Here is a 43,597-nt window from a genome sequence, read left to right as displayed (position 1 = left end):
CGTGGAGTATCAGCCGGGCATGGACGCGCATCTCCAGACAAGAGAGCAGATGAAGGTTTCCCTTCGGCGCGCCCTTGTCAATGGCGAGCTGGAAGTCCATTACCAGCCGCTGGTCAACCTCCACACCGGCCACATCACCACCTGTGAGGCGCTCGTGCGATGGACGCATCCACAAAGAGGCCCTGTGTCCCCAGCCGAATTCATTCGATCATCAGAGCGGTCGCCGGAATTGGTCGCGCGCTGGCAATAACAACGACCATCGAAGGCGTGGAGACTGAGACCCAGCTCGAGGCCATCAAGGCAGAAGGCTTCGATGAAGCGAAGGCTACCTGTTCGCACGCCCTCTGCGCGCTGCGGAGATACTCGAGGTGATTGCGAAGCGACCGTGACCCGACGGCGACGCTCGCGATCAGGAAAAACGATCGGCAGCACATCGATCAGCCCATCCTGCAGCTTAATGGAGTGACCAACAGGACAATGCCGTGGTCGAGCAAAATACGGCGATGACGCACCGGCTTTCGAGCTCGCCTTGATCTACGACTGGCGCACGGCACGGGGCGACGTCCGGTCGTGACCGCTGACCAAAGAACTGGAACGACGATTGCTTGTTCAGATGCAGAGCACGGACAGCCTCTCCCATCAGTCCGGCTCTGGCGGCTGTGAGCAACAGCCGTCGAAAGGAGGTCCCCATCTGCACCAGACGATTGTCGTCAGCCGAAGATGCCTATGTCGTATTTGTCGAATGTGCGACAGCAATTGTCGGCTCTTATTTCAGCCCAGTTGGCTATCTCAGGCAGTCTGGCGATACTTTCAACATCGTCGACAGAGTTGGCATCAATTTTGAACCTATTGTCGAAAGGCTGCGGGCAGTGCCGACTGACATTCAGATGGGGGAAGACAGTGATGCCTGACGGCAAAAGCATGGGCATGGGATCACATTTGATCCAAAGGGAAAGGACGCGTGGGGCCTCCTCTCGCTCCGATTCGACACAAAAGTCATCCAGCATTGCGCGGCCGACCTCCGTCCATGCAAAGTATTATGATGCCCGCCTGCCTTGGTACACCATCTATCCCACTGTCCCCGAGTTTTCCCCGGCGGTCGGGGCCAAGGCTTACGAGAAATGGCTGAAGGGCCTGCCACCTGAGGACGCTGTGTCGCTCTATCTCCACGTTCCATTCTGTCGGTCAATGTGCTGGTACTGTGGTTTTCCTACTAGCATCACTCGTCGGGATGCGTCGATCCTCAATTACTTGGCGGTACTACGTGAGGAAATCCGTTTGGTCGCGGAGCAAGCGCCGCAGGCGCTGCCCGTGAGCGACGTGCATTTCGGCGGCGGAACACCGACCATCATGCCACCGGCGGAGTTTCTCGCCCTAATGGAATTCCTGCGCAGCCGCTTCACGTTCAAGAATACGGCCTCGGTCGCAGTCGAGATCGACCCGCGCACGTTTACGACCGAAATGGCCGAAGCCTTAGAAACAGCCGAGGTGAACCGCGCGAGCCTCGGCGTGCAGAGCTTCGATCCAATTGTTCAAAAGGTGATCAACCGAGTCCAGAGCGAGGCGCAGGTGACGGCTGCCGTCGAAAACCTGCGCAAGCACGGTGTAAGCCGTATCAATTTCGACCTCATGTACGGTCTCCCGCATCAAACAGTGCAGTCCTGTGTCCAGAGCGCGACGACAGCACTCGCGATGCGCCCCGACAGGCTTGCGGTGTTCGGCTACGCGCATGTTCCATCTTATAGAAAAAATCAGCGGCTAATCGATGAGACCGCACTCCCGGACGTGGCTGCCCGCGCTGAACAGGCAGCGGCGGTGGCCAATACGCTGGTTGCCGCCGGCTATTGCCCAATTGGGCTCGACCATTTCGCCTTGCCGGACGACGAGTTGGCGCTGGCGCAGAGAGCCGGGCGTCTGCGGCGCAATTCCTTGGGTTACTCGGCCGATACCTGCCAAACCGTGATCGGCTTTGGCGCGTCGGCGATCGGGCGTCTGGGCGGAGGCTATGTCCAGAACGAAGTCGCACAGAGTTCGTATAGCCGACAGATCGCAGCTGGCCACCTGGGGACATCAAGAGGCTACCGTCTCACCAACGACGATCGCGTGCGAGCCGCTATTATCGAGCGGCTAATGTGCGATTTGGAGGCCAACGTGCCGGCAATCTGCGCCGCCTACGGACTTGATCCGACCCCTTTTCTCAATTCAGCGGAGCGCTTGGGGATGCTCGCCGAGAACGGGATAGTGCACATCGAAAAGGGGCTCATTCGCGTGAGGCAGGAGCACCGCTTCTTGATGCGCGTCGTTGCTGCCGCATTTGACGCTTATCTCGACCGCTCACCCTACTAGCACCGTGACCGTTCGATTTGCTCGGTTTCCCGCTGCCGCGGGCACTGGCGGCGATTGGCCCACGTCACAAAGTTTATCAGGCTGACGACTGAAATATCTACACGCCGCGGCACGTTCCCTATGCCGATCTAATCGGACATCTGACTTTTGTCCTGCGCCATGAGGGGTTGGACCTTGCAGACCTTAAAACGCTATTTTGCACCCGTTCCAATAACCGAGATAGTGGCAACACCCCGAAGATCCGGGGCGAGCACGGAGGAATTCTTCAACGAAACGTGATCTTAAAGCTCGCTATTGGTTCAGTTCAGCAGGCGGTCAACGACCAAAATACCGGATGGCGTAACGAGGTCGTTCGCGCCGTTGGTATGGATTCAAACACGTTTCAAATGGCGCGAGGCACCCTCGGCCTTCAAAGCGCCGATTCCAGTGTGCTGTTTCTGAGCGGATTCGGTTTCGCCATAATCGACCACCCGTCTATTTCGATCCATCGGGCAGAGCGGTCGAGTGCTTGCCACCAGATGCTGCATACCATGCTGCCTAGCACCTCGAGCGGTCTTCGCGCTGCGCTCGGTGATCAATATTCCAGCTGGATAGCTTACAGGAACGCCGACACCAGCGCCGGCTGACTCAGGAATTGCGGTTGTCGTCATCTTGGGGCGGGCCGATTGTCGGTTCGGACTCAAAAACGTCGGCAAGCTGACAATGCGCGCGGTCAGACACCACGAAATCAGAGATTTTCAGATTGGTACGCCGCTTGCTTTGTTCACGGCATTCACCGATCGCTTGCGAGCGACGCTGGGAGTTTGGCAACAGTCGAGCAGAGGCGGGAGAGATTAGCCATGCAGCTAACTGATGTAGAGCGGTTCGTCGACGATTTAGGGAAAAACGGTAGTCTGATTGAAACGGTCAAACAACGTGCGACAGGTCTTGCATCGATTGTAGAGATCGGAAAGAGCCTCGACTACAACATCACGCTTGACGAGGTTAGAAGGTACGCTCGACTGGGCGGTCGACAGAAGTTAACTAGTAAGAAGCTCGACGCAATTGCGGGCCGCAAGCATGGACCGACCCTTATACAGACCACCGCGCTGGCTAGTTCCGCTACGGACGTGCTCACGAACCCTGCGCAACTCGCGGAAAAGTTCCCTAGTTTCGCCGCGGTCGTTGTACTTGTTGTAATTGTTGTTGTGGTCACGACCTGACGCAATTTCTACCTCTGACCCCATTCGCTCGGGACGAGCCGCTGCGAAGAGAACATGAAAACAAACCTCGTCGAGGATGAGATCATGTCATCAGGCCTACAAGATGCCGCTTCAAGGGCTCACCCGTACCCTCCGGGCGATCACGTGCGACAGATTCTTGACCGGCACACGCCCGAGCAGCGGCGTACATTGTCACACGTCAAGCGCTTCATGGAGCGGCTAGCTGGTGACATCAAGTTCCGCAGGGCGCTTTTGGAGAACGTCGACGCCCCTCGAGCGGTAACAGAGCGGTACGGCATCGAAGTTGACCCAATGGAGATGCTGCCGCTCTGGCGCGGTGACCACCTCCAATACCGCTTCAAGCCAGAGTCTGCCCCGTGGCCACTGGCTATGATGTGGGACGAGCATATGCGGCAGATGTTGCGCCATCGCGACCTGCTGCGCGATGAAGGGGAAATGTCGATTTTCAACCCTCGCTTTCATGCCTGGCGCGAGCGCCAAATCCGTCGCTGTAACGACGAACTGGGCGGATCGGCGCCGTCGGTCACGCACCCCATCATCGCTTTCGAGCTGAGCGAAGGCTGCACCGTCGGTTGCTGGTTCTGTGGCCTCTCGGCCAATCGTTTCAAAGGCTACTACGACTATAGCAAAGAGCATGCAGAGCTTTGGCGTGGCGTAGTCGGTGTTGCGAGCGAGATGTTCGGTTCGGCAGCCCGCACTGGCTTCTGCTATTGGGCCACAGAACCGATGGACAACCCAGACTACGACCACTTTCTGTTCGACTACTATCAGATCACGGGCGCATTGCCGCAAACAACAACGGCCGCCCCGTTGAAGGATGAGGCACTCACCAGGCGCGTGCTAGGACTCTTCAACCTTTATGGCACGACGATGAACCGTTTCTCCGTGCTGAGCACAGCACATCTAAATCAGATTCACGAGGCGTTTTCGCCTGAAGAGCTTCTAGGAGTTGAACTGATCCAGCACAGCAAGGAGGCGCCGACCGCAAAGGCTTTCACCGGGCGCGCGCGGGAGAGGAGGGAGAAGCTCAGGGTCGCCAACAAAGATGAAGCAATCACCTTGACGGAGCACTCCCACACGACGATCGCCTGTGTTTCGGGCTTCCTCGTGAATATGCAGCAGGGACGCTTACAACTGGTGACACCGGTACCGGGTAGCGAACGCTGGCCTCTCGGGTACCGCATCGTGGGTCAACGTTTCTTCAGGACGCCTGACGAGTTCCGGACCGGGCTGCAAAGCATGATAGATCAGCATATGCTCGAGAGCCCACCCCCCGACCTGCCGATCCGCTTCCGCAGGGACCTGCAATACAAGGCAGGAAACCGGTACTTCCATCTCCGCTCACGCAGCATTGAACACCGGGTGCTCGACGACGTCGCTCCGATCTCCATTGGGCAACTAATCGAGCGCGGTAACTGCACAGCCTCGGAGCTCGTTATGCGGGCCACGACGGACGGAACGAGTGTACTTGCAGTCGCAGACCTGCTCGACCAGTTATACGCGGCGGGAGTAATCGAAGAGGACCTTGATGACCGCTTCGCTTGGCAGACTGGCGACAGGCTGACGCGCCGCATCGAAGGGCGGCCTCACCTAGTCCATCCATTGAATGAATGATGCCCATCCAAACAATCGATTTTGCGGATGATGCGGCGTGTTGCATGAAGAAGCCTTGATCCGAAGGACAGTGGAATGAATGGGAGGCACGGCCCGGGGCGCACTCGCATGCACTCTCTTGATAACGCTACCGAAGACACGACATTGGTGAACACAGGACAGCCCTGGCCGGGCGAAGGTTATACTTGCGAACAACACTGCGGGCGAGGTCTCTCCGCCCCAGCTGTTCCCCGCCGCCGCGCGTACGCCCTCCGTCGGCGCCCCCGACAATCCCACAAGACTTGCCCTCGCAGTCCTCGGCAGGCTCGACGAGGTTCCTGGAGGTCTGCGTTGCCGAGGAGGGTCAGGGGGAGTGTGAGGGCTGGGGCGAAGCGGCGAGAAAAAACAGGGAGTGGGTAGAGACCGGCAATGTCCGCGCAGCGCTGAAGGTGTCATTGCTGCGCCTGAGCAGTCTGTCAGACGGTCTCTCAATCCGGCTTCGGCGGCTCGACGCCGCCAATAACCGGCTGGTCAGCCTTATTCAACACCCTTCCCTCGGACAATCTCTCCAAGGCCGCCCGGGGCTTTGATGACGCAGGGCTTTGAATGCATTGTTGGGGTTTGGCTGCTACTCGTGAACACGACGACCTCGGCCAGGGGATTAAGGCCTCGCGCCGTACCGAGATCAAGCAAAGGCACAGCTCCATTACGCTGGCGTGGATTGGCGTAGTGGCATTTCGTGAATTTCGAGGATTCATATTTGAGAAAGCCGTCTATCCCACTCGCCACGTTCCTTGTCTGCGCAGGATTGCTTCCCTTCGGGATTGCCATGGCGGATCAGCCGGCAGCACCCGCCCTAACCGTCTCAGTGGTGACACCGGCGACACGGGACTGGCCGGAAACCGTTCCTGCAAGCGGTTGGCTGAAGCCCTGGCAGGAGGCGGTCATCGCCTCCGAGATGAGCGGCCTTCGCATAACCGAAGTCCTGGTAGATGTCGGATCGGTTGTGACAAAGGGGCAGACGCTGGTCCGGCTTTCTCGGGAGAGCATTCTGGCGGACCTTCGAAAGCAGGCGGCGGCCGTCGAGACCGCCAAAGCAAATCTTGCAAAGGCCAAGGCGAACGCCGAGCGAGCCCGGCAGCTCCGCGCCTCGGGAGCAGTTTCGGACGAGAAGATCGCCGAGCGTCTAACTGACGAGCAGAAGGCCATAGCTAGCCTCGAATTCGAACAGGCCGCGCTCGACAGCCAAAAGATCAAGCTCGCTCAGACGACGGTCACCGCCGTAGACGACGGGCTGATAACGTCACGCAGCGCGGAGCTCGGTGCAGTCGTCTCGACTGGCACCGAGCTGTTCCGCCTAGTCCGTCAACAGCGCGTCGAGTGGCAGGCCGAAGTTTCGGCGCGCTACCTGCCACGCATTTCGGAAGGACTGAGCGTCGAGATCAACGGCCCGGATGAGCGCCCCATTCAAGGCAAGGTGAGGCTTATCGGACCGTCTGTCAGCACCAATACCGGCCGCGCGACAGTCTATGTAATGCTTCCCACCGGTGTTCATCCGCGTGTCGGTCTTTATTTCACCGGCAGCATCGAATTAAAGACAACTTCGGCCGTCACGGTTCCGGAGACGGCGATCGTGTTCCGCGACGGTCTCAACTATGTCTTCACGGTTGGCGCAGACAAGCGCGCACGGCGGGTCCGGGTGGAGACGGGCCGCCGCAACAACGGCGAAGTCGAGATTGTCTCCGGCACAGATCAGTCCACGAGCATCGTGGCGTCCGGCGGAGCATTTCTGTCGGACAACGACCTCGTGAATATCGCCGAGTAAGGCTGATGAATTTCTCCGCTTGGTCGATCCGCAATCCCATACCAGCGATACTGCTCTTCGCAATGCTCACCATCGGTGGCCTGTTGGCCTTCGAGCGTCTGCCGGTCCAATACTTCCCCGATATGGATCTTCCGAGGATCAGCATCACCGCGACAATCGAGGGCACGACGCCGACGCAGCTCGAGACCGAGGTTGCCCGTATTATCGAGGGCCGGCTCGCTTCGCTGAGCCATCTCGACCACATCGTTACAACGATCGCAGACGGAACCGTCTCAATCAGCGTCACCTTCAAGCTGGAGAAGAACAGCGACGAAGCTTTGAACGAGGTCCGCGATGCCATCGACAGTGCAAAGGCGGATCTGCCGGCGCAGATGCAAACGCCGAGCGTCACTAAAATTACCATGCAGGCCGCGCTGATCACGTATGCGCTCCGCTCGACGCATCTCAATGAGACCGAGCTCTCTTGGTTTATCGATAACGACATGACCAAGGCGCTCCTATCGGTACGGGGAGTGGGCCAGGTCAGCCGTGTAGGTGGGATCGACCGCGAGGTTCATGTCGACCTCGATCCCGCAACAATGGCGCAGCTCGGGGTCACGGCAGCCACGGTGTCTGCACAGCTCAAGTCGGTCCAGGCGGATACGTCGGGCGGCCTCGGAGAAATTGGTAGCACCCGCCAGACAATCCGCACGCTTGGTGCTGTCGCGTCCGTCGAAGAGCTCAGGGGACTGCAAATTCCGCTAACCAACGGCCAGCAGGTGCGTCTTGATGATGTCGCTTCCGTCACTGACAGTTTTGCGGACCGGTCCTCGCTGGCCTATCTAGACGGCCAGCCCGTGATCGCCGTCGCCATCAAGCGCTCAAACGGGTTCTCGGACACCGGCGTTGCCACAGACATCGACAAGGCGATAGGACGGTTCGCCGCCGAACATCCCGACGTTCAGATCGATAAAGTCTACAGCACCGTCGGGGCGATCCTCGAGAGCTATCGTGGTTCGATGCACATGTGGTTCGAGGGCGCGATCCTCGCCGTCGTGGTCATCTGGCTCTTCCTCAGGGATTGGCGCGCGACAGTGCTGTCCGCCGTGGCGCTTCCCTTGTCGGTCATACCAACCTTCCTCGCTATGTACATGGCCGACTTCAGCCTGAATGTGCTCACACTGCTTGCACTGTCGCTCGTGGTAGGCATCCTCGTCGATGATGCCATCGTAGAGGTCGAGAACATTGCCCGCCACCTCAGGATGGGCAAGCGGCCGATCGACGCGGCGCTCGAAGCGGCCGACGAGATTGGCTTGGCGGTTATCGCGACAACGTTCACGCTAGTAGCGGTCTTCCTGCCGACGGCGTTTATGAGCGGCGTACCCGGGCTTCTCTTCCGCCAGTTTGGCATCACCGCAGCCGTCGCCGTCCTTGCTTCCCTCGTGGTCGCACGTCTGCTGACGCCCATGATGGCCGCATATTTCATGAAGGCCCGTCCGACGGAGGAAAAGGATGGCCGCATCATGCGTGTCTACATGGCACTCGTGAGGGCAGCCTTGAACCACAGGAAGACGACGGCGCTCTTGACGACTGTCGCTGTCGCACTTTCGCTTTCCACCATTCCACTCCTGAACTCGGGCTTCCTGCCGGCCGCCGACGACGCACGGACCCAGGTAAGGCTGACCCTGCAGCCCGGCGCTACCATCGAACAGACCGCCGCAGTGGCCAAGAACGCTGCAGACATCGTCGGCAAGCTTCCTGACGTGATGCATGTCTTCTCCTCGGTCGGTTCGGCATCGTCGGGTAGCGGCCCTGAGGTCGGTATTGCTAGGGCCACGCTCGATGTCATGCTGACGCCTATTGACGAACGAAGCCGCAAGCAGGCAGAGATCGAAAAGGACATCCGGTCGGCCCTCTCGTTGCTCCCCGGCGTCCGGATTGGGGTCGGTAGCGGGGGCAACGGCACCCAACTCGTCATCACCCTTGCCAGCGACGCCTCCAATGCCCTTGACGAAGCAAGCAAGGCTCTTGAGGAGCAACTCCGAACGCTCAAAGGTATCGGAGCGGTGACTTCGACCGCCTCCAGGCAGGCGCCCGAGGTTCAGATCACCCCGGATCTTGTACGCGCAGCCGCACTCGGGGTGACGTCAAGCGCCATCGCGGAAACCGTGCGCGTTGCGACACATGGGGACTACTCTTCCGCCCTGCCAAAACTCGATCTGCCTCAGCGGCAAATCCCCATCGTCGTCCGGTTTAACCCCGCGGCACGCACAAATCTCGATGACATCAGGAACATGAGGGTAGCCGGAGCGAACGGGAGCGTCGATCTCGGATCGATTGCCGACATCCGCATCGGCGGCAGTCCTTCCGAGATCAACCGCATCGATCGATTGCGCAACGTCACTCTTGCCGTCGAACTCAACGGCCGCATCCTGGGCGACGTCTACCGCGAGGCAAAGGCGTTACCGGCGCTCCAGCATCTGCCGCCGGGCGTCACTCTTGTTGAGCAAGGTGAACTGCAACTCCGTTCGGAACTGTTCCAGAGCTTCGGACTGGCAATGGCAATCGGCGTGTTCTCAATCTACGCCGTGCTCGTGCTGCTCTTCCATGACTTCCTGCAACCGTTCACCATCCTGATGGCCCTGCCCCTTTCGCTTGGTGGTGCGCTGCTGCCGCTTGTGGTAACCGGGACCAGCTTTTCGTTACCGGTGGTCATCGGGCTGCTGATGCTCATGGGCGTTGTGACGAAGAACTCGATTCTCCTGGTCGAATACGCGATCGTGTCGCGGCGCCAGGGGCTGGGGAGGTTCGATGCTCTCGTCGATGCCTGCCACAAACGTGCGCGGCCCATCGTGATGACCACCGTAGCCATGGCATCGGGAATGCTCCCGGTTGCTCTCAGCCTAACGGGAGTTGATTCAAGTTTCCGGCAGCCGATGGCCATCGTGGTGATCGGCGGCGTAGTAACGTCGACGCTGCTCAGCGTTATCGTGATCCCCATCATCTACACATTCGTCGATGATCTGCTTGAGGCACTTAAACGGCTGGGATGCCGGACCGCGCTACACGGCGAGACCGCCGGGCAGGATACGGATGCGTTAGACGATTGCGAGCCCATCGCCTTCAAACGTAGCCTTGTTGCGATTCGAGTATCCGGCCGGAGATGACTACACCTCAGTGGAAATCCAGGAGGGCATACCTGCCAAGTTGATCGGGCTCAACGAGCAAGTCGACGAGCAGCGCTCGCTTGCTCCGTTCCATCCTCAGAGACGATCGACTTGGCTGCGGCGTGGCATTTTTGCTCAACGCCGCAGCTCGCGCCTGGTCTTGGAAAGGAGCCACGCGAGATTCGGCGAAGAGTTCGTGGACTTGCCGCAAAATTGCGAAATACACGCTGGTGCGCATTGTGATGTGCCGAGTGGGCGGCACGGTGTACGTCCACTTCGTCAACACCGTCCAGTTAGTAGGCTCACTAGTCGTGAGCGGGTCGTTGACCGCCTCTCCTACTTGCCTCTCAAGGAGTCGGCAGGCTCGACGCGGCTGGCGTCCTGTCGCTTCGCCCTTGCGAAGCCCCTGTCTGTCTCCATGAATCGGGTAATCATCGGCACTATGAGCTTCGCCGGATCTTGCGGCGATGCATGCCCACCGGTCCGCGCAAGAATTGCTGCATAGGCCTGCAGATCCCGGAATACCTGCGCCGGCAGCTCGACGGTGATTTTGACGGATTTGTCATCAGGAATGGCGGAGAGCTTCAGTTTGGTCATGTCGGCTCCTTCGCGGCTCCGTAAGGCTGCATGACGAGATCGCGATTGACGAGAATGCGAATCGGGAATCCTGCCCGGACGGTAAGGGTCGGCCGAATGCTGAGCTGCCTGCTGACGATCTGCTGACCGATATTGGAGGCCGCGCCTTGGGCGCTTTCACGAATCGCCTGAGCGATCTCGCTTTCTTCGTCGTCGCTGCCGATCTGCGTGCCCACGCTCAGAAGGGTCGAGAGCGCTGCCGCCTTGAACAGTTGACCCCAGTGATGATCAACCTCATCCTTCAGCCCGGAGAAGCCCTGTGGATCGGTCCCTTGCAGGCGTTCGAGCACGATTGACGTACCATCCGGCATGACGACGCGGTTCCAGACGAGGAGCACGCGCGACTGCCCGAACGCTACCTGGCTGTCATACTGACCGATGAGGCGAGATCCCTGTGGAATGAGGAGATGCGATCCGGTTGGGCTATCATACACGTTTTCCGTCACCTGCGCAGTTATCGAGCCGGGCAAGTCGGAATCGATGCCAGTGATGAGGGCAGCGGCGATCACTGACCCGGCCTGCAAAACATAGGGCGAGGCCTTCTCCTCGAGGCGATCCGGGCTGACCGTCCTCCGGTCGGCTTCGGCACTGACGAAGGCGAGCTTGCGGTCCTGCATGTTCTGGGCCGAGCCGACATCGAGCGGCGGGACCGTGTCTGGTTGGTTTAGCGCGGCATTGGGATCGGCTGTGCTGGTCCGCGTATCGGTAAAGAGCTTGGCGACCCGTGCCGCCTCGATCTCCGCCAAGCGCCGCTGTTCCTCCGGATCGGCGCGCGGCGTCTGAATCGTCGGGATGTTGACCGGTTTGCCTTCCTCGCGCGCTTTGAGGATCGGACGGCCGAGATCACCCGGAAGCGCCGGCCCGAGTTTCGGGATGCCGGTGTAATCCTTCGGCAGGTTTATGAGACCGTCAGCCGGCGGACGATTTTCGGTGTTGTAAAGCTCGGCGGGCGCTTGGCTGCCCCGCGGGCTCGTATCGAGCGCGAAGAACAAGGCCGCGGCGATGACGAGGCCTGAGACAGCCCCGAGACCGATCAGCACCTTGCGTGACAGGCGGGTGACGGGCGGCGGCTCCGGCCGCAGCCGGAACTCCGCCTTGAGGTCGGACGGACCGGTCATCGACTTTTTTCCGAAGAAAAGAGCGCCGGGCGGTTCGCAATTCGGCGACCATCGGTGCGGACAATGCGGACACGGCGCTGACTTTCCTTGTCGCCGAGGCGAAGCTCGGCCGCTGCAAATAGGCGGTCGACGACATAGTAGTTCTGCCGCGCGCGATAGTTCACGAGCTCCGAATTGCCGGATGCACCGATCACGAAGAGAGGCGGCATGTCGCCCTGGGCGATGCCGGAGGGGAATTCGATAAAGACTTTCGAGCCATCATCGAAGGCGCGTAATGGTCGCCACGGGGCGCTGTCGCCTTCGATCCGGTAGCGGAAATTCAGCCGCGAGATGTCGACCCCGCTTGCCACCGCCTGCGTTTCCGCAGCCCTGTTGTTCTGGCGCCGCAGCGCTATCAGCTGGTCGGCCGGATACTGCCAGGAGACCGAGGCCATATAGGTCTTTTCCGTTGACCGCAGTTCGAGATGATAGGTGCGCAGGTTGGTGTTGATGACCAGATTGGTCTGCAGCTCTGCCCGGGTCGGCTTCACCAGGATATGCACCTGCTTTGCGGCGCCCGTACCACTTTCGGTATCACCGATGATCCAACGCACTGTGTCGCCGGCAGCAACGGGACCGGAACCAACGAGTTGCTCGCCCGGCTGGAGCGCGATGTCGGTGACCTGGCCGGGTGCCGCATAGAGCTGATAAAGCGCACCGATGGTGAAGGGATAGACCTGCACGGCGTTGATGAAGCCGTCGCGGACCGGCTGAATGCGTGCCGCCTCATTGGCAGCGGCGATCCGCGCCTTTGGATCGAACGCTTCCGACTTCTTCTTGCCTTCCTCGATCGGCTTCAGCTGGCCGGGCAGAGGAAGAGGCTTCGATAGTTCCACAACCTTCACCGGACCCAAGGGATCTGCGAGTTTCACAGCCGGTGCGGCATCGTCATAGTCAATCTCGGGCGGAATATATTTCCTGGCGCAGCCGGCAAGGACGGTCGCCGCCAGCACAGCCGTGGCCAGGACGATGGCGCGGCTAAACCGGATTTTCTTCGCGGATGTTCTAGTTGCCCCCTTCATTGCGAAAGCTCCTTCGACCAGCTGATTGCGTTGACGTAGACACCGAGCGGATTGGCGCGCAGCCTGTCGGGGTCACGCGGCTGTTCGATCACGACGGTGAGAATGGCGGTCCAGCGCTCGGTTCCGGACAACTGCCCGTTCTCGTAGCGACGCTCGATCCAGGCGACACGAAAGCTGTCGGGGGAAGCGCGAATGACCGAGGAGACATCGACGGCGACCTGCGTCTTGCCGACCTTGGTGAACGGGTCATTGGCGCGGGCATAGTCGTTGAGCGCGAGCGCGCCGCGATCAGTCGTGAACTCGTAGGCGCTGAGCCAGTCCTCGCGGACGATCACGGCATCGGCGGGGATCGAACGGACATTTTCGATGAAGCGGCCAAGATGCCAGGCGATCTGCGGATCAGTCGGTTTGTAGTCGGCAATCGCCGGCGCGCTCGCCTGAGCTTTGCCGAGCTCGTCGATCTGCACCACCCAGGGTACCACCGTCCCGTGGGTCGATTGCCAGATAAACGCGGAGGCAAAGCCGCCGGCCAATAGCAGTAAACCGAATGCCATCAGCCGCCAGTTCCTCGCCTGGACGCGGGCGGATCCGATCCGCTCGTCCCAGGCCTGTGCGGCTTTCTGATAGGGAGTTTCGGGTTGCGGCGTTCGGGCATAGCGAACGGAGGCGCGTTTGAAGAGGTTCATCTGCGGTCATCCTGATTGAGGGAAACGGACATGGAGCCGCCGCCGTGATCGCCGGAGCGCACGCTGTGGGCGGCTGTGCCGACGCCGTGATGAAAGGCGTTCCTGCGTTGCATGCGCTCCGCCCATTTCGGCGGGGAAGAGGATTGCGATGCCCCGCCCGTGGCCGCGCCGGCCATGCCCGACGTACCGGCGCCGACGTCGTTCTCGCCGCCTGTGGCCTTCCAGGCGGCAGACTGCCCTGCCCCATAGCTGGAGCGGAGCGTTTCGCTCGATCGGGTTGCTGCTTCCCTCGCCTTGCTCATGACAGAGCCTACGCCGGCCTTGGCCATGCCGGCCAAACCTGCTGCCACTCGTCCCGAGCTCCCTGCATCCGTCGAAGCGTCGGCGAGGCGATAAGCGGTCCGGGCACCACCGGCGAAAGCCGCCCCTCCCCTGATCGCGCCACCCGTGGCGCTGGCAGCCGCGCCGATAACCGCCCTGGCGCCGACATAGCCGGCGGCACCTAGACCCGCAGCAGCGAGGCCCGTGCCGACGGCGGCTCCCGCGCCGAGCTGCGGGGCGCCAGACACAAGTCCGGTCGCGATGCCTGGGCCGAAGATTGACAGGCCCATCAGGGCGAGAGCCCCGAGCACGAGCGACAGCGCCTCGGAGATGGTCGGCTGATCGGAGAAGCCGGCTGTGAACTCGCTGAAGAGGCCAGAACCAATGCCGACGATGACGGCGAGGACGAGGATCTTCACACCGGAGGCGACAATGTTTCCGAGCACCTTCTCGGCAAGGAAGGCCGTCTTGTTGAAGAGGGCGAACGGGATCAACACGAAGCCGGCGAGTGTCGTCAGCTTGAACTCGATCAGCGTCACGAAGATCTGGATTGCCAGAATGAAGAAGGCGACCAGCACGATGACCCAGGCGGTCATCAACACGAAGATCTGCACGAAGTTCTCGAAGAAGCTGACATAGCCCATCAGGTCGCCGGCGGCCTGAAGAATCGGATTGCCGGCATCGATTCCGACCTGCGCCACACGCCCGGGCTGCAGGAGCTCGGTGGTGGATAGCGATGAGCCCGCCGCCTTGAGACCAAGGCCGGAGAAGCTCTCGAAAACAATCCGAGCAAGATTGTTGAAGTTGCCGACGACGAAGGCGAAGAAGCCGATGTAGAGGGTCTTTCGGACGAGGCGCTGGATGACGTCCTCATCCGCGCCCCAGGCCCAGAAGAGACCGGCAATCACGATATCGATCGCGATCAACGTCGATGAGAGAAACGACACTTCGCTGCCGAGCAGTCCGAACCCGGAATCGATGTAGGAGGTGAAGGTCTCCAGAAAGCGATCGATGATGCCGGTATTGTTCATCGCGTCGCCCCGCCGGCGCCGGATGCCGGCGCGTCGGGCCGATCGGACTCCGGGCGCGTTAGGAACCGCCGGCGGCTCTTGATCCAGGCCTCCAGGCAGGTCTTGTCGTTCAGAGCTTCCGCACCCAGATCACGGCAGCGGAGCAGCTCCGTTCGCGCTGGGTCGCCGCCCGGATCAAGCGAACGGAATACGGGCGTCTCCTCCGGTCTCTGGCGCTGACTGAATGCCATGAATGTCGCGGTCAGTCCTGCTCCAATGGCAAGCACAGCGGTGATCCGGGCGGCGATCTTGGGGTCCATGGGGTCCGGTGCTCCTACTGGTGAAACATGCGGACGCTGGACGGGCTGTAGGCCGTGCCGGTCATAAAGCGACTGAACTGCTCGCGCGCCTGTTCCTGAGCGGCGGCGGCCCTCGCGTTCTCGAGCGCTTCGGCCCGTCCCTGCGCGGCGAGCATGGCGGTCAGATCGGACATCTGCTTTGCCTGGACCGCAAGCAGTTGGTTGCCGGCCTGGGCGGCCTGCAGCACGCCGACGGCCGACTGGCTGGCGCTGACGAGCGTGGAGGTCTGGACTTGTGTGCTGGAGATGCCGTCGACCGCGACCGCCCCGGTTTTCAGCGAGTCCTCGAAGGCTGAGACCGACTGCTGCCAGCGCTCGCGCGCCGCCGTCACAAGCTGGTCGTTGGACTTGCCGGCAGCAAACGTCTCGTAGGTGCCGCTGAACTGCTGGTCGATGGTCTGGACGTTATAGGCGAGCTGCTGAGCCTGATCGAGCAGACTCTTCATCTCGGAGAAGTTTCCCTCAATCTGAGAAAGCATCGACGTCGGAAGGCTGGTGAGATTGCGGGCCTGATTGATCAGCATCTGCGCTTCGTTCTGAAGCGAGGTGATCTGGTTATTGATCTGCTCCAGGGCGCGAGCCGCGGAAAGCAGGTTTTCCGTGTAGTTCTTCGGATCGAAGACGATCAGCGCATGGGTTGGCGTCGGCAGGAGGGTGACAGCGGTGATCGGCATCAGTGTGGTGGCGCTGAGCGCAAGCGTCAATGCACGGCCGGCGTGGCCGGATCGAAAGACGGAACGGGTCATCGAATGATGTCCTCTTCAAGTGATCGAGGGATGGAAAGCTGTTCACCGCGCTCGATTTCGGCGGGTCCAGCGATGTTGGTAAGGACCGGAACAAGATCGGCGGCCCAGTGGAGGCCGCGGGCGGAAACCCAGGCCTCCAGGAAGCGGTGCCGCTTCCCGTCGTCGACCAGTTGGTTGATGGCTGCATGAGCGGCCCTGTCGGAGGCAGCGCATAGCGCGAGCGCTACCTCGCCGAGGCCGAGCTCAAAGAGCCGGTTGCCACGCCGGGACTGGCAATAATAGTCGCGCTTCGGCGTGGCGCGGGCGACGATCTCAATCTGCCGGTCGTTCAAACCGAACTGCCGATAGACGCTCGCGATTTGCGGCTCGATGGCGCGCTCATTGGCGAGAAAGATGCGGGTCGGGCAGCTTTCGACGAGCTCCGGTGCAATCGGAGAGGCTTCGATGTCGGCGAGTGACTGCGAGGAGAAGACGACGCTGACGTTCTTCTTGCGAAGCGTCTTCAGCCATTCCTTGATCTTCTGGGCAAAGCCGCCGTCATCAAGCGCGCGCCACCCCTCATCGATGATGAGCAGAGACGGACGGCCATCGAAGCGCGCTTCAATGCGGTGGAAGAGATAGGAGAGTACCGCAGACGCCGCTCCGGTTCCGATCAACCCTTCCGTTTCGAAGGCCTGGATGGAGGCATCTCCGAGCCATTCCATCTCTGCGTCGAGTAAACTGCCATAAGGCCCGCCGACGCAGTAAGGACGAAGCGCCTGCTTCAACGCGGTCGACTGCAGCAGGACACTCAGACCGGTAATGGTACGTTCCGCCACAGGTGCGGAAGCGAGCGAGGTCAGCGCCGTCCAGAGATGCTCCTTGACCTCCGGCGTGATCTTCACGCCCTCGCGCGTGAGAATGTCCACGAGCCAGTCGGCCGCCCAGGCGCGTTCCGTCATATCGTGGATGCCGGTCAGCGGCTGCAACGCCACCATGCTCAGGAACGATGTGGGGTCGGAGATCGAGCCGCCGAGATCCTGCCAGTCGCCTCCCATCGCGAGGGTCGCGGCGCGGATCGAACCACCGAAGTCAAAGGCGAAGACCTGGGACCGCGCATAGCGGCGGAACTGCAGCGCCATCAGCGCCAGCAGCACCGACTTTCCGGCGCCGGTCGGGCCGACAACCATTGTGTGGCCCACATCGCCTACATGCAGCGAGAAGCGGAACGGGGTTGCGCCTTCTGTCTTGGCATAGAAGAGTGGCGGCGCATTCAGGTGCTCGTCCCGCTCTGGCCCCGCCCAGACTGCCGAGAGCGGAATCATATGGGCGAGATTCAACGTCGAGATCGGCGGCTGCCGGACATTGGCATAGACATGGCCGGGAAGAGTGCCGAGCCAGGCCTCGATCGCATTGACGGTTTCTGCGATGCAGGTGAAGTCGTGCGACTGGATGACCTTTTCGACTAGCCGCAGTTTTTCCTCGGCGATACGCGGATCTGCGTCCCAGACGGTAATGGTTGCGGTCACATAGGCTTTACCAATCTGGTCGGAGCCGAGATCCTGGAGTGCTGCATCGGCTTCGGTCGCTTTGCTTGCGGCGTCGGAATCCACCAGCACCGATTGTTCGTTGGTCAGCACTTCCTTGAGGATCGCCGCGATCGATTTGCGCTTGGCAAACCACTGCCGTCGGATCTTCTTCACCAGCCGCGTCGCATCGGTCTTGTCGAGCATGATCGCGCGGGTCGACCAGCGGTAGGAGAAGGCGAGCCGGTTGAGATCATCGAGGATGCCCGGAGACGTGACGGTCGGAAAGCCGATCACCGTCAGCGTGCGCAAATGAAAGTCGCCGAGCCGCGGCTCGAGGCCACCGGCAAGCGGCTGGTCCGCTAGAAGCGCATCGAGATACATCGGGAATTCAGGAACACGGACGCGATGGCGCGCTACGGAAACGGTCGAATGCAGATAGGTGAGTGTCTCAGCATCATCAAGCCAGCCCGCTTCCGGAACAAAGCCTTCAAAAAGATGCAGCGCCCGGTCGGTCCGGTCGATGAAGCTCTTCAACAGCTCCCATGGATTGACATCCGAGTCCTCGCGCCCTTCATAGAGCCAGCCCTCCATGCGGGAGGCCTCTTCGGCCGGCGGCAGCCACACGAAGGTCAGGAAATAGCTGCTCTCGAATAAGAGACCGCTCTCCTCGAACTGCTCGCGACGTTCGACCTCCACGAGGGCGGAAGCCGCATCGGCAAACAAGCTTTCGGGATAATCATTGGCGGGATTGCGCTGCGCTTCGACGAAAACGGCCCAGCCGGATCCGAGACGCCTCAGCGCATTGTTGAGGCGTTGGGCGGCTGCGACCAGTTCGGCCGGTGTGGCGCTGTCGAGGTCGGGCCCGCGGAACCGCGCCGTCCTTTGAAACGAACCGTCCTTATTGAGGACGACCCCGGCTGCGACAAGTGCCGCCCATGGCAGGAAGTCAGCAAGGCCCGCATTCGTCTTACGGTATTCGGCAAGGTTCAACATGACTGAGCCTCACACGCTCATATGCGCCGGGTAGCGCAGGTGCCGGCGGCCGACATCGACGAATTGGGCATCACGCCTTGCGGCCCACACCGCCGCGAAGTGGCCGATCGCCCAGATCAGTAACCCCACGATCCAGAGGCGAAGGCCGAGCCCGACAGCGCCGGCGAGCGTGCCGTTGACGATGGCCACTGCACGCGGGGCGCCGCCGAGCAGGATCTGCTCGGTTAGTGCCCGACGGACGGGTGCATAGAAGCCGCGAATCTCCTCGTGTTCCGAGCCGAACGCCGTCATCAGACCAGCGCTCCGCCGCCGAAGGAGAAGAAGGACAGGAAAAAGCTCGAGGCGGCAAAGGCGATCGACAGGCCGAACACGATCTGGATCAGGCGCCGGAACCCGCCCGACGTGTCGCCGAAGGCAAGCGCCAACCCGGTGGCGATGATGATGATCACGGCAACGATCTTGGCGACCGGACCCTCGATGCTTTCGAGTATCTGCTGTAGCGGTTCCTCCCACGGCATCGAAGAACCGGAGGCATGGGCGGGGAACACCGTCATCAACGACATCGAGATCAGCGTCGTCGCCGCAACGACACGACGGCGGGATTGGGGAAGAGCGGACATTCCAGGCAAGCTCATGGTTCTTCTCCTTTCAGGAGCGGTTGGCGGTCGGGAGCAAGTCGTGCGTTGATCGTGCGATAGTCGGCCGTCACCGGATCGAGCCCGTCGACCATGGCGATCTCGGCGAGCCGCCGGTCCGTACCTCGGCCGGAGAGCACCGCAATGAGATCGATGGTGTCGGCAATCAGGATCCGCGGGACGGTGACGACGGCTTCCTGAATGAGCTGTTCGACCCGCCGAAGAGCGCCGACGGCGGAATTGGCATGGATGGTGCCGATGCCGCCCGGATGACCGGTGCCCCAGGCCTTGAGAAGATCGAGCGCTTCGGCGCCGCGCACCTCCCCGATCGGGATGCGATCGGGCCTCAACCGCAGCGACGACTTGACGAGATCGGAAAGAGAGGCCACGCCGTCCTTGGTGCGCAGCGCCACGAGATTGGCCGAGGCGCATTGCAGTTCACGCGTATCCTCGATCAGCACCACGCGATCGGATGTCTTGGCGACCTCGGCCAAAAGCGCATTGGTGAGCGTCGTTTTGCCGGTGGAGGTGCCGCCCGCTACTATGATGTTCTTCCGCTTTTCGACCGCAAGCCGCAGCACATCGGCTTGGGGCTCGCTCATGATCCCGGCAGCGACGTAGTCCGAGAGCGTGAAGACGGCCACCGCCGGCTTGCGGATCGCGAAAGTTGCCGCGGCGACAACGGGGGGAAGCAGGCCTTCAAAGCGTTCGCCGGTTTCCGGAAGCTCGGCCGAGACGCGGGGACTGCCGGGATGGACTTCGGCGCCAACGTGATGGGCGACAAGACGGACGATGCGCTCGCCATCCGCCGCGAGCAATGTTTCACCGGTATCGGCGAGCCCATCCCTCAGCCGGTCTATCCAGAGCCGTCCGTCCGGATTGAGCATCACCTCGACGACCGCGGGATCTTCGAGATGGCGCGCGATGACAGGCCCAAGCGCCGTGCGCAACATGCGCGCGCCGCGTGAGATCGCCTCCTGGTTCTGATGGTGATGTCCCGGCATCTGGCCCCGCTTCCGGCAATCCGGCCAAGCGGCGGATCGCAACGGGGACAATCAAGAAAGGCAGAAATTCGCGATCAGCAACAAGATAATCGCCGGGTTCGCAGAGGATCGTAGGGAAGCGAAAAAATACTTGGCAGTCGCGGTTCGGCTCCGGCCGTCCTCAACGGGTCGATCAGCCTTTAGCGGAAATCAATCCGCGAGACGCAAGCTGCTTATGAAGTTCTTGAGGACGGGATTGGAAGTGTCCGGCCGCCAGCAGGCGATATAGCCAAGCCGAATGCCGCCATTGCCGTCGTGGACGGGGCGAAAGACAACGCCCTGAGCGGCAAAGCCCGACGCCATTTCGCACAGCAGGCCGATGCCCTGCCCGCTACCGACTTCGCTCAGGATGCTTTCGCGGCTCAACTGGCGCATGACGAGCTCCGGGTGATTTGAGGGTGCCGCCAGGTGACGCAGGAGAATGTTGCGAATGTCCGGGCCTGGATCATCCTGGCTGACCAGGAACCGCTCACCTTTCAACTCCGGCCAGTAGATTGTTGTCTTCTCGGCAAGCGAATGATCCTCCGGCAGCGCGACAACCAATTGGCCGGACCACAGCGGCATCGAGTCGAGGAGTTCGGTCTTGCCCGTATCGCCGAGAACGATGGCGAGATCGATCGCACCGGACATAACGCCGGCCTTCAGTTCGATGTAGGAGCCTTCCATCAACTCGACCTCGACGCCGGGGAATTTCTGGCGAAAGGCCTTCAATGCGACGCGGAAGCACCCCGAGCAAAACGACTTGTAAAAACCGACCACGACGCGGCCGGTCTTTCCGGCGCCACTTGCCTTTGCCCGTTCCGCAAGGCGCTGAAAAGCTTCGACGATGCGCCTGGCACCGACGACGAATTCCTCTCCGGTGGGTGTCAGCCGCGCACCGGCCGTCGAGCGATCGAACAGGAATACGCCGAGTTCGTCCTCCAGCTCCCGGATGCGTTTGCTGATGATCGGCTGGCGCACATTCAGTTCATGGCCCGCCGCACTGAAGCTCCCATTGCGGGCCGCTGCGACAACATATCGGAGATGACGAAGGTCCATCAATTTTCCTCACAACAAGTTCCATGGCATCAAAGCGTCGGTATAACGGGCAAAGCCGGGACGCCGGTAGCAACCGGGTAATACGTGCCAATCCGCCCGATTTGATCCGGTCGGGCGAACCCCCAGTGGCTCTTCGACGTTCTGAACGAAACCGGTTGGTCAAGATCTGTTGACGCGAAGACCATAGCCGGAGAAGTGCTGGATTACGTCGGGCATAGCGATCTCGGTGAGAGTGTTCGGGATCGCTGCAAGCCACCAGTTGGGTGGAAGTCCCGTCGGCCGACCGATATATATCTCCTCACACGGACTGCGCCCCGGCGCGCCCGCCGACGACTGGTTCGCTATCTTCTATGGCGCCGCCCCAGCGCGTCGTCGACTCCGCCACCGCCGAGGATTTCTTCCCGGCTCTCGCCTCGATCTTGGGCGTTCCCGCGGACAAGAACGCTGATGAACTCGCGAGCTCGCGAATCCTATGAGTAACCCTGCTGGAAATCAGATGTTCGATTACGGAATGTTCAAGGTCTCCTCGAAGGAGGAGGTGTTCGAGAAGTCGGAGTGCTACTGGAATCCTGGAAAGACCCGCTTCTGGCGCGACGTGGGCATCGACTGGGGGCGGAGGCGATCGACGTCGCGATAAAGTCGGCGCGGTATGCCACCGGGCGCAAGATCGTCTCGATCGTCAAGGGCTATCACGGCCATACCGGCCTTTCGGTAGCAACCGGCGACGCGCGGTTTTCGAAGATATTTCTTTCGGATCGACCGGATGAATTTCTGCAGGTGCCGTTCAACGATCTCGAGGCGATGCAGCAGGCTCTCTCTTTGCGAGATGTGGCTGCGGTCATCATCGAAACGATACCTGCTACCTACGGCTTTCCGATGCCTGACCACGGCTACAACCGCGCCGTCAAGGAACTCTGCGAGCGCTACGGAGCGCTCTACATAGCGGACGAAGTGCAGACAGGGTTCTGCGTACCGTCAAACGTGGGGATGGCAGACATTTGGGGTTCAGCCCGACATCTTCATCAGCGCCAAGGGCATCGGCGGCGGTGTTTACCCGTTCGCGGTAACGATGTTGACCAAACGCTCAGGCGCATGGATGGAGGAAGACGGCGCCGCGCACATCTCGACGTCCGGTGGCGCGGACGTCGGCTGCTTCGTTGCGTTAAAGGTGCTTGAAACCCTCGTCCGACCCGCGGTCGTGGCGAACGTGGAGTTCCTCACACGATATTTCGCCGACGCGTTTGCCGAGATAATCTGGAACAACGGCGACGTGCTTGCCGGCATAAGGCAGAAGGGCGTGATTATTGGTCTGGAGTTTCGCCATCCTCAGGGCGTCAGTCACGCGTCGCGGGCGCTTTACTAACATGGCGTCTGGGCGATTTTCTCGTCGCTCCATCCACGGATGCTTCAGTTTAAGCCGGGCGTTCTGATGCCAGAGGCGTTGGCGGAGGAGGTGGTCGACCGTTTCGATGCCGCCCTGCCGCGCCTGCGAGAATTGATCGCTCGAGCACCGCCGCCATGGCGGGCCATAGCCGCGGACAGGCAGCGACCAGTGGGTCCTGACGGTCTCGCCCCGTTCCTTCGGGAGGCGGCACGCCAGTGACAGGCGAGCGTCCGTCGTTGATGGAGACGCTCTGGAGGTCAGAGAGGCGCTTCTCCGACTGCACGGCGTGGACGGTCCAGAGCTGTTCCGAGCCTGCGGAGAGAGCCACGGCGGCGTCTGTCGGTGCGGCTAGCAGCGCTCGACAAGCTCTTCGCCTCGTCCAGCCCCTGCGCACTAGCAAACTGGCCACCACGGTCAGCAACAAGCTTGTCGTGGCTGTCGGCTTCAATCGCTGTGCGGTCGAGAGCGGTGACGCAGTGCATCTACGGCAGCGCTCAGCAACTCGCTCCAGGCGGAGCTCGGTCGGGCGTCAAGTTTCAATGCCCTGCCAAGCGCGCGCAAGCGACCCGGGATTCTGAACAATAGCCGGACCTTTGGAACAAACACACGCACCCTCAGCGGCGTCCGGTTCCCCATTTTTTTCAGCGTGCCCGCTCCCTGTCCCCAGCGCGGGCACTCGGCAAATTGCTCTAACCCAGGCGCTCAGCCTGCGATTCTCCATTTACTTACAGCGACAGGAGCGCATCGCCCCGCCTATAACGGTTTTCATGTCTGCTGAAGAGCTGCCGTTTTCGATCCAGTGGGCCGCCGACCAGTGGTCTAGAAAGGGCCATTTGACTGCAGATAGACCCCGACCCCAGCTTTAGGTGATGTTGTCCATGAAGGTCTCGAACTCGTGGGCCCCAGTCCATCCGAGCGACGCTGTGGGGCCGCTACTGAACTATCCTTTCGGCGAGCGTCTCGCTTATTACCAATGACATTCAGCCATTGATATTCTGCGCACCATTGGAACCAAAAAAATGCAAGCCTCGTCTCCTCCTCAACCGTTCAATTGCGACCTGGCCGATCCAGCCTCTTTCGGTGATATTCGCTTTCAACATCTCTGAACGCGCGCCTACTCAGAAAGTGCATAGCCGACGGACCTGACGGTCCGTATAAGATTCTGCCCGCCGGCCTCATTGAGCACCGCGCGCAACCGGCCGATGTGGACATCGACGGTGCGAGGGCCAACATGAACAGCGCGCGGCCAGGCTGCATTCTGCAGTTCTTCCCTCGAGTACACCCTATGTGGATTCTTCATAAGCTGGTGCAGCAGGCGGAACTCGGTTGGGCCGAGATGAATTATGCGGCCGTTTCGCCGTACGCGGTGTCTAGTCACATCCAATTCGAGATCGAGAAAGGTCAGCAGTTCTCGTGGGAGAACCGGGATCCGATTCGAATCGCGCCACATCGCACCGATGCTTGTCATCAGTGTCTCGGGCGAAAATGGTCTGCTGAGGTACTGGTCCGCACCGGACTCGAGAAACTCTTGCTCACTTACTTGATCACCTTCGGCCGCAAGGACAATAATCGACATCAACCGCGTCCGACGATCGAGACGCAGGCGTGCACAGAGTGTCTGCGTCTCAATACCGGGTAGCAGTGATTCGAGGAGCAATACGTCTGGAGTGAATCCTTGAAGGCGCTCAGCCAAGCCTTTCCCGTCGCTCACCCCGGCAACAACAAGCTCTTTTCTCCTAACGGTGTATTCTAGAAAAGAGCGAAAGCTGTCGTCTGCCGCAGCGATCAGGACGATCGGCGGCGGCAGCGACTCGGGACTAGTACTCTCATTCAACATCGTGCCAGACCTTCCAGATGTAGCTTCGACGGTTCTGTCGCGAATCGAAATTTTGGACGTGGAGAGCGGTATCAGTGACGCTGATCATGCTGTAAAGAGTTCAGATTTACACGGCCTGGACGATCTGAATTGTGGGAGTGGATTACTTGCTTGCCCATCATGTGAACGACGCGGTGCTCGATGCGAACTAGGCCGGCGATCCAGCTCGATTGCATTAGTGACTTTGGCTTCGATTGATGCACGTAGCCTTCAGCAGCCGTAGGGCTCAATCGGCCAAACCACCTTTGAGCGTCACATGCGAGAATGGCTTTCCGATTGGTCCAGTGGTTGTCGGTCCCAATGAGATTCGACCTACTGTAGCGGTGCAAGGCCTTGTGCAGGAAGCGTTTGGCAGTCACCAACTCGCACTGTTCACTGAAGAAGATCTCGACCAAGTCGTCGACGCGGTAGAGGTGAATCCATAGACTGTGGACTTTGTTGTAGTCCTCGTTAAGCTGCGATCTGTCGCTAACTCTCGGCTTACGCGGATTGAAGCGCGTCGGAAGCGGCGCCGAAAAGCGCACGCCCCTGTATTGGGTCGTCGAATGGTAGACCAACAGACTCTGGTCAGCTTTTATCTCCTTCAAGGCGCACTGGTGGAGATTGTAGGGCACGCATCGGCGTGACGCCCCAGCGGTGCAGGACGGAGCGGTGGTGCCTGCTCTAGCATTGTCCGCGAGCGTCATCATCGGATCAATTTCCTCCGTCCATGACAGGTTATGGGAGTCGAACTGCATAAGCCGTGCCAACGGGGACTTCTTTTTGAAACAATGTCATAGGCCTAATACTGTTGTCTCGGATGTCCGACATTGTCGGACATCAGCCAAGGCGGAATATGGTTAAACGATGTGTGTTCTAGTTCGCTCACAAAGCCTGTTGAACTGCTCCGTGGAAATGCCGTGGAAACGACCCTGGGTTCTGTGACGAATCTGGAGCGAAGAGCATGTCCACGGCGCCCCTCATGTAGCGGCATTTGAGATTGCTCGACGATGGATGGTTCTGGATCCGCGAGCCTGGTTTGACCGCGGACAGAAGATGCGGCAAGCGGGTTTCGCCCCCCGAATGGATCTCCTCGCCAAGCAATTCGATGCCGTGGTGGTCTGAACAAGAACGGAACCAAGTCTCTTCAAGTTCTCCATCGTGCGACAGCTTGAGAGAAGATCATACCGCCTGCGTTATGACTTATCCGGCGAGTAGTGCACAAATGTGGCCTATGCATTGGCAAGCTAACTAGTTTCCGTCCATATAACACGCCTATTTTGTAGCGTTTGCAAGCGCTTGTCTCAGATCGGCCTCCTCTTGGAGGGGTGTGGACGGGGTCTAAGGCTTAGTTTTTTGTCAGAGCGGAGTTTGCTGGGTAATCGCGCGCACTGCGGGAGGCGGGCTGAACTGCGACGCGGATTGGCATCAGGTTTGAGGCGCGGGAGGAGGACGAGGTTATAGGCCCGACCGCGGACCAGACATATCTCTTGACGTGATCAAGGCCGCGCCAGGTGCAGCGCGCCAAGCCGCAGGCGCGCTTCAGGCAGGAGATGCTGGCCTCGATGCCGGCGCGGAAGTTGCGCAGCTTGCGATGGACCCATGTTTTCGATCCGCAGGCCGGCCTTTTTGTGGAAGGCCAGATCGTGGCCGCCGCACGCCTTCGCTGCGACCAAGTTGTTGCGCGTGGCAAAGCCACCACCGGCCGCCGCCTGCCGTGGCGCGTTGCCATAGAAGGCGATGTGGCGTTCCAGCATTGGTAAGCATCCGGCCAAGGCCGCAGTCTGAAGGACTTTCAAATTTTTCGGCGTGATTTGCGGGCCCACCTTGCGGCCAGATCGTCGACGGCATTGTTGAGCTCGGCGAAGTTGGCCTTTTCCGGATCGTAATCGGTGCTGCCCCACCATTCGACGAGCTCGGCATGCCGCTCGTGGGTTGGATCGGCGAGAGCCTCGCGGAACTCCTGATAGCCCCATGGCCCGCCGACGTCCTCGGGAGGGCAGCGGCCGGTTGCTTCGAGGAGCATGGGCTCCGCGAGACCGACGACGGGGAAGGTCCGCTCGATCTTGATGCTGTGTGTCCACCGTCGCCGAAGTCGTAAAGGTACTTTAACGATCTCGCGCCGATATCTTCGATCGCCGCCAGCAGGAGATCTTGCGCGCATCGAGCGGGCCATCTCCCCAGTCCGGATCAGCCAGACCAAAGCCGACGTCGCGGATACGGAACTCGTAAAGGTGGCTGTTGGTCCAACCCATCGCCGCCTGCAGCACCTCGTGAAGGCGATGGAGCCTGATACGGAACGGCACCACAACGCGCCGCATCACCGTCGGTTCGACGTGGTCGAGGGTGACCTTCAGGCGGGCCAGAGAAGCCGGCATCTTTAGGCTGCCAGCCTGTGCGCAGACGACGCGCTCTTCCAATTCCAAGGCAAGAGTTCATCGATCCGATGCGCAGGATAACCGGCGATGCGGTGAAGCACGTCGGCGAGCCAGGCCTGCGGATCGACGCGGTTCATCTTGGCCGAGACGATCAAGCTGTACATGGCAGCGACCCGCTGGCCACCGCGGTCCGAACCGGCGAATAACCAGGGCGTAGGGCGCGTTCGGCGGCATTGTTCGAGAGACAGACACGCCCGTCGTCGAGGAAGAGGCTGAAGGCAGGCCAGCGGTTCAGCAGGTAATCGAAGGCCTTGGCGAGATCATGATCGCGCGACAACTTGGCACGCTGAGCCTTCATCCACGCTTCCAGCTCCAGGACCAAAGATTTGCTGCGCTCCTGACGAACGGCCTTTCGGACCTCCGCACTTTGACCGTTGATGTCGCGCTCGATGCCGAACAGGGCGTCGATCCGCTGCACCATTTCCAGGGCGATCGGCGAGATGACGGCCGGCTTCTTGCCCTGCGCTCTTCGACGCGCATTCGCCTCGACGTCGGCCATCGCATAAAAGGGCCGCCTCGCATGAACCCAGCAGGTTGCTTCCGTTATCGGGCCGGGCCGTCGATCCGGAAGATTGAGCTTGGTGTAGCCGCCATAGGCGTCCGCCTGCAGAATGCCGCTATAGCCGGCGAGATGCGCCTGCGGGTGCTCCCCCCCCGCGCGCGATCACGGGAATAGTAGAACATCGCCGACGGTGCGGCTGAGCCGCCAAACGATCGATCGTCGCGGACATAGACCCACTTCGGGCAATATCGGTCTTCCCTGCGGCCGGGACCGGAACCGTCGTGTCGTCGCCATGCAACCGCCCCGCCGCAAACGTATGGGCTTCGATCCGCTTGAGGAGCGGATCGAGCACGGCACAGCAAGCGCCGATGCTGTCGGCCACCGTCGACAGGCTGAGGGCAACGCCCTCGCGTTCGAAGCGCTCGACCGGACGATTGAGCGGCAGATGCTGGCCGAACTTGTCGAACAGGATCATCGCCAGAAGATGGGGGCCGGCCCATCCGCGCGGGATGGCATGGAAAGGGGCCGGAGCCTGGCTGATCTTTTCGCAGTCGCGGCAAGTGAGCTTCTCGCGCACCGTCTGGATCACTTTCCATTGGCGCGGAATGACCTCGAGGGTCTCGGTGATGTCCTCACCCAGCTTGCGCAGTCGATCGCCGCCACAGCATTGGCAGCGCACGGGACCGGGCACGACGACGCGTTCGCGCGGAAGATGCTCGGGGAAAGGCTTTTCACCGGCCGGCTGCGGATAAAGCCGGCGACATCGACGGCCGCCACCGCCATTTCGGCTGCGAGTTCGTCCTCGGTCGCCGCCATCTCCAACTCTTCCAGTTGGAACTCCATCTGGTCGATCAGCCGGCACGACGCTCCGCCTTCGGGCCATAAAGCTGCCGCTCGAGCTTTTCGATGCGCAGTTTCTGCCGGGCGATGACGGTAAGATCCTCGGACGCCTTGGCCTTCGCGACGGCAAGTTCAGCCTCGACCTGCGCGCCTTTGGCGCGTGCCGCGATGAGCTCTGCCCGCAGGGCAGCCACATCGTCATGAAGCAAATCAGGGCTGTTTTCCATGCCCGAAGTGAATCACAGAAGCCCTGATTTACCCAGCGTTTAAAGGACTTGCCCCGGAATATTCGCCTTCAGATGGCTCACCCGGCGCTGGTCGGACGCCAGCTCTGCTGCGGGTTTCGCCAATCAATCCCCTCCAACAGATAGGACATCTGAACCGGCGGTCAGCGCGATCGCGCCACCCTCCGTCGCCGGCCAAATGAAGCGGCCGCGCTCGAGCCGCTTCGCATACAGCGATAGGCCGATCCCATCCTGCCAAAGGGCTTTTATCAGTCGGCCGTTGCGCCCGCGAAAGACGAAGACATCGCCCTTAAACGGATCGCGGCCGAGGCCCTCCTGCATCAGCAGTGCCAGACCCTGCATGGCCTTTGCGGTTATGCGGAGCCGGCAGCAATCGGGCCATTTTGTCCTTTTCATTCCAGTAACTTAGAGCACCTAATCTGCTTTTATGCTCGGCATAATTGTTGTGGTCTCCCGATGGTCTTTTGACCTCGGGAGGAGACCAACGTGTCAAAGTCGAAGGAAGTTCTGCTCGAATGCCCGCAATTGATGGACCCAGGCGCCTTGCGACCGTCCTTGGAAGCGTTCACGAATCGATTATTGGGCCTAGGATACACGCGCCTGACGGTGTCCGGCTACGAAGCCTCGGCTCGTCATTTCGGGCAATGGCTGCAAACTACGAAGATCCCGGCCGCGGAGATCGACGGACGAGCATACGGTTCGCCGCTTTGCTGGGCATCGATGCCGCTGCCCCGGCAGTCGATCGGCAGACCGTCTTTCCATCAAATACGTGAACCGCGCACGCCGGTTCGTAAATTTCCTCGCGGAGTGCAGGCTGGTGGCGCCGTTAAAGGAGAAGGCGCCACGCGTCCACTACGAGCAAGTTCTTGCATTCCAGATTTGGCTGAGACGCCATCGGGGTATCTCGGAGCGCACCGTCCGGCGCCATGGCCTTATGGTCATGCGACTGATCCCCGCGCTGGGCAATGATCCAAGGCGGTACGATGCCGCTCTCGTCCGGCAAGCGATCCTAGATGGGGGAAGCGAAGCTCGCCAGCTTACCTCAAGACTATGACGATGGCGCTGCGGGGCTATCTCAAATATTTGGCGGTGCAGGGGTTGTGCCATCCGGGGCTGGATCAGGGCAGTACCGACGATCCCGCAATGGCGGTTGTCAGCGTTGCCGCGCTACATCTCCGCGGCGGAAGTCGAGCGGGTCATCGCGTCGTGCGACGTCACGATGCCAATGGGCATCCGCGACCGCGCAGTGCTTCTGCTGCTTTCCCGCCTTGGCCTGCGCGCTGGCGACATTTCAGGCATGTGCCTCGAAGATATCGACTGGAATGAAGGAACCTTGCGCGTTCGCGGCAAGGGACGCCGCGAGATCCGGCTTCCACTGCCCCAAGACGCTGGGGACGCGGTTATCGACTATTTGCGACACTCCCGTCCCCCGCCGGTTGTGACCACATTTTTCTGCGGACCATTGCGCCGTTCCGGCCATTGGTCAGCACGAGTGTTTCAAGCATCGTCAGTCTTGCGCTTGCGAGGGCGGGCATCGATCACGCTCCGTCCCGAGGCGCCCATCTCCTCCGGCACTCGGCTGCAACCAATATGCTGCGGGCCGGCGCCACGCTGGATGTGATCGGAACCGTGCTTCGCCATCGGTCAGTTGATACCACCGCCCATTACGCAAAGGTAGACGTCGACATGTTGGCCCAGATCGTCCAGCCCTGGCCAGGGGGTGCGTCATGCTGAGCCAAGACCTCGCACGCTATGTAGACCTGAAGCATAGGCTGGGGTTCAAGTTCCGCGTCCAGCACACGCTTTTGAAGAGCTTCGTTGCTTTTGCCGAGCGACACGACGACCGACATGTCCAAGCGGCGCGCGTGCTCGAATGGGCGAGACTTGCACCGTCGCCGCAGCAGCGCCGCAACCGACTATTGACGGTTCGCCGCTTTGCACTGGCGCTGTCAGCGAAGGATCGGCGCCATGAGATTCCGCCGCCCGCGGACGCTTTGGGCGGCGGCCTTTTCGAGCGGCGGCTTCCACACATATACGCCGCCGACGAGATCGCCGCACTAGGGTCTGTACTCAATTAGGATTCCATCTGGGGGGAAGTTGTGATTCAAGGCTTCCGCATGATGGAGGCCTGGATGCGAAAATAACTCTATTGGCTGAGTGACGAGGATTGGAAGCAGCTCGAACCGCTTTTGCCTCGCGGTCGACGCGGTGCGCGTCGGGTGGATGACCGGCGTGTGATCAGCGGCATCATGCAAATGTTGCGCTCGGGGGCGCGCTGGCGTGATTGCCCGCCCGAATACGGCCCTTACACGACGATCTACAATCGCTTCAATCGTTGGAGCCGGCAGGGCATCTGGCTGGCGATGTTCGAGGCACTGACCGGCAGCACGGGTGTGATCGGCACCGCTGCGATCGTTCGCATGTTAAGGCGCACCGCTCCGCCGCCGGCGGAAAAGGGGGGTCTTCGCAGAAGCCATCGGGCGATCCCGCGGTGGCCGCACGACCAAGATCCACGCGTTGACCGATACCGCCGGCCGACCGCGCGTCCTCATGATCGCTCCGGGCAATCTGCATGACGTGATGATGGCTGCGGAACTTCTCAGCGCCGCTGCACCAGTCGAGCGGCTGCTTGCTGACAAGGCCTATTACACCAATCGCCTGCGGACTTTTCTCGCTCAGCGCGGAATTGAGCCCGTCATCCCGTCCCTCGCCAGGCGCAAACGATGATCCCTTACGATCGCGAAGCCTATCGCCAGCGCAATCTCATCGAACGCATGTTCGCCAGGCTCAGGGACTTCCGCCGGATCGCTACGCGCTACGACAAGCTCGCACGGAACTTCCTTGCTGGCGTCCTGCTCGCTGCCGCAATAACCTGGTGGCTCAATTGAGTCCGGACCCTAATGCGGGTGGCTGCCCGCCTGGAGCCATTGGACTCGCTAAGACCGCTGATGTACGAGACCCTGTTCGGCTTGCTGGCCGCCACCGGCATGCGCATTTCCGAAGCTCTCGCTCTTCAGCTCGATGACATGACCGCCGATGGTCTGATCATCCGACAAACCAAGTTCCAAAAGAACCGCTTGCTACCGCTCCACCCGACAACGCGGGGTGCATTGGATCGGTATTTGGCAGCGCGTCGTCGGGTCGGAACCTTGAACAGCGCGCTGTTCGTTTCCTGCACCGGCGCTCCGCCAGCCTACAGTACCGTGATCGCCGTCTTCCTTCGGCTCGCGCGATTGGCCGGGCTGCGCGGGGAGCCGGTCAAGTCGGACCTCGCATTCATGATCTCCGGCACACCTTCGCCGTACGCTCTTTGGAGCGATGCCAGCATGACCGCAATGCTGGCCGTCATATCGCCGCCCTCAGCACCTATCTGGGCCACGCTCATGTCACTGACACCTACTGGTATCTACACGCGACGCCGATACTGATGAGGCAGATTGCGGCGGCAGGCGAAGCGCTACACCAAGGAGCCGTCGCATGACCGCGTTGGCTCCGCATCTCACTGCCTTTCCGCGTGAGCACCTGCCGCATGAGGGGCGGGCAAGCCAACATACCTGCGCGGCTTACGCCTACAGCTTCCAGCTGCTGCTCTCCTTCGCGGCGGCTCGTTTGGGGACCACTCCGTCCCGCATCGAGATCGAGCAGGCCGAGCCCGCCTTCGTCCCGGCTAAAGTCGTTGACTTTGCCAGCCGTGATGCTTTCGAAGCGGCCATGTTTGTGAACTTCCCGAATGGCGTGAAGGTGAGAATTGGCTCCGCAGCGCCATCCGAACTGGCGGCCGCGGTGATGCGAGCGCTCAAATGATCCCGATCAGTTCCGGGGTGCGGGTGTGGATCGCAAGCGGTCACTGACATGCGTAATTATGTTATCTGCGCGCGCTCTTCTACCGATCATCGCCGCCGCCGCTCTGGTCCGGTCAGCAAAACTGCATGTCTCATGAATTGCTCAGTGCGCTCTTAAGTCCACTCTTAAGAGAGCAGACCACGGATAAGTGGAACTTCGCAAGGCGGTCCCCGCCGGAGGGATACCAGCATTGGCAGCAAGCGAGCGTTGTTGGCCGGATCGCCAGCCTCCACCACCAGATCGAGCATCGTTCCGCTCTGGCCGGGCGGTCAGATTGAGTTTCTGGCCGTATTCGACGTCGCGATTGCCTTTCACGATGATATCGCATGGGGCTCGAACCCGCCGGCACAGTTTCGCCGGCCAGGACGCGCCGCTCGCTCTGTTTCATGACGCGTTCGATCAGCGGCCGGCAGTGACTGACCTCAATCTGCCACGCTGGTCCAGATAGGTCACACGGTGTGTTCGTGGCGCATTGTCGGCTCCGGCGGTGGCAGGACTTAGAATCAGTGGCATGATCCAGGATACCTGAAAATTGCCGGGCCTTGCCCGCGCAAAACTGCAGTTTATTTAATAAAATCAAACGCTCGTTTATGGATGAAAGTAGCTAATCGAGCGTTAGCGCTTGCGCGGTGATGGCCCGGAGCGGCCATACGGTCGAAATTTCGGCGGCAGCCCGCTTTACCTTCTCGGCTATCGCTGTGACGCGTTCCTCGCCTAGACGAAAGGACGGCGCCACCACGGCGAGTGCCGCAACACTTTCGTCACCGACCCTCACCACGGCTGCGATCGAGGACACGCCTGGCTCCGCCTCCTCCCGAGCAAAGCCGAATCCTTGGCGACGGGTTTTTTTCAGCTCGGATAGAAGCGCGTCCACAGAGCCTACAGCGTTCGGCCCGAAGTCGCGCCTGTTGCGAAACCCGGAATCCAGCACGACCTTCAGCGCCACGTCGTCGGGAAGTGTCGCCAGCCATGCCTTCCCGCTGGCGGTGACATGCGCTGGCAGTGTCGGGAAAACCCTTAGTTGGCAGACTAAGCTACCCCGCGCGCCTTGAGCACTGGCAATCGTGGTAAGACGCCCGCTCGCCACAACACCAAGTCGGACCAGCTCGTGGATTTCTCTTGCAAGCCGGTCGACGGTCGGCCGACACACGTCAGTGATCTGCGACGCGTGCAAGAAGCGGAAGCCTACCGCAGGCAGTTTTAGGGTGAGCCGATATAGTTCAGTTCGCTCATCCTGTTCCACCCAACTGAGCCCGCAAAGGGTCGAGAGAATTCGATGCGTGCCACTTCGTTGCAGACCGAGTTTGTCAGCAATCTCGCTGAGGCGCATACTGCGGCCCTCTTCTGCCAGTAGTTCAATCACCGAGAAGCAGTTCTCTAACAAGGAGTTGGCAACCTTCATTTGGTGGAATTCCCTTCTATGAAGAACAGCGAATAAATAACGCTAGGGTTACGCATGTTGTCAAACGAGCTATCGTTGTGTCATAACCCATTTCGAAGTAGCGTTCCTGCCATTCTTTCGGATAATTTTGGATAGCGGCCTGATCGCGTCGGACCGGCTTCATAATTTTTTGATCGAGTGTGAGAGGCCCATAGCGGCTGCGAGAGCTGGCCATCGATGCCGCTCGAATTCGCGAAGACCGCGACCCTCATATAGAAATGTATTGCGGCAAGTTGCAAGAAGGTGATTGTTTTATCGTCGATTTCGCGGCCGCATGATCGAGCAAAGCTCATGGTCGCAAAGCTGCCATCTTGGCCGTGCAAGGGAATACTAATGCCTGCCTTAGGCTGAACTTCGCGGCCTCATCGAAAATGCGAGTTCCACCTCAGTCGTGCTAACGTCGTTGTACACATCGCTCCATCGAAAGGCGCACACCTCTTTTCGACACTTCCTGATTTCAATGACTTAAATAGAGTGCATCAGGGAACCTCGGCCGACGCCACCGTGTCGCGGACACGACAAACACAACAGACTATATCGCGACCTCATCAGCAAAGGAAAGGTGGTGTTCGTCACGCTCACGATCCCCATCACACCACAGGCCGTGCGAATGCCATAGATAAGCTGAGGAGGGTTAGGGGTCTGGACGGGACGACATAAGACGAAATTGTCGCAAAAACTTAGCCAAACCTTATTTTGCATATACGGCCATGGTCGCTAACAATTGCCCCTGTAGCTTCAACATTCAAACTTGAGTCGAGAAGCGCCGGCAATACCAAAACGAAGTGAAAGTATTGCCTTACAATCGGATCGCTGGTTAAGCGATCTTCCGTCGACACTCATCGCCAGGGTACGCCCGTAAACATATGCTCGAGATCAATCCCGGACTGTCGGAAATCACTGGTCCACAAGGTTTAGGTTTTATCTCTTAAGAGTCCTGTCGATAGGGAAAACCGAAGGAGTCTGTTCTTGGCCGGGCCGGGCTCTCACCATCTTGCGCCTTCTCTGCATCAGGCCGTTTTGTTGTTAGAAACAGTCCGAGCCAAACGCGCGAATATCGAGAAGAGGCAGTATCCCGCCGCCGGATACGGTGCACTTGCAACCGCGACGCGTTGGTGTTCGAGACGGGGTGAGCTTTAGCCATAATACGCTTTGACTAACATGCGGGCACTTTCGACTCCTCGCTAGACCACGGTGGAGCGCAAGTAACCAAGCGGCCAATATAATACTCAAGTCCACGCGACTTCGTCCATATTCTGGTACCAGCGGCCGTCGCGATGAGCCTTACATGCATATTCGAGACCTATGAGGATCCTGACAAGTGCCGAGCGATGGCCCCAATACGAGACCTCTGGAGATGATGCCTAGACCTCTCAAACCTACAGGTTCGACACTCGGCAAAGTATGATCCGATAGAATACACATACAATGCCGGCTCAGCCACTCATCAACGGGCCAAGGGCGAAGGCCCCTGGCGCGGTAAAGCAAATAGGAGCAGTCCATGCCACAGTTTCCGCCTGTGCGATTCGCAGTTATTGGCCTCAACCACGACCACGTGTTCCGTCAGACAGGCATCCTCCTGGCAGCTGGTGCAGAGCTGCACTCCTTTTATGCGTCGGAGGAGGATCTCGCGGCCGAATACGCCACGAAGTATGCGCAAGCACGACGAGCATGCTCCATCCAGGAGATACTGGAGGACGAAACGGTTCAACTCATTGTCTCTGCAGCAATTCCAGACGAGCGAGCCAGAATTGGTATTGCTGCCATGCGCAACGGTAAGGACGTGATGCTCGACAAGCCGGCATTTGTAACCTTACAAGAACTTGATCAAGCGCGAGCCGTGCAGAAGGAGACGGGCCGCATTTGTTCGGTGTTTTTCGCCGAGCGCTTCGAGAACGGCGCCACGGTGAAGGCTCTGGAACTCGCGTGTTCCGGTGCAATCGGCAAGGTAGTTCATACAACTGGTCTGGGGCCACATCGCATCAATCTGGCAACTCGACCACCGTGGTTCTTTGAGCCTTCACGCCAGGGCGGTATCCTCACAGATATCGCTTCGCATCAATTTGACCATTATCTCGCCTTCACCGGTAGCACATCGGCGGAAATCGTGGCAGCACACGTCGCAAACTACGCGCATCCGAACTGTGCGGAACTCGAAGATTTCGGCGAGGCGCTCGTGCGCGGGAATGGCGGCACCGGGTATGTTCGTGTTGATTGGTACACGCCAGATGGTCTCGGCGCTTGGGGTGATGGCCGCATCGTAGTGCTTGGCACAGATGGGTACATGGAAATCCGCAAAGTTGTTGATATTGCGGGACGGTCCGGCGCCAGCCATCTTTTCCTCGTCGATCGAAGAGGCACTCATCATTTCGACTGCAGCAGAACTCCCCTTCCCTATGGCCCGCAACTCCTCGCCGACATCATCCAACGCACCGAAACGGCGATGAGCCAGCACCATTGTTTTCTTGCCTGCGAGCTTGCGCTTAATGCGCAGATCACTGCAACCAGACTTGGCCATCTAACAAAAGCAACGACGCACAACGCGGCTACCGGCCTGGCGCGCTCGACGAGGCAGCGTCCTCGTTCCATCTGAATAGGAGGGGCATCATGCCAGTTCGGATAATCCAAGTAGGACTCGGTCGGTGGGGCATTGACTGGGCTCAGACCATTATACCTCGAGTACCTGAGGTCGTCGCAGTGGGTTGGGTGGAGCCGAACCTTGAGGTGCTGGAGAGAGTGAGGTCGCGGCTGGGGGCTCGCCCGAACCAATGCTTTGCAACTCTCGACGCAGCGCTCTCGCACATTGATGCCGACGCAGTCTTGATCACGGCTAACGTCGCGGCTCATGCTTCGCTCGTTGCACTCGCTCTTGAGACCGGCAAGCATGTATTGGTGGAGAAGCCGTTTGTGTCTAACATCCTCGAGGCACAGCACCTAGTCGATTTGGCAGATCGTTACCACCTCGTCCTAATGGTGAGTCAAAACTTCCGTTTTTTCCCTGCAGCCATCACCGCCGCCAGGCTCGTTAGAGAGCGAGCAATCGGCCCGGTCGGCGCAGTCCACGTCGAGTTCCGACGCTTCGTGAATTATATGCCAGCCGATGAAGCATACGGGCATTATGCCTTACGACAACCGCTACTCGAGGAGCTTAGTATCCATCACTTCGATCTGATGCGTATGGTGCTCGGGCAGGAACCCCGGCAGGTCTATTGTACGGCTTGGCAGCCGCCCGGGAGTTGCTTCCAAGAATCGCCGGCGGCGACGGCGACGATTATCTTCGACCAAGGCACCGTCGTTAGCTACCGCGGCAACTGGCTTAGCCCCGGAGAGGAGACGCCCTATGGCGGTGTGTGGCATGTGGAATGTGCGGAGGGAGAGATACTCTGGACCTGCCGCGGTGATCGGGATCTCACGTTGAACGGTGACCGCGTCGTGATCCGAAGGCGCGGCCGACCGGTGGTACAGGTCGACCTTCCCAAGATGCCGTCGTTCGGACGCAGAGAAAGCCTGGCAACCTTCGCACACACGGTCGAGACTGGCATAGTCAAACCTTACGCCAGCCTGGGTCGTGACAATATTGGAAGTCTCGTTCTCATGCAGGCCGCAATTGCGTCGGCTACAACGGGATCTGTGGTGCCAATCGAAGGCTAGGCATTAACTGCTCGTCGATCGGATCGTGGAACAAACTACCCTGATGCTCCGCGCGCTGGCCCTTGCAAGCCGCGTCCTGTGTTCAAGATGCAGATATGGCGCCTGCAGAGAGGCAGCGCAACCGAGGCCCGACCTAGGAGAGCAAGCTGCTGATTCCGATGGGGCCGCCCTTTGTTCCAGGATGATCCCGCCCCCTGAGGCTGGGTCCTGCTGGCTGTTATTATTGTTTGGTGTCGGGAGTCAAGATTTTCGGCCCTGATTTCGCCGTACTTTCACCGGTTAGATCGACGCGATGGGCGTTATGGACCAGCCGATTGAGAATGGCAACGGCGTAGATTGGATTGCCCATGATCTCGTGCCACGCAGATACGGGTAGCTGGCTGGTAGTGATCGTCGAGCGGCGTCCGTAGCGATCAAGAAGGTCATGGCATGCTTGCTCATTAAGCGGCTCTAGACCCCAATCATTAAACTGAACCGCATGCGACACCGTTCAGCGAGAATGCGCCGCAGAGCAACGCAATCGTCCGATCCGATTGCCGACGCCACGCGGCTGATGCGCTCGATTGTCCAGTCGGCAAAGCGGCGATGCGATGATGGCCTGTGCGCCGGCGTTCGTGTGCTTGCGCGCCTCGACTTGCTCGCGGCAGATCGGTTTGCAAAGACGTATCATTCGACGCGCAGCGGCCGCAGAGGAGGATGATCGATCTCTTCAAACATCTGGCGTCGTGTGCGCCCGACGCAGCGCAGAACACGGGTGTCGTTGAACCAACGAACAATTCACCAATCGCCGCATTGACGTCGGCGAGGCTGTAAAGACGCGGCGGCGCAATCGGCCAAGTAGCCAACACTCGACGATACGAGCCGCGGCTTCGGCTTTTGCCTTGTCCCACAGGCGGCGCGGTCGCGTCGGCAAACCGGCACTGCCATGATGGGCCGCCAACCCGGCATAGGTGCATTGGCCCGCGGATCAAAATGGCGGTCTTGATGACGGCGACCTTAGCATTATGGGGAGCAACAGCGCCGGCGCACCACCAAATGCCTCAAGCGTAAGCAGGTCAGTGGCATTCAATTCGTCATAAAGATTTTACAAACGTGTTACTCGCCTTCTTCCCGTTCGAAAGGCAGTGTATCAGCAGTGAGATGGGCATCGGCCACTTGCCGTACGCTGCCCTCAGTTCTGTTTCTTACAAAATCACGAGGCGGGTGAAATGCACCCGCGCGGAAAGGAGTGGCGACCTTGACTGATTGCCATCATGTGCGCGTGGGGGATTTGACCATAGGCAACGATCTACCACTGACTTTGATTGCAGGGCCCTGCGCACTCGAAAGCCGCTCACACGGCTTGGAGATGAGTCAAGCACTCGCGGAAATGACCACAAGGCTCGGGCTAGGTCTTATTTACAAGTCGTCGTTCGATAAGGCGAACCGGACCAGCCATCAATCCGATCGCGGGCTGGGTCTCTACGATGGATTGCCGATCCTAGCCGAAATCCAGGAGACGGTAGGCTGTCCAGTCTTGACGGACGTTCATGAACCCAACCAATGTGCTTCGGTCGCAGAGGCTGTTAGCGTTCTTCAGATTCCGGCGTTTCTTTGCCGCCAGACAGACCTTCTCGTGGCAGCTGCCAGAACAGGCCGCGCGGTAAACGTCAAAAAAGGTCAGTTCTTGGCGCCATGGGACATGAAGCATGTCGTCACGAAGTTGCTTCACAGCGGAACTGAACGTGTCTTGGTGTGCGAACACGGCGCATCCTTCGGTTACAACTCACTCGTTTCTGATATGCGAAGCCTGCCGATCATGGCAGCGGAGACAGGCTGCCCTGTTGTTTTTGACGCCACGCATTCTGTCCAGCTGCCAGGCGGGCAGGGCAGCAGAAGTGGCGGCCAGCGTGAGTTCGTTCCTGCTCTGGCGCGCGCCGCCACAGCGGTAGGTATCGCCGCGGTCTTCCTTGAGACGCACCAGGACCCAGACAAAGCTCCGTCGGACGGACCCAACATGCTACCCCTGAAAAGCTTGCCCGCGTTGCTGCAGACCCTGGTCGAATTTGACAGGTTGGCTAAGGCGAATCCGCTGAGCGCACTTCCTAAAGGCTTAGCATGAGGCCGGTGCTGAGTACGATCGCATCGACGCGGATGAAGTCTCCAACCCGTGCAACCTTAGAGATACCAGGTTTTAGCGCGCCCGTTTGGGTGTGAGAGCTTATTGCTCCCTCCGAAATCCTCCGTTAGTGCCCCTCAACAACCGGGCCATTCGCGAACCAAACGCATTAACGAGGTTCTTCATCTCGGAGATGCCGACCCGTCGATTGCCCATTCGGGCACAAAGAACCAATGCTTTCCCGCAGCGCGCGTACTTCGATGCAGCGCAGCGTTCATAACACATGAGAGGCAGTTACCGACTGTATCTAGGACCACGTAGGCAAGCTATAGCGGTTTTACGAAAAGTATAGGAAACGTTTGCCTGAAGTTTGCTTGATCTAATGTCGTGATAGCTGGAGTGTTTGCATAGGAGTTCTAATAAGCTGGAGGAGCTCAAGCCATGAAGACGAATCAAGAAACCACTGGGCCCGAGTCCAGCGAGGCCAGTGCTCGCAAGATGCTTAGTCGTGCCAGGGAATTCCTGCGCATGGAAGCAGAAGCTCTCCACCATCTCGCGCGAACCATAGACGACCAAATCTGCACGGTTGCTAATCTTATCTTGCGATCTAACGGCATTGTTGCCGTCACTGGCGTTGGAAAATCTCGACTCATCAGCGAGAAGATCTCGGCCACCCTCGCGTCGACTGGTACCCGCTCAATCCCCCTCAATCCCACCGACGCACTGCACGGGGACCTTGGTCGACTGCGGTCAGAAGACATACTCCTTTGCCTCAGCAACTCAGGTGAAACCGAAGAGCTGACAAGATTTGTAGTTGCAGCAAGACCGCTTGGAGTGACGATCGTAGCCATGACTGGAAATGCAGGGTCGCCTCTTGCAAGAATGTCGGATTTCGTCGTGGATATGGGTTCGATGCCTGAAGCCTGTCCTCTTGGGCTGGCCCCAACGACGACGACAACGGCACAGATGGCACTAGGCGATGCCCTCGCGTTGGTGATGCTCGAACAACGTGGTTTAAGTTCGGAAGACTTCGCGCGCTATCATCCTGCTGGTAGCCTAGGACAGCGCCTATTGCGTGTTCGAGAGGTCATGAGACACGATGACAGGTTGCCAATCGTTCTCGAGGGGACACCGATCAAGCTGGCTCTCTTAATCATGTATACGACGCCCGGGCGGCCTGGTGCCGTCGTGGTCGTTGACGGCCATAGCAGTCTCCTCGGCGTTTTAACGGATCGCGACTTAGAACCCATCATAGACCAAGAGGATACTATCTTCAGCAATCCTATCGAGAGCATTATGCACCGGGACCCACCGACGATCGCGCCTGAAGCACCAGTACATGCGGCGCTGGATCTGGTTCAGCGGACGTCCCGTGAGCATCTGGTTATTGTCGATGATCTTCAGCACGTAGTCGGATTACTCGCCGCTTCAGACATTCCGGGCTTCAGCTGCACCTCTGCAGGCGCCAAGACAAGGATTCCGCTGGCGTCATGAGTAGATGCAAAGAAAGTCGCAAAGAGCGCGGATCCCACACGCCGGCGGGGCCGCTGGCGCAGGACTTCTCCGTGGTCTACAGATCGCCTAGGCCTTCCAGCATCTTTTGCTACACGCCGGGGATTACTCGGTCTGATACAGGGCGGCTAATTGCCACTCTCGACCTCGGTGGCGATGGGGTCGCCGATCTCTGCGGCCCGAAAGCGTCGCGTGCTGCGGGCGCGCGCTGCGGGAAGGGAAAACTGTTCATTTCCGATGACGGTGGCGTGACATGGTTGCACCGCATCGACTTTCCATTCTGGCATGCGCGGCCATTTTTCGCCGGCGGTGTCCTTTATGTGATAGGGCAGGCAAGCGATATGATGATTATGGCGTCATTCGATGATGGTGACAATTGGACCGCGCCCGTCCGGCTAAGTTCTGGCGAGAAGTGGCACGGTTCGGCTTGCAACGTGCACTATTACGGCCAGCATCTTTACTTGGCGATGGACCAACGGAAGGATCTAAATATAGAGGGCTGGAATGTGGCGGGCTTGGCGCCGCGCGTCTTACGCGCGCGAACAGGTGCAAATCTTCTAGATCGTGCCGCCTGGACCTTCTCGACCGCGCCGGCATTCAACGAAATCATGAAAGACGAATTCATAGATTGGGTGGGGGTACCGTTTTATCGCACTCCCGAGCGGCAGGCTGCTCAACTTGAGGGCAATCGTGTCTGCGCCCCCATGGGATGGTTGGAGCCCAATATCGTTCGTTTCCAGGATCCCTCGCACATTTGGCACGATCCCAGCGGGAAAACCGTCCATTTATTACTGCGGACCAACACCGGAGGCACTGGCTACGCAGCACTTGTCAAGGTTGTCGAATGCGAAGATGGAGAAATGCGAACTGACATCGAGCGCGTCCCTTCAGGCAACAAAGCGCTTTTCGTGCCGCTACCAGGAGGGCACCTCAAGTTTTTTATTCTCTATGATCCCATTACGTCGCTATTTTGGCTCATCAGCTCGCAACCGACCGACTCGATGGCTAAGCTGAACATGCTGCCCGCCGGGCGCTACAACTTAGCCAACAATGAGCGACACAGACTTCAGCTGCACTTTTCAAAGAACTGCATCGATTGGTGCTTTGCAGGCGTCGTAGCTGTCAGCTCTGATGAGCGGCACGCGCGCAATTATCCGAGCATGACGATTGATGGGGAGGACCTGGCTGTATTGTGCCGCTCAGGAGACGCCGGAACGCTTGACGCACAATACACGAATCTCATCACTTTTCATCGAATCTGCGACTTCCGATCCTTGAGCTACTAACGTGACGAGGCCGGCGCTTAACTGCAATTATCAGAAGATTAGCATGAACCAGGGAAAGTCCCCTATCTCGTCCCTATTGCGGAGAGTGTGAATAATGAACATTGCCCTGATAATCCCTTCACGATACGGCTCGACGCGACTTAAGGGTAAGCCGCTAAGGCTCGTTTCTGGAAAAACACTCATCTATCGGGTATGGAGTTTGGCCAGTGCCGTAAAAGGCGTTAACTCCATTCACGTTGCAACCGACGACAGACGAATAGCCGATCACGTCGAGGGTTTCGGCGGGCTTGCCACAATGACACCGGAGAGATGTGAGAACGGGACCGAGCGCGTGTTTGCGGCAGCTAAGTCCCTGAGCCCAGTTCCCAGCCACGTGCTGAACTTGCAGGGCGATGCGGTGCTGACTCCGCCGTGGGTACTCGAACGGGTGGTCGAGGAAATGGTCCGTCAGCCGGACCTCGAAATGGTGACTGCTGCCGTCCGGATGGATTGGAGGAGCTATCAAAAGGCAGTGGAGGATATGGCATCCGGAGAGGCTGGCGCCACCACCGTAGTCTTCGATCGCCATGGAAATGCTCTCTACTTTACCAAGGGCGTAATTCCCTTTGTTCGCCGCGACTCTCCGTCGTTTAGCACGGAAGGGGCGCCTGTCTATCAGCATGTCGGCATCTACGGTTATAAGTTCGAAACACTGACACATTATCTCACGTTGAAACCTGGGCCGCTTGAACGTGCCGAAAAACTGGAGCAGCTACGTGCCCTAGAAAACGGGATACCGCTGCGTGTCGTTGAAGTGGACTATCGTGGGCGCACAAATGGGTCGATTGACATTGAGGATGATATCTGCCGCGCCGAGAATATAATTTCATCTGAAGGGGAGCTACTCGACGCAGAACTGTGAGATGCTAGTCAAGATCGCTCCGATATTGTTGCAACAGCGGTGACCAAGCGCTTAATTCTGCCCCGTCACGGCAACGCCTTTCAGCCCGGAGTCAAAGTGATTTGATGATGTCCCAGGAGATGGTGTAGCTGGCAGGGTGGCCATCAGTGTTTTTCCGGTAGGGTTGGGTTGTTCAAGACCAACCTGATGGAAAGATCACCGATGACCGACGAGATGCGCAACGGTGAGGCTGACGCCGGTGATCGTGAGCAGCCGCTTGACGGCGGGATCAACCATCGTGCCTTCGGCGATCTGCCGATCGAGGATCACGAGGT

34 protein-coding genes and 10 pseudogenes are annotated in these 43,597 nt (G+C 59.6%); 21 read left to right on the top strand and 23 right to left on the bottom strand.

Annotated features, from left to right (window positions below; genetic code table 11):
- Positions 1–19: 19 nt before the first annotated feature.
- The 7 genes from QN224_RS31445 to QN224_RS31415 all read left to right on the top strand — a co-directional run bounded on the left by QN224_RS31445 (position 20) and on the right by QN224_RS31415 (position 10,133).
- Complete coding sequence (locus QN224_RS31445) at positions 20–250, top strand: EAL domain-containing protein (RefSeq protein WP_336621138.1); 231 nt, start codon at positions 20–22, stop codon at positions 248–250.
- A gap of 653 nt (positions 251–903) precedes the next feature.
- A complete protein-coding gene (hemN, locus tag QN224_RS31440; RefSeq protein WP_283979854.1) occupies positions 904–2,346 on the top strand; it encodes an oxygen-independent coproporphyrinogen III oxidase in 1,443 nt (480 codons plus the stop codon).
- Positions 2,347–2,513: 167 nt separating this feature from the next.
- Positions 2,514–2,972, top strand: a complete 459-nt coding sequence (locus QN224_RS31435; RefSeq protein ID WP_283979853.1) for a hypothetical protein — start codon at positions 2,514–2,516, stop codon at positions 2,970–2,972.
- Positions 2,973–3,185: 213 nt separating this feature from the next.
- Entirely contained in the window at positions 3,186–3,548 is a 363-nt protein-coding gene (locus QN224_RS31430) for a hypothetical protein (RefSeq protein WP_283979852.1), read from the top strand.
- 210 nt (positions 3,549–3,758) lie between these two features.
- A complete protein-coding gene (locus QN224_RS31425; protein ID WP_283979857.1) occupies positions 3,759–5,183 on the top strand; it encodes a radical SAM family RiPP maturation amino acid epimerase in 1,425 nt (474 codons plus the stop codon).
- 739 nt (positions 5,184–5,922) lie between these two features.
- A complete protein-coding gene (locus QN224_RS31420) occupies positions 5,923–6,987 on the top strand; it encodes an efflux RND transporter periplasmic adaptor subunit (protein WP_283979851.1) in 1,065 nt (354 codons plus the stop codon).
- A 5-nt stretch (positions 6,988–6,992) separates the two neighbouring features.
- A complete protein-coding gene (locus tag QN224_RS31415; RefSeq protein WP_283979850.1) occupies positions 6,993–10,133 on the top strand; it encodes an efflux RND transporter permease subunit in 3,141 nt (1,046 codons plus the stop codon).
- Positions 10,134–10,469: 336 nt separating this feature from the next.
- Here the strand turns inward: QN224_RS31415 and QN224_RS31410 are convergent, their stop codons facing one another.
- From QN224_RS31410 to QN224_RS31355, 12 genes are all read right to left on the bottom strand, one after another.
- Positions 10,470–10,730 (bottom strand): DUF2274 domain-containing protein, encoded by a 261-nt coding sequence (locus tag QN224_RS31410; protein ID WP_283979849.1) that lies wholly within the window; start codon positions 10,728–10,730, stop codon positions 10,470–10,472.
- Positions 10,727–11,887, bottom strand: coding sequence for a TrbI/VirB10 family protein (locus QN224_RS31405; RefSeq protein ID WP_283979848.1), 1,161 nt, complete (start codon positions 11,885–11,887; stop codon positions 10,727–10,729). The genes QN224_RS31410 and QN224_RS31405 overlap by 4 nt, the downstream gene beginning before the upstream one ends.
- Complete coding sequence (trbG, locus tag QN224_RS31400; RefSeq protein ID WP_283979847.1) at positions 11,884–12,948, bottom strand: P-type conjugative transfer protein TrbG; 1,065 nt, start codon at positions 12,946–12,948, stop codon at positions 11,884–11,886. Before trbG ends, QN224_RS31405 begins: the two co-directional genes overlap by 4 nt.
- On the bottom strand, positions 12,945–13,634 hold the full coding sequence (gene trbF, locus QN224_RS31395) for a conjugal transfer protein TrbF (protein WP_283979846.1): 690 nt from the start codon (positions 13,632–13,634) through the stop codon (positions 12,945–12,947). Before trbF ends, trbG begins: the two co-directional genes overlap by 4 nt.
- Positions 13,631–14,986 (bottom strand): P-type conjugative transfer protein TrbL, encoded by a 1,356-nt coding sequence (gene trbL / locus QN224_RS31390; RefSeq protein WP_283979845.1) that lies wholly within the window; start codon positions 14,984–14,986, stop codon positions 13,631–13,633. The genes trbF and trbL overlap by 4 nt, the downstream gene beginning before the upstream one ends.
- Positions 14,983–15,285 (bottom strand): putative entry exclusion protein TrbK-alt, encoded by a 303-nt coding sequence (gene trbK-alt, locus QN224_RS31385; protein ID WP_283979844.1) that lies wholly within the window; start codon positions 15,283–15,285, stop codon positions 14,983–14,985. The genes trbL and trbK-alt overlap by 4 nt, the downstream gene beginning before the upstream one ends.
- 14 nt (positions 15,286–15,299) lie before the next feature.
- Entirely contained in the window at positions 15,300–16,070 is a 771-nt protein-coding gene (trbJ, locus tag QN224_RS31380; protein WP_283979843.1) for a P-type conjugative transfer protein TrbJ, read from the bottom strand.
- Positions 16,067–18,571 carry a conjugal transfer protein TrbE gene (trbE, locus tag QN224_RS31375; RefSeq protein WP_283979842.1) on the bottom strand — a complete coding sequence of 835 codons (2,505 nt, stop codon included), beginning with the start codon at positions 18,569–18,571 and terminating at the stop codon, positions 16,067–16,069. The genes trbJ and trbE overlap by 4 nt, the downstream gene beginning before the upstream one ends.
- 9 nt (positions 18,572–18,580) lie before the next feature.
- Positions 18,581–18,862: a VirB3 family type IV secretion system protein gene (locus tag QN224_RS31370; protein ID WP_283979841.1), complete on the bottom strand. Its 282-nt coding sequence runs from the start codon at positions 18,860–18,862 to the stop codon at positions 18,581–18,583.
- Entirely contained in the window at positions 18,862–19,191 is a 330-nt protein-coding gene (locus QN224_RS31365; protein ID WP_283979856.1) for a TrbC/VirB2 family protein, read from the bottom strand. The genes QN224_RS31370 and QN224_RS31365 overlap by 1 nt, the downstream gene beginning before the upstream one ends.
- Before the next feature lie 11 nt (positions 19,192–19,202).
- Complete coding sequence (gene trbB / locus QN224_RS31360) at positions 19,203–20,210, bottom strand: P-type conjugative transfer ATPase TrbB (RefSeq protein WP_283979840.1); 1,008 nt, start codon at positions 20,208–20,210, stop codon at positions 19,203–19,205.
- Positions 20,211–20,399: 189 nt separating this feature from the next.
- Positions 20,400–21,287 carry a LysR family transcriptional regulator gene (locus tag QN224_RS31355; protein ID WP_283979839.1) on the bottom strand — a complete coding sequence of 296 codons (888 nt, stop codon included), beginning with the start codon at positions 21,285–21,287 and terminating at the stop codon, positions 20,400–20,402.
- A gap of 496 nt (positions 21,288–21,783) precedes the next feature.
- Here QN224_RS31355 and QN224_RS31350 point away from each other — a divergent pair, with 496 nt between their 5' ends.
- From QN224_RS31350 to QN224_RS31340, 3 genes and pseudogenes are all read left to right on the top strand, one after another.
- A complete protein-coding gene (locus QN224_RS31350) occupies positions 21,784–21,924 on the top strand; it encodes a hypothetical protein (protein ID WP_283979859.1) in 141 nt (46 codons plus the stop codon).
- Positions 21,873–22,196, top strand: a pseudogene (locus tag QN224_RS31345) (aminotransferase class III-fold pyridoxal phosphate-dependent enzyme); the annotation flags it as partial. The gene QN224_RS31350 and the pseudogene QN224_RS31345, both read left to right, overlap by 52 nt.
- An 82-nt stretch (positions 22,197–22,278) precedes the next feature.
- Positions 22,279–22,650: pseudogene (locus tag QN224_RS31340) on the top strand (aminotransferase class III-fold pyridoxal phosphate-dependent enzyme); the annotation flags it as partial.
- 1,135 nt (positions 22,651–23,785) lie between these two features.
- Here the strand turns inward: QN224_RS31340 and QN224_RS31335 are convergent.
- The 6 genes and pseudogenes from QN224_RS31335 to tnpB all read right to left on the bottom strand — a co-directional run bounded on the left by QN224_RS31335 (position 23,786) and on the right by tnpB (position 28,893).
- On the bottom strand, positions 23,786–24,508 hold the full coding sequence (locus QN224_RS31335; RefSeq protein WP_283979838.1) for a winged helix-turn-helix domain-containing protein: 723 nt from the start codon (positions 24,506–24,508) through the stop codon (positions 23,786–23,788).
- A 71-nt stretch (positions 24,509–24,579) separates the two neighbouring features.
- A complete protein-coding gene (locus QN224_RS31330) occupies positions 24,580–25,236 on the bottom strand; it encodes a hypothetical protein (RefSeq protein ID WP_283979837.1) in 657 nt (218 codons plus the stop codon).
- Between the two features lie 720 nt (positions 25,237–25,956).
- Positions 25,957–26,289: pseudogene (locus QN224_RS31325) on the bottom strand (transposase); the annotation flags it as partial.
- 32 nt (positions 26,290–26,321) lie between these two features.
- A pseudogene (locus QN224_RS33975) lies at positions 26,322–26,904 on the bottom strand (plasmid pRiA4b ORF-3 family protein).
- Positions 26,905–26,906: 2 nt separating this feature from the next.
- A pseudogene (locus tag QN224_RS31310) lies at positions 26,907–28,533 on the bottom strand (IS66 family transposase).
- A gap of 123 nt (positions 28,534–28,656) precedes the next feature.
- Positions 28,657–28,893 carry an IS66 family insertion sequence element accessory protein TnpB gene (tnpB, locus tag QN224_RS31305; protein WP_283979834.1) on the bottom strand — a complete coding sequence of 79 codons (237 nt, stop codon included), beginning with the start codon at positions 28,891–28,893 and terminating at the stop codon, positions 28,657–28,659.
- A gap of 877 nt (positions 28,894–29,770) precedes the next feature.
- On the opposite strand from tnpB, the pseudogene QN224_RS34170 reads away from it, so the two are divergent.
- The 5 genes and pseudogenes from QN224_RS34170 (at position 29,771) to QN224_RS31280 (ending at position 32,355) form a co-directional block, all read left to right on the top strand.
- A pseudogene (locus QN224_RS34170) lies at positions 29,771–30,285 on the top strand (tyrosine-type recombinase/integrase).
- The gene (locus tag QN224_RS31295) at positions 30,279–30,629 is read left to right on the top strand and encodes a hypothetical protein (protein ID WP_283979833.1); all 351 of its coding nucleotides are present in this window, start codon (positions 30,279–30,281) and stop codon (positions 30,627–30,629) included. The pseudogene QN224_RS34170 and the gene QN224_RS31295 overlap by 7 nt, the downstream one beginning before the upstream one ends.
- 75 nt (positions 30,630–30,704) lie before the next feature.
- Positions 30,705–31,439: pseudogene (locus QN224_RS31290) on the top strand (IS5 family transposase).
- An 18-nt stretch (positions 31,440–31,457) separates the two neighbouring features.
- Positions 31,458–31,979, top strand: coding sequence for a tyrosine-type recombinase/integrase (locus tag QN224_RS31285; protein WP_283979832.1), 522 nt, complete (start codon positions 31,458–31,460; stop codon positions 31,977–31,979).
- Between the two features lie 49 nt (positions 31,980–32,028).
- Positions 32,029–32,355 (top strand): hypothetical protein, encoded by a 327-nt coding sequence (locus tag QN224_RS31280; protein WP_283979831.1) that lies wholly within the window; start codon positions 32,029–32,031, stop codon positions 32,353–32,355.
- A gap of 224 nt (positions 32,356–32,579) precedes the next feature.
- Here QN224_RS31280 and QN224_RS31275 read toward each other — a convergent pair.
- The 3 genes and pseudogenes from QN224_RS31275 to QN224_RS31265 form a co-directional block, all read right to left on the bottom strand.
- Positions 32,580–32,827: pseudogene (locus QN224_RS31275) on the bottom strand (ISNCY family transposase); the annotation flags it as partial.
- Positions 32,828–32,998: 171 nt separating this feature from the next.
- Positions 32,999–33,796, bottom strand: a complete 798-nt coding sequence (locus tag QN224_RS31270) for an IclR family transcriptional regulator (protein WP_283979830.1) — start codon at positions 33,794–33,796, stop codon at positions 32,999–33,001.
- Between the two features lie 80 nt (positions 33,797–33,876).
- A complete protein-coding gene (locus QN224_RS31265; RefSeq protein WP_283979855.1) occupies positions 33,877–34,128 on the bottom strand; it encodes a hypothetical protein in 252 nt (83 codons plus the stop codon).
- Between the two features lie 1,208 nt (positions 34,129–35,336).
- On the opposite strand from QN224_RS31265, the gene QN224_RS31260 reads away from it, so the two are divergent.
- Both QN224_RS31260 and QN224_RS31255 read left to right on the top strand, forming a co-directional pair.
- The gene (locus QN224_RS31260) at positions 35,337–36,428 is read left to right on the top strand and encodes a Gfo/Idh/MocA family oxidoreductase (RefSeq protein WP_283979829.1); all 1,092 of its coding nucleotides are present in this window, start codon (positions 35,337–35,339) and stop codon (positions 36,426–36,428) included.
- A 14-nt stretch (positions 36,429–36,442) separates the two neighbouring features.
- Complete coding sequence (locus tag QN224_RS31255; protein ID WP_283979828.1) at positions 36,443–37,486, top strand: Gfo/Idh/MocA family oxidoreductase; 1,044 nt, start codon at positions 36,443–36,445, stop codon at positions 37,484–37,486.
- A gap of 240 nt (positions 37,487–37,726) precedes the next feature.
- On the opposite strand, the pseudogene QN224_RS31250 reads toward QN224_RS31255, so the two are convergent.
- Both QN224_RS31250 and QN224_RS31245 read right to left on the bottom strand, forming a co-directional pair.
- Positions 37,727–37,952, bottom strand: a pseudogene (locus QN224_RS31250) (ATP-binding protein); the annotation flags it as partial.
- A 20-nt stretch (positions 37,953–37,972) separates the two neighbouring features.
- Positions 37,973–38,556, bottom strand: a pseudogene (locus QN224_RS31245) (IS21 family transposase); the annotation flags it as partial.
- Positions 38,557–38,723: 167 nt separating this feature from the next.
- Between QN224_RS31245 and kdsA the strand changes: the two are divergent.
- The 4 genes from kdsA to QN224_RS31225 all read left to right on the top strand — a co-directional run bounded on the left by kdsA (position 38,724) and on the right by QN224_RS31225 (position 43,283).
- Complete coding sequence (gene kdsA / locus QN224_RS31240; protein WP_283979827.1) at positions 38,724–39,587, top strand: 3-deoxy-8-phosphooctulonate synthase; 864 nt, start codon at positions 38,724–38,726, stop codon at positions 39,585–39,587.
- Positions 39,588–40,025: 438 nt separating this feature from the next.
- A complete protein-coding gene (locus tag QN224_RS31235) occupies positions 40,026–41,078 on the top strand; it encodes a KpsF/GutQ family sugar-phosphate isomerase (RefSeq protein ID WP_283979826.1) in 1,053 nt (350 codons plus the stop codon).
- Positions 41,075–42,382 (top strand): hypothetical protein, encoded by a 1,308-nt coding sequence (locus QN224_RS31230; protein WP_283979825.1) that lies wholly within the window; start codon positions 41,075–41,077, stop codon positions 42,380–42,382. Before QN224_RS31235 ends, QN224_RS31230 begins: the two co-directional genes overlap by 4 nt.
- Before the next feature lie 94 nt (positions 42,383–42,476).
- Positions 42,477–43,283 (top strand): 3-deoxy-manno-octulosonate cytidylyltransferase, encoded by an 807-nt coding sequence (locus tag QN224_RS31225; RefSeq protein ID WP_283979824.1) that lies wholly within the window; start codon positions 42,477–42,479, stop codon positions 43,281–43,283.
- Positions 43,284–43,597: the final 314 nt, after the last annotated feature.

This window comes from Sinorhizobium sp. 7-81 (assembly GCF_030124405.1).
In the GTDB taxonomy this organism is placed as follows: Bacteria; Pseudomonadota; Alphaproteobacteria; order Rhizobiales; family Rhizobiaceae; genus Sinorhizobium; species Sinorhizobium psoraleae.
This window is presented reverse-complemented; position numbering and strand designations above follow the sequence as displayed.

Excerpts from the sequence above, each read along its gene's own strand:
- QN224_RS31445 (WP_336621138.1), top strand. The coding sequence starts at position 20 with ATGGACGCGCATCTCCAGACAAGAGAGCAGATGAAGGTTTCCCTTCGG.
- hemN (WP_283979854.1), top strand. The coding sequence starts at position 904 with ATGCCTGACGGCAAAAGCATGGGCATGGGATCACATTTGATCCAAAGG.
- QN224_RS31430 (WP_283979852.1), top strand. The coding sequence starts at position 3,186 with ATGCAGCTAACTGATGTAGAGCGGTTCGTCGACGATTTAGGGAAAAAC.
- QN224_RS31425 (WP_283979857.1), top strand. The coding sequence starts at position 3,759 with ATGGAGCGGCTAGCTGGTGACATCAAGTTCCGCAGGGCGCTTTTGGAG.
- QN224_RS31415 (WP_283979850.1), top strand. The coding sequence starts at position 6,993 with ATGAATTTCTCCGCTTGGTCGATCCGCAATCCCATACCAGCGATACTG.
- QN224_RS31410 (WP_283979849.1), bottom strand. The coding sequence starts at position 10,730 with ATGACCAAACTGAAGCTCTCCGCCATTCCTGATGACAAATCCGTCAAA.
- QN224_RS31405 (WP_283979848.1), bottom strand. The coding sequence starts at position 11,887 with ATGACCGGTCCGTCCGACCTCAAGGCGGAGTTCCGGCTGCGGCCGGAG.
- trbG (WP_283979847.1), bottom strand. The coding sequence starts at position 12,948 with ATGAAGGGGGCAACTAGAACATCCGCGAAGAAAATCCGGTTTAGCCGC.
- trbF (WP_283979846.1), bottom strand. The coding sequence starts at position 13,634 with ATGAACCTCTTCAAACGCGCCTCCGTTCGCTATGCCCGAACGCCGCAA.
- trbL (WP_283979845.1), bottom strand. The coding sequence starts at position 14,986 with ATGAACAATACCGGCATCATCGATCGCTTTCTGGAGACCTTCACCTCC.
- trbK-alt (WP_283979844.1), bottom strand. The coding sequence starts at position 15,285 with ATGGACCCCAAGATCGCCGCCCGGATCACCGCTGTGCTTGCCATTGGA.
- trbJ (WP_283979843.1), bottom strand. The coding sequence starts at position 16,070 with ATGACCCGTTCCGTCTTTCGATCCGGCCACGCCGGCCGTGCATTGACG.
- trbE (WP_283979842.1), bottom strand. The coding sequence starts at position 18,571 with ATGTTGAACCTTGCCGAATACCGTAAGACGAATGCGGGCCTTGCTGAC.
- QN224_RS31370 (WP_283979841.1), bottom strand. The coding sequence starts at position 18,862 with ATGACGGCGTTCGGCTCGGAACACGAGGAGATTCGCGGCTTCTATGCA.
- QN224_RS31365 (WP_283979856.1), bottom strand. The coding sequence starts at position 19,191 with ATGTCCGCTCTTCCCCAATCCCGCCGTCGTGTCGTTGCGGCGACGACG.
- trbB (WP_283979840.1), bottom strand. The coding sequence starts at position 20,210 with ATGCCGGGACATCACCATCAGAACCAGGAGGCGATCTCACGCGGCGCG.
- QN224_RS31355 (WP_283979839.1), bottom strand. The coding sequence starts at position 21,287 with ATGGACCTTCGTCATCTCCGATATGTTGTCGCAGCGGCCCGCAATGGG.
- QN224_RS31350 (WP_283979859.1), top strand. The coding sequence starts at position 21,784 with ATGTTCGATTACGGAATGTTCAAGGTCTCCTCGAAGGAGGAGGTGTTC.
- QN224_RS31335 (WP_283979838.1), bottom strand. The coding sequence starts at position 24,508 with ATGTTGAATGAGAGTACTAGTCCCGAGTCGCTGCCGCCGCCGATCGTC.
- QN224_RS31330 (WP_283979837.1), bottom strand. The coding sequence starts at position 25,236 with ATGATGACGCTCGCGGACAATGCTAGAGCAGGCACCACCGCTCCGTCC.
- tnpB (WP_283979834.1), bottom strand. The coding sequence starts at position 28,893 with ATGCAGGGTCTGGCACTGCTGATGCAGGAGGGCCTCGGCCGCGATCCG.
- QN224_RS31295 (WP_283979833.1), top strand. The coding sequence starts at position 30,279 with ATGCTGAGCCAAGACCTCGCACGCTATGTAGACCTGAAGCATAGGCTG.
- QN224_RS31280 (WP_283979831.1), top strand. The coding sequence starts at position 32,029 with ATGACCGCGTTGGCTCCGCATCTCACTGCCTTTCCGCGTGAGCACCTG.
- QN224_RS31270 (WP_283979830.1), bottom strand. The coding sequence starts at position 33,796 with ATGAAGGTTGCCAACTCCTTGTTAGAGAACTGCTTCTCGGTGATTGAA.
- QN224_RS31265 (WP_283979855.1), bottom strand. The coding sequence starts at position 34,128 with ATGAGCTTTGCTCGATCATGCGGCCGCGAAATCGACGATAAAACAATC.
- QN224_RS31260 (WP_283979829.1), top strand. The coding sequence starts at position 35,337 with ATGCCACAGTTTCCGCCTGTGCGATTCGCAGTTATTGGCCTCAACCAC.
- QN224_RS31255 (WP_283979828.1), top strand. The coding sequence starts at position 36,443 with ATGCCAGTTCGGATAATCCAAGTAGGACTCGGTCGGTGGGGCATTGAC.
- QN224_RS31235 (WP_283979826.1), top strand. The coding sequence starts at position 40,026 with ATGAAGACGAATCAAGAAACCACTGGGCCCGAGTCCAGCGAGGCCAGT.
- QN224_RS31230 (WP_283979825.1), top strand. The coding sequence starts at position 41,075 with ATGAGTAGATGCAAAGAAAGTCGCAAAGAGCGCGGATCCCACACGCCG.
- QN224_RS31225 (WP_283979824.1), top strand. The coding sequence starts at position 42,477 with ATGAACATTGCCCTGATAATCCCTTCACGATACGGCTCGACGCGACTT.